Origin of the sequence: Algibacter sp. L4_22 (assembly GCF_023473045.1) — a bacterium.
Taxonomy (GTDB): domain Bacteria; phylum Bacteroidota; class Bacteroidia; order Flavobacteriales; family Flavobacteriaceae; genus Algibacter.
The window spans coordinates 115344-173014 of record NZ_JAMCOK010000008.1 but is presented as its reverse complement, the minus strand read 5'-3'; the positions used below and the strand labels follow the sequence as shown (position 1 = coordinate 173014).

Annotated in this window: 46 protein-coding genes (1 of these 46 only partly in view); 24 read left to right on the top strand and 22 right to left on the bottom strand. The window is 31.8% G+C overall.

What is annotated here, in order from left to right; genetic code table 11:
* The 15 genes from M4I23_RS18140 to rfbD form a co-directional block, all read left to right on the top strand.
* Window positions 1–77 carry the final stretch of a glycoside hydrolase family 30 beta sandwich domain-containing protein gene (locus M4I23_RS18140; protein WP_249755333.1) on the top strand. Its footprint begins 1507 nt before the window's first position, so 77 of the gene's 1584 nt are visible here — the last part of the coding sequence; its start codon lies beyond the left edge, outside the window; it ends in the stop codon at window positions 75–77.
* A gap of 45 nt (window positions 78–122) precedes the next feature.
* Complete coding sequence (locus M4I23_RS18135; protein WP_249755332.1) at window positions 123–920, top strand: SH3 domain-containing protein; 798 nt, start codon at window positions 123–125, stop codon at window positions 918–920.
* A 274-nt stretch (window positions 921–1194) separates the two neighbouring features.
* A complete protein-coding gene (locus M4I23_RS18130) occupies window positions 1195–2043 on the top strand; it encodes an SDR family oxidoreductase (protein WP_249755331.1) in 849 nt (282 codons plus the stop codon).
* Window positions 2044–2050: 7 nt separating this feature from the next.
* A complete protein-coding gene (locus M4I23_RS18125; RefSeq protein WP_249755330.1) occupies window positions 2051–3361 on the top strand; it encodes a family 43 glycosylhydrolase in 1311 nt (436 codons plus the stop codon).
* Between the two features lie 534 nt (window positions 3362–3895).
* On the top strand, window positions 3896–5905 hold the full coding sequence (locus M4I23_RS18120) for a histidine kinase (protein ID WP_249755329.1): 2010 nt from the start codon (window positions 3896–3898) through the stop codon (window positions 5903–5905).
* Window positions 5898–6647 (top strand): LytTR family DNA-binding domain-containing protein, encoded by a 750-nt coding sequence (locus M4I23_RS18115; RefSeq protein WP_249755328.1) that lies wholly within the window; start codon window positions 5898–5900, stop codon window positions 6645–6647. Before M4I23_RS18120 ends, M4I23_RS18115 begins: the two co-directional genes overlap by 8 nt.
* Before the next feature lie 368 nt (window positions 6648–7015).
* On the top strand, window positions 7016–8317 hold the full coding sequence (locus M4I23_RS18110) for an OmpA family protein (RefSeq protein WP_249755327.1): 1302 nt from the start codon (window positions 7016–7018) through the stop codon (window positions 8315–8317).
* Between the two features lie 25 nt (window positions 8318–8342).
* Entirely contained in the window at window positions 8343–8903 is a 561-nt protein-coding gene (locus tag M4I23_RS18105) for an outer membrane beta-barrel protein (protein ID WP_249755326.1), read from the top strand.
* An 87-nt stretch (window positions 8904–8990) separates the two neighbouring features.
* Window positions 8991–9464, top strand: coding sequence for a hypothetical protein (locus tag M4I23_RS18100; RefSeq protein ID WP_249755325.1), 474 nt, complete (start codon window positions 8991–8993; stop codon window positions 9462–9464).
* Window positions 9465–9653: 189 nt separating this feature from the next.
* Window positions 9654–10874: a hypothetical protein gene (locus M4I23_RS18095; RefSeq protein ID WP_249755324.1), complete on the top strand. Its 1221-nt coding sequence runs from the start codon at window positions 9654–9656 to the stop codon at window positions 10872–10874.
* Between the two features lie 31 nt (window positions 10875–10905).
* The gene (locus M4I23_RS18090) at window positions 10906–11424 is read left to right on the top strand and encodes a hypothetical protein (protein ID WP_249755323.1); all 519 of its coding nucleotides are present in this window, start codon (window positions 10906–10908) and stop codon (window positions 11422–11424) included.
* Between the two features lie 18 nt (window positions 11425–11442).
* A complete protein-coding gene (locus M4I23_RS18085) occupies window positions 11443–12342 on the top strand; it encodes a hypothetical protein (RefSeq protein ID WP_249755322.1) in 900 nt (299 codons plus the stop codon).
* Window positions 12343–12531: 189 nt separating this feature from the next.
* On the top strand, window positions 12532–13182 hold the full coding sequence (locus M4I23_RS18080; protein WP_249755321.1) for a peroxiredoxin-like family protein: 651 nt from the start codon (window positions 12532–12534) through the stop codon (window positions 13180–13182).
* Between the two features lie 125 nt (window positions 13183–13307).
* Complete coding sequence (locus M4I23_RS18075) at window positions 13308–13877, top strand: GNAT family N-acetyltransferase (RefSeq protein ID WP_249755320.1); 570 nt, start codon at window positions 13308–13310, stop codon at window positions 13875–13877.
* Window positions 13878–14415: 538 nt separating this feature from the next.
* Complete coding sequence (rfbD, locus tag M4I23_RS18070; protein ID WP_199269885.1) at window positions 14416–16446, top strand: dTDP-4-dehydrorhamnose reductase; 2031 nt, start codon at window positions 14416–14418, stop codon at window positions 16444–16446.
* A gap of 118 nt (window positions 16447–16564) precedes the next feature.
* Here the strand turns inward: rfbD and M4I23_RS18065 are convergent, their stop codons facing one another.
* From M4I23_RS18065 to M4I23_RS18030, 8 genes are all read right to left on the bottom strand, one after another.
* Window positions 16565–18835 carry a c-type cytochrome gene (locus tag M4I23_RS18065; RefSeq protein WP_249755319.1) on the bottom strand — a complete coding sequence of 757 codons (2271 nt, stop codon included), beginning with the start codon at window positions 18833–18835 and terminating at the stop codon, window positions 16565–16567.
* 148 nt (window positions 18836–18983) lie between these two features.
* Window positions 18984–19403 (bottom strand): thioesterase family protein, encoded by a 420-nt coding sequence (locus tag M4I23_RS18060; protein WP_158851052.1) that lies wholly within the window; start codon window positions 19401–19403, stop codon window positions 18984–18986.
* Window positions 19393–20028, bottom strand: a complete 636-nt coding sequence (gene ribA / locus M4I23_RS18055; RefSeq protein WP_249755318.1) for a GTP cyclohydrolase II — start codon at window positions 20026–20028, stop codon at window positions 19393–19395. Before ribA ends, M4I23_RS18060 begins: the two co-directional genes overlap by 11 nt.
* Before the next feature lie 73 nt (window positions 20029–20101).
* A complete protein-coding gene (locus M4I23_RS18050; RefSeq protein ID WP_158851056.1) occupies window positions 20102–20491 on the bottom strand; it encodes a NifB/NifX family molybdenum-iron cluster-binding protein in 390 nt (129 codons plus the stop codon).
* Window positions 20488–20667, bottom strand: a complete 180-nt coding sequence (locus tag M4I23_RS18045) for a DUF5320 family protein (RefSeq protein WP_158851058.1) — start codon at window positions 20665–20667, stop codon at window positions 20488–20490. Before M4I23_RS18045 ends, M4I23_RS18050 begins: the two co-directional genes overlap by 4 nt.
* A gap of 3 nt (window positions 20668–20670) precedes the next feature.
* Window positions 20671–21078 carry a DUF134 domain-containing protein gene (locus M4I23_RS18040; RefSeq protein ID WP_158851060.1) on the bottom strand — a complete coding sequence of 136 codons (408 nt, stop codon included), beginning with the start codon at window positions 21076–21078 and terminating at the stop codon, window positions 20671–20673.
* 118 nt (window positions 21079–21196) lie between these two features.
* A complete protein-coding gene (locus M4I23_RS18035) occupies window positions 21197–23746 on the bottom strand; it encodes an adenosylcobalamin-dependent ribonucleoside-diphosphate reductase (RefSeq protein WP_249755317.1) in 2550 nt (849 codons plus the stop codon).
* A gap of 297 nt (window positions 23747–24043) precedes the next feature.
* Window positions 24044–26293 (bottom strand): multiheme c-type cytochrome, encoded by a 2250-nt coding sequence (locus M4I23_RS18030; RefSeq protein ID WP_249755316.1) that lies wholly within the window; start codon window positions 26291–26293, stop codon window positions 24044–24046.
* 314 nt (window positions 26294–26607) lie between these two features.
* On the opposite strand from M4I23_RS18030, the gene M4I23_RS18025 reads away from it, so the two are divergent.
* The gene (locus tag M4I23_RS18025) at window positions 26608–27300 is read left to right on the top strand and encodes a nitroreductase family protein (protein ID WP_158851064.1); all 693 of its coding nucleotides are present in this window, start codon (window positions 26608–26610) and stop codon (window positions 27298–27300) included.
* A gap of 45 nt (window positions 27301–27345) precedes the next feature.
* Here the strand turns inward: M4I23_RS18025 and M4I23_RS18020 are convergent, their stop codons facing one another.
* Entirely contained in the window at window positions 27346–29589 is a 2244-nt protein-coding gene (locus tag M4I23_RS18020) for a BamA/TamA family outer membrane protein (RefSeq protein ID WP_306799998.1), read from the bottom strand.
* A gap of 54 nt (window positions 29590–29643) precedes the next feature.
* Window positions 29644–34761: a translocation/assembly module TamB domain-containing protein gene (locus tag M4I23_RS18015; RefSeq protein ID WP_249755315.1), complete on the bottom strand. Its 5118-nt coding sequence runs from the start codon at window positions 34759–34761 to the stop codon at window positions 29644–29646.
* 268 nt (window positions 34762–35029) lie between these two features.
* Here M4I23_RS18015 and M4I23_RS18010 point away from each other — a divergent pair, with 268 nt between their 5' ends.
* The 6 genes from M4I23_RS18010 to M4I23_RS17985 all read left to right on the top strand — a co-directional run bounded on the left by M4I23_RS18010 (window position 35030) and on the right by M4I23_RS17985 (window position 43019).
* Window positions 35030–36091: a pyridoxal-phosphate dependent enzyme gene (locus M4I23_RS18010; protein WP_158851066.1), complete on the top strand. Its 1062-nt coding sequence runs from the start codon at window positions 35030–35032 to the stop codon at window positions 36089–36091.
* Window positions 36092–36133: 42 nt separating this feature from the next.
* Window positions 36134–37204: a DUF1611 domain-containing protein gene (locus M4I23_RS18005; protein ID WP_249755314.1), complete on the top strand. Its 1071-nt coding sequence runs from the start codon at window positions 36134–36136 to the stop codon at window positions 37202–37204.
* Window positions 37204–38265, top strand: coding sequence for a mandelate racemase/muconate lactonizing enzyme family protein (locus M4I23_RS18000; RefSeq protein ID WP_158851070.1), 1062 nt, complete (start codon window positions 37204–37206; stop codon window positions 38263–38265). Before M4I23_RS18005 ends, M4I23_RS18000 begins: the two co-directional genes overlap by 1 nt.
* Before the next feature lies 1 nt (window position 38266).
* Entirely contained in the window at window positions 38267–39220 is a 954-nt protein-coding gene (locus M4I23_RS17995) for a hypothetical protein (protein ID WP_158851072.1), read from the top strand.
* 1 nt (window position 39221) lies between these two features.
* Window positions 39222–40106 (top strand): serine hydrolase, encoded by an 885-nt coding sequence (locus tag M4I23_RS17990; protein WP_158851074.1) that lies wholly within the window; start codon window positions 39222–39224, stop codon window positions 40104–40106.
* A gap of 87 nt (window positions 40107–40193) precedes the next feature.
* Window positions 40194–43019, top strand: a complete 2826-nt coding sequence (locus tag M4I23_RS17985) for an NTP/NDP exchange transporter (RefSeq protein ID WP_249755313.1) — start codon at window positions 40194–40196, stop codon at window positions 43017–43019.
* Here the strand turns inward: M4I23_RS17985 and M4I23_RS17980 are convergent, their stop codons facing one another.
* The 7 genes from M4I23_RS17980 to M4I23_RS17950 form a co-directional block, all read right to left on the bottom strand.
* Window positions 43020–43859 (bottom strand): transglutaminase family protein, encoded by an 840-nt coding sequence (locus M4I23_RS17980; protein ID WP_249755312.1) that lies wholly within the window; start codon window positions 43857–43859, stop codon window positions 43020–43022.
* Between the two features lie 130 nt (window positions 43860–43989).
* Complete coding sequence (locus M4I23_RS17975) at window positions 43990–45261, bottom strand: serine hydrolase (RefSeq protein ID WP_249755311.1); 1272 nt, start codon at window positions 45259–45261, stop codon at window positions 43990–43992.
* 4 nt (window positions 45262–45265) lie between these two features.
* A complete protein-coding gene (locus tag M4I23_RS17970) occupies window positions 45266–48175 on the bottom strand; it encodes a PEP/pyruvate-binding domain-containing protein (protein ID WP_249755310.1) in 2910 nt (969 codons plus the stop codon).
* 376 nt (window positions 48176–48551) lie between these two features.
* Complete coding sequence (locus tag M4I23_RS17965; RefSeq protein WP_158851084.1) at window positions 48552–49103, bottom strand: HdeD family acid-resistance protein; 552 nt, start codon at window positions 49101–49103, stop codon at window positions 48552–48554.
* 23 nt (window positions 49104–49126) lie between these two features.
* A complete protein-coding gene (locus tag M4I23_RS17960) occupies window positions 49127–49585 on the bottom strand; it encodes a hypothetical protein (protein WP_249755309.1) in 459 nt (152 codons plus the stop codon).
* A gap of 15 nt (window positions 49586–49600) precedes the next feature.
* The gene (locus tag M4I23_RS17955) at window positions 49601–50035 is read right to left on the bottom strand and encodes a hypothetical protein (protein ID WP_249755308.1); all 435 of its coding nucleotides are present in this window, start codon (window positions 50033–50035) and stop codon (window positions 49601–49603) included.
* A gap of 10 nt (window positions 50036–50045) precedes the next feature.
* Window positions 50046–50243, bottom strand: a complete 198-nt coding sequence (locus tag M4I23_RS17950) for a hypothetical protein (RefSeq protein ID WP_249755307.1) — start codon at window positions 50241–50243, stop codon at window positions 50046–50048.
* Window positions 50244–50568: 325 nt separating this feature from the next.
* Between M4I23_RS17950 and M4I23_RS17945 the strand changes: the two genes are divergently transcribed.
* Window positions 50569–50934, top strand: a complete 366-nt coding sequence (locus M4I23_RS17945) for an arsenate reductase family protein (RefSeq protein ID WP_249755306.1) — start codon at window positions 50569–50571, stop codon at window positions 50932–50934.
* A 189-nt stretch (window positions 50935–51123) separates the two neighbouring features.
* Complete coding sequence (locus tag M4I23_RS17940) at window positions 51124–51306, top strand: hypothetical protein (protein ID WP_158851094.1); 183 nt, start codon at window positions 51124–51126, stop codon at window positions 51304–51306.
* Between the two features lie 278 nt (window positions 51307–51584).
* Here the strand turns inward: M4I23_RS17940 and M4I23_RS17935 are convergent, their stop codons facing one another.
* The 5 genes from M4I23_RS17935 to M4I23_RS17915 form a co-directional block, all read right to left on the bottom strand.
* A complete protein-coding gene (locus M4I23_RS17935) occupies window positions 51585–52571 on the bottom strand; it encodes an aldo/keto reductase (protein ID WP_158851096.1) in 987 nt (328 codons plus the stop codon).
* 150 nt (window positions 52572–52721) lie between these two features.
* Window positions 52722–54482, bottom strand: a complete 1761-nt coding sequence (locus M4I23_RS17930; RefSeq protein WP_249755305.1) for a serine hydrolase — start codon at window positions 54480–54482, stop codon at window positions 52722–52724.
* Between the two features lie 199 nt (window positions 54483–54681).
* A complete protein-coding gene (locus tag M4I23_RS17925) occupies window positions 54682–55629 on the bottom strand; it encodes a nitronate monooxygenase family protein (RefSeq protein ID WP_249755304.1) in 948 nt (315 codons plus the stop codon).
* 76 nt (window positions 55630–55705) lie between these two features.
* Entirely contained in the window at window positions 55706–56935 is a 1230-nt protein-coding gene (locus tag M4I23_RS17920; RefSeq protein ID WP_158851102.1) for a class I SAM-dependent rRNA methyltransferase, read from the bottom strand.
* Window positions 56936–57079: 144 nt separating this feature from the next.
* Window positions 57080–57589, bottom strand: coding sequence for a lipocalin family protein (locus M4I23_RS17915; protein WP_249755303.1), 510 nt, complete (start codon window positions 57587–57589; stop codon window positions 57080–57082).
* Window positions 57590–57671: the final 82 nt, after the last annotated feature.

Here is a 57671-nt window from a genome sequence, read left to right as displayed (position 1 = left end):
TAACTTTAAAATCCAAAACTTATAAAATAGAAATAGCACCAAGAGCACTTCAAACAATTAATTTTCGAAACAATTAATCCGATTAAAAGAACCTTACATCAAATTTAGCCGAACAACTAAAAATGAACAAATTAATAATATTAGTCCTTTTAATTACAAAATTTTCTTTTAGTCAAGAAACAAAATATCATGACCCAAATCTTGATTTAAAAAACGGAGAAAACTATTATTTATTTGGAAATGATGTTAAATTCAGACAACTTCCAGACTCATCCTCTGAAGTCATTGATTTACTTAAAATTGGAACAGAGATCCAAATACTAGAAAAAACTGACTATAAACTAAATTATAACGGTATTGAATCCTCTTTTTATAAAGTTAGATACAAAGACAAGGTTGGTTACATTCTTGGAGGATTAATTTCATTAGAAAAAAAGAAATTTAAAAACTCATCATATTTTTTTGTTTATAAAAAAGTAGAAGATAATTACTTAATAATTATTCGCCGTTTAAATGAAAAAACTGAAGTAAACGAAAGTAGTTCTAAATTAATTACTTCTCAGTTTTCAATAGATCTTTACGATAATAAAGGAATTGATAACCTGGAAAATATTTTGTTTATCAATTATTTAGGCGAGGCTTGCGGAATTGATGGTGGTGGAATCTTCTTCTTTCAGACTAAAACAGAATTAAAAAAAGTTTTTGAAATATCACAAATATCCGATGCTGGAATTTATTGGTTCGAAGAAAATTTAATTTTTCCAACAGATGAAAAAGGAGTAAAAGGAAAAGTAGTTTATCAAAAAGAAATAGGAAATTATGAAGATGAAGAAACAAATTGGATAGAAATTAAAAAAACAAGTAGAGAATTAGAATGGAAAAATGGAAGTTTTATTCCAAACTTAAAACCTGAAAAATAAAAACGATTTATTGCTTAATCAAAAGGAGACTTTATGTTTGCGGCATCTAGTTTTTCTGCGAAAAATCATCGAATACAAACACTCAACTATTCTTACAAATAAACGATGTAAGTAATAAGGAAAAACCACTTACAACATTATATTAGCAAATAGAGCAATTAGTGTTTAATCGAAAGGTTATTGTCTATTTCCTAAGTCGCTAAATCGAAAAAAACCACTTATTTTCTGTCCTAATTTCCATATATTTAATGTTAAACAAAATTAAAACCAGTATATGAAAATTGCAGTTACGGCAGCAAGTGGACAGTTGGGTACTTCCATTGTAAATAAACTAAAAAGCATCATTGGTAAAGAGAACTTAATTGGGGTTGTAAGAACACCTGAAAAAGCTTCTCATTTGGGAATTGAAGTTAGAAAAGGAGATTATAATAACCGAGAGGATTTTAATAAAGCTTTAAATGGAATAGATTCAGTTCTGTTGATTTCAGGAATGGACAATCCCGAAAATAGAATCCAGCAACATAGAAATGTAATTGAAGCTGCCAAGCAAAATGGTGTAAAGAAAATAGTTTACACAAGCATTATTGGTGACGAAGAAAAAACTGCTTTTAGCCCAATCGTAAAAAGCAATCGTCAGACTGAAAAAGATGTGCGAGAATCGGGGTTAAATTGGGTAATTGGAAGAAATGGAATTTACATTGAACCCGACCTTGAGTATATAGATATTTATGTAAAAGAAAGTGAGATTAGAAACTGTGCAGGCGATGGAAAATGTGGTTATACCAGCAGAGATGAATTAGGTCTTGCTTATACAAAAATGTTATTGAACGATACACACAACGGGCAGACATATAATTTAGTAGGCGCTCCAATTACGCAGACCGAATTAACAGAATTTATCAATCAAGTATTTAATACAAAACTAACGTATAACTCAGTGTCGGTAGAAGCTTACGAGAGGGAAAGAAAGGCCGCATTAGGCGATTTCATGGGAACCGTTATTGCCGGTATTTACAATGGAATTAAAATTGGTATAAATAATGTTCCCTCTGATTTTGAAAAAGCCTCAGGAAGACCTCATAAATCTACCTTAGAAATAATAAAAGCTTTTAAAGACAAATAATATCTACATGGTGAAAAGAATAAAAGTGATAACTCTATTACTAAGCATTATCTGTTTCCAAATAAGTTTTGCACAAAACCCTATCATCGGAAATATTGGAATTTCCGATCCTCATATAAGGGTGTTCAATGATACTATTTTTTTATTTAGTGGTCATGATTCAGATCCGCACGACAAAACATGGATTATGAAAGATTGGAGAATCTTTTCAACAACCGATTTAATAAATTGGTCTTTAAGGGAAACGATTAGTCCAAAAGACAATTACATGGATGATAATAGCGGCGATTGCTGGGCAGGCGATGCTGAAAGTAGGAATGGTAAATACTATTTCTACTTTTCGGACCAAAAGAGAGGGATTGGTGTTATGGTCTCCGATTCTCCTTCTGGATTATATAAAGATCCTCTTGGGAAACCACTTGTTTCTCCAATGCACGATCCAACAATTTTAATTGATCATGATAAAGAAAAAACACCATATATCATCTATGGTGATAAAGAAGGTGGCGGCTATCAAATTGCAAAATTGAATAATGATATGATTTCTTTAGCTGAATTCCCCAAACCCATAATAATTAAGGGGGAAGAATGGGTAAATGCCCCCGCTTGGATGGACAAAAATTATATTTTCAATTATAAAAACACATATTACTTAAGCTGGGGTAAAAATTATGCTACTTCTAACAACGTTTATGGACCATACAACTATACTGGATCTGTTGGAAATGGATATAATTTAGGAGAATTTGCACATGGTAGCTTTTTTTGGTGGAAAGGTCAATTTTACCATATCTGGTGTTATTACCAAAAGCCAGGATACAAGTATAGAGAAACAATAATTACCTATTGCCATTTTGACGATCAAGGAAAAATTGTAACAGATACAAAATTTTTAGACGAGCATTTCAAAAATGGTGTTGGGCAATACAATGCATCTTGGAGTAAAATTGAGTCTGAATGGTATTATGAAATTTCTGGAGAAATACAAAAACGAGGAAATCAAGACAAAGGTTTTGTTTTATCTAATATAAAAGATGGAGATTGGATTAGGTATGCAAATATAACTTCTAATCAAGTATATAATAAATTTATTGCTAAAGCATCAATTGAAGGTGGCGTGGGGTATTTAGAAATTCGTACAGATAGTACATCTGGAAATCTACTAGGAAAAATTAAATTACCCTTATCAAATGATAATTCTTTGCAAGACGTATCTTGTGATATTGAAGGATTTATTGGTAAGAGGGATCTTTTTCTAATATTTAATGGGTCTAAAGAGAGTAACATGCAATTAGACTGGTTTAAATTTGAAAAATAAAATTATTTGATTAAAAAAACTAACTTTATTTATGTTATTCCAACTATAAGAGGAAGTAAATACTACCACAATATTTTTTATACGTAATGGTAGGCAGTATGGCAAAAAATAAGGTTTATACCTACTTACACCAAGTAGGTTTAACGGGGTAATACTGCGTAATTTGCCACGACTTATACAATATATAGTTGTAACATGTATCTTAATATATAACCTCTATCCCAATCAAGCCAAAAGAGTAGCAAAAAAGGCAATTAAATCGTACAAATAAATAAAATTACATTTATCTTTATACTATAAATCACCAAATTATGGTATATCTATAATCAAGGTATAATCAATTTTGACTTGTAGTCATATTTCAGGTCAAGACATTTATGTAAGATAGTCAATCGTAAGCAATTATTATAGATAACGAATCTAACAATCACTGAATTAACAGTCTATATACGATCTTAATACTTTCCTAATAATAGAGAACGTAAGCAAAATGAATACAAACATGAATTAATTATAACTCAAAACCCTAATTTAATGTTGCTTAATATTCAATTAACTGATGTTTCTAATTTTCAATTTTCAAAAAAACCATCATCTTACAGCTTTAAACATCTCTTCATTAATTGTTTCTTATATTTCCTTCCATTTCTTGCTCAATGCGCAACGAGTACAACTTTTAACGATACAAACAAAATCCAAGATTCTATCAAAATAGATTTTAATCACAAAATAGATAAAGCGTACAACGACAGCCTGAAAATTGCATCTGCCTATTTTGAATATGGTAAAAACCTTAATAATAACGACCAAAAAGAAACAGCAATAGATCACTTAAAAACGGCTTTAGATATTGCAAAAAAAATCAATAATGATAAACAAATTGCAGAATTTGGTAACTATCTAGCAAACCTATATTGGCAAGTAGGAATCTATAAACCATCTACCAACACCTACCTCTTAGCCTACAATAGTGCTATAAAAACAAAAGACAGCAGCCAAATGGCTAAAATAAGCATGAATTTAGCATCCAATTATAATTATTTAGGGGATTTTAACCAAGCTATAAAATATGCTCTTAATGCCTTAAAAATTAAGGAAACAGCAAAAGACATGGAGCGTATTTGTTACCACTATGTTGCGATGGCTACCATTTTTAAAGAAACCGATAATACTGAAAAATGGGAATACTACATTCAAAAAGCCTACAAATTAAAGGATGTTGACAATTGTGCCTCACTTGGAGATATTGCTAAAATATATAATAATTTAGGATCTATTTCGGTAAGAAAAGGCGAGAATGAAAAAGCACTCGCCTATTTTGATACGCTTTTAGTTTTAAGTAAAGAGGTTGGTTTTAACAAAGGCATAAGTGCAGCTCTAGGAAATAGTTCGGATATATACAGAGACCTCAACCAAAGCCAAAAAGCCTTAAACTTACTTATAGAAGCAGAACAATATTTTAGTGATCCTTATGAAGTTATTTCAAACAACAACAGTAAAGCAGAACTATACCGATTATTAGGCCAAAATAAAAAAGCACTTAAATTATCCTTAAAAAACACAACGTTAAAGGATCTTCCTTTTTACTCTATGGAACACGAGAAAACCCTGCGCCTTTTATATGAGGTAAATTCGGTTTTATTAAATTACAAAGAAGCATTACGCTGGAATGACTCGTTACGAATACTAGAAAACAAATTACACGATTATAATGTACAAAAAGGTATTGAAGAATTAGAAACAGAATACGAAACCAAAAAAAAAGTACAGCAAATAGAGTTACTAACTACGGAAAATGAACTAAAAAATCAAAGAATTAAAGCAGGTATCGTAATTCTTTCCTTTTTAATAATTCTAATACTTCTTATACTTTACATTCTAAATATTAGAAACAAGCAAGCAAAATTAAAACAGAATAATTTACGTTTACAGGTGCTTAGAACGCAAATGAATCCGCATTTTATCTTTAACGCTTTAGGTTCAATTCAAAATTTTATGATGAAAAACGATGCACGTAAAGCATCACGTTATCTATCGCAGTTTGCTTCCTTAACGCGAGCAACACTAAATAATTCTACCGCGGAAAGCATCACCTTGGCAGATGAAATTAGTATGATAGAAAACTACATTGAATTAGAAAAAATGCGCAAGCAAAACAAGTTTGATTACACTATAAATTATGACGAAAATTTAGATTTAGATTTTATAAGAATTCCACCAATGCTAAATCAACCTTTTATTGAAAACGCCATTAAACACGGCTTTAAAAATATTGATAAAGGAGGCTTGTTAAATATTACAATTAAAGATAAAATAGATTGGATTGAATTTATAATTGAAGATAACGGAGAAGGATTTCATGATGGTACAAAAGAAAAAGGCTATAAATCGATGGCCATGACTATTTTTGAAAGCAGAAGAAAATTAATTAAACAGAAGTACAAAAAGGATTTTAAGTTTGAAATAGTAAATTTAAAAGACAAATATCCAAACCAAACAGGGGTACGCGTAATTATAGATATTCCAATTTTAAACAATGATTAGAGCCATTATTATAGACGACGAATCTGCAATGCAAGAGGTAAATAGCCAATTGTTAGCTGAGTATTTTCCAAATATTGAACAAGTTGGAACAGCCAATAGTATTACCTTTGGTATTGCCTTAATCCAAAAAGAAAATCCAGATTTGGTTTTACTAGATATTCAATTAACAGATGGTTCTGGTTTTCAGTTGTTACAAAAATTACCTTCTTATGATTTTAAAGTGGTTTTCATTACGGCTTTCGATTCGTTTGCTATAAAAGCGATAAAATTTAGTGCCATAGATTATATTTTAAAACCCGTAAACGAAATAGAATTTCAACAAGCTATTCAACGTGCGGTAGATTTAATAAAAAGTAAAGATCACACAGCATCACAAGTAAATGTTTTAATGGATTCGTTAAAAAAAGAAATCCAAAGTAAAAAACTTGTATTGCGCACCTCACACTCTATACATATCGTAGATATTAGCGATATTCATTTTTGCAAGAGCGATAACAGTTATACTACATTTTATTTTGAAGACGATGAAAAAATACTCGTCTCTAAAAGCCTAAAAGATTACGAAAGTCTACTGAAAGAATATGGCTTTTTCAGACCACACCAATCTTATTTAGTAAACCTTAATCACATAAAAAAAGTAGACAAAACAGATCATGGTTTTATTATTATGAAAAATAAAAAGGAAATTCCAATTTCTACGCGTCAAATGAAAAACCTTATTAATTTATTAGATAGTTTATAAAAGTTCGCTTTACGTTTTAGGTCGTTTCTTAAGTCAGATTCAAACGCTTTTCTTGCGAATTCAAATTACGTAATACTATACTGAACACATACAGCTATCTTTAATACAATGATAATGCCCTTGCGACATATTAACTTAAACACTAAGGATACAATTCAATGTTCAAGTTAAAATAGTTACTTTTCTGTAACACCCCCCTTCTACCTGTTTATCAAGAACATATTAATACTTTCCACTAGAAAGCAAAACAATAATTTGCAAATTCCATCGAAAAACTAACGAATTCAAATTATGGTGTAGCACAATCAAATTGAGCACAAAAACAACTTCGTATGCGTTGTAAATTTATAGTACCAACAACACATATTATGAAAACTTTAGAATCAAAAACATCGTCTAAATTTCTATTTAAGATACTAATAGTACTTAGTCTATTAATAGTAATTCCTCAAAATTCAAATGCGCAGCTCTTAAAACGGTTAAAAAAGAAAGCAGAAGATAAAATAGAACGTGAAGCTGAAAAAAGAGCCGAAAAACGGATCAATAAAAAAATTGATAAAGAATATGACAAAGTTGAAGATGCTATAGATGGCAAAGACACAGAGAACAAAACGAAAACGGATAGCATTTCAAAAAAAGAAAACTCTGATAAAAATACTATCGAAAAGAAAACTGAATCTAACGCAAAAGAGAAAAACCAACAACCAACTGTAGTTTGGAATAAGTTTGATTTTGTACCTGGCGATACCGTAATTTTTGAAGACGGACCAAGTGCCGATGAAGAAAATGGAGAGTTTCCTAGCCGTTGGGATTTGTATAAAGGAGGTGCTGAAATTGCCGAATTTAATGGAACACCAGTTATAATGTATCTAGACCATGGTGGTGTAATAATTCCCTATTTAAAAAATTCAAGCGAAGATTACTTACCCGAAGTTTTTACAATAGAAATGGATGTATGGTTTGGTGAAGAACAAGAGTATAAGAGATATTGGATCGAGTTTTTTGATAAAAAAAATCAAAGACGTGGTGAAACTACCGATTTAGAATTATACCCAAATGGATTAGAATATGGAAATTCAAGTAAGAGATACCCAGGTAGAGAAAATGTTAATTGGGGTGTTGTAGATGTACCTATGTGGAGACATATATCTATAGCTTATACAAAGGGTAAATTTAAAGCCTATATGGATGATACTAGATTAATTAACATTCCTCGTCTAGAAGGTAACCCAACAGGTATTTCCATACGTTCAGAATCTGGTTCAACCACATATATTAAAAATATCCGTATCGCTAAAGGTGGTGTAAAATACTACGACTGCGTTTTATCTGAAGGAAAAATTATTGTAAACGGAATCAAATTCGATGTTAACAAAGCAACATTAAAACCAGAAAGTATGGGGCCTATTAACAAAATTTTTCAACTCATGCAAAAACAACCAGAGCTAAACTTTAGTGTAGAAGGACATACAGATGCTGATGGTGGAGATGACACAAACATAACCTTATCTAAAGCTAGAGGAAAAGCAGTTATGGATAAATTAATAGCAATGGGAATTGCTGAAAACCGACTTAAATCTAACGGCTTTGGTGAAAGTAAACCTATTGACAACAACAGCACACCAGAAGGAAAAGCCAACAACCGCCGCGTAGAATTTGTAAAATTTTAAACTAATTATTAAATAAAAACCAATCATGAACAAAACAAAATTATTTTTCGCAACTGCAATTATAGCAATGATTGCATTAACAACAAATCAATTAGAAGCCCAAGAATCTAAGATTTTAGCTGGAGGAGGTATAGCTTACGCCACCGAAATAAATTCAGCTGCCATATTTGCTAAAGGCGTTTATCAAATTAACGATGAATGGGAAGCATCTCTTGGCATTAACTATTACTTCCCAAAAGGAGAAGGAGCCTATGAAATAAAATGGATGGGATTTGATCTAGATGCACATTATGTATTTTCAAAAACGGATGATCTCGACATCTATGGTATTGCGGGCATAAATATTTTGCGTGTTAGTATTCCTAGTTATGATATCTATTATGGCGATTCAGATTATGATTTCCCTTATGATGAAGAACCTTCTACATCAACTAGTTCTATAAGCGATACAAATACGGGTATAAATTTAGGTATGGGTGCACGCTACCTATTAACAGATAATTTATACGGGTTAGGCGAAGCTAAATACGCAATAAACAATGGTGGATACTTACAACTAAGCGTAGGCGTTTTGTTTGGATTTTAAAATCCATTTCGTTTAAACAGAAATAGATTCAACTTCCTTTCTTAACATTGAAAAAAACATAAATAATAATCACAAAATAAACAAATCATGAAAAAATCAATTACACTAATCGCAATATTAGTTAGCTTATTTAGTCTAACATTCACGTCTTGCAGTAGTGATAACGACACTAACTCTAGCCCAGAAGTAGAAACAGGAAGCTATGAAATCTATTTAGATGGTGTACTTTTCTTAGAAGGAACAAATGCTGAAGTGGGTCTAATTAAAGACGACCAAGGCAACTATGTAAATACTGTCACTATTGGTACAGGTACAGAAGTAGTAATTGTAGTATCCGGTTTTCCAACAACAATTGGTGATGTATCTAATATGGTTGATGATGGTGACCCTGGAGTAAATATTTTAACAGAACAAAACCTATATGATACAAGATCAGGAACTTTGACACGCACATCAGCTAGCAAAATATCATTTGACGGAACATGCACAGACTGGCCTAATTTACAATCCTATAGCATAACGGGATATATAGAATCTGAAGCCTGGAAAGTTATAAACTAATCGCTCAGTAATAAAGAATTCATTCTTTTAATAAGAGTAACTAGTAACACAAATTTAGGGGGATGCAGGAGTGCAGACTTAAAACATATAATGCTATTAATCAATAATAAGCTTGTACTCCTGTTATTTTAAGTACACGAGAACTGCTTTTAAGTAGTCAAACATTAATAATTTTTTTAGTCTTTAATCATGAAAAATACATTTCTTTTTTTTACCGTATTTATACTATGTGTTGGTCAATCTTATGCACAAAAAGAAAAAATAACAGGGAACTGGCTCATCACTAAAGTTGAAGTTAAGAATAAAGTTATTACTCCTTACCAAGTTATGAATTACAACAAAGATGGAAAAATGATTACCATGGGAATAGAAGTTGGCGCATGGGAATACCATAAGAAAAACCATTCTATTGTAACCAAATCTGAATTTGACAAAGATTTTAATGGTGAAAATAAAATTCTAAAACTGTCTGACACCGAATTAATTGTTTTAAAAGATGACGCAAAAGTTTATTATAACAAGATCGATTTAAATCAAGTGTCTAAAGAAAATGCTAACTCTGGTTTAATAGGGTCTTGGCGACTAAATAATGAAGAAAACCCAGACACCATTCATCTATTAACATTTACATCTCCAGATAATTTTCTTTTAATCACTAAAGATTATGGAATGCAATCCAAATCAAAAGGCACATGGTTGTTCAATAAAAAAGATAAAACCGTAATCTTAATTGGTTTTTCCATGGAGCATTTCAAAGGTTTAAACAAAGTAATTCATATTTCTGAAAATCGAATTTCATTAGAAAATAAGAGTGTCACATATGCTTTTATAAAAGAAGAAAATCAAGCCAACACAATAGAACATTTGGTGTTTTCTCAAGACGATTTTTTTAATGAAAATGGAGGTTTTAAATATGAGGAGGAGGAAAAAAATCTACCATGGAATGATTGGAGTGCCATGAAACCCGACATCTTAAATGTAAAACAATTAGTATATACCCATTCAAGCTTAATCCCAGATACAACTTCTTTTGAAAATAAAACCCTTACCGCAAATGTAGAGGTTAACATGGACGAAGAAGCGTATTATATTGATAATATATTTATAGGTTTTGATAGCTATAACGTACCTGAAGACACCGAATTCCCTATCAATTCGTTTGATGATTACAACAAATTATACCCATTAGAAGAGGCCACGTTTAGAATACAAGGTGAGGAAACCATAACAACTGCTGCTGGTTCATTTAATTGCACTGTTGTAGAAGCTATTAAAGATGATGTAAGACAAAAACTATGGATGATTAACGATAAACTCGGTGTTTATGCTAAAATCATTGAAGAAAATCCTGATGAACATTTTGGTTATTACGACCGCTATGAATTACAAGAAATAATTTATAATAATTAATTCAATTTTAAACTCTAAAATAAATAACATCATGAAAAACACTGTAAAATTTTTAACGGTATTACTTATTTGTTTCACATTCACATCTTGCGATGATGACATCTTAGATGTAGATTTTAACACTACAGTAAAAGCAACCATTGTTGCACACGTTGACCAAGATCAAGAAACTATTGACGAAAGTGTTGTTTTAAGTATAGACAACAATGACACACATGATTATTTAGATAATATCAAAAACGTGAAAATCAAAAAATTAACATACAAAATCATCAGTTTTTCTGGAGATGTTGAAGGCTATATCGATGTAGATTTTTATGCAGATACTATTACATTAACCACAGAAGAATTCTTTGTAAAAGAAGCTTTTGATGCTACTACAATTTTTGAAGTTACAGATGTAAGTAAACTGAATACCATGGCTAATTTATTAAAAAATAATAACAGTACTACAGTTGGTATTATAGGACAATGTACAGCCGTTGAAGAAGACATGGACTTTAACATTGAAGTTACTGCTGAATTAGAAGTTACAGCAAACCCATTATAGTTTATAAATCTTAATAAAATGAAAATTCATACCTTAATAATCTTTGCATTACTTCTAGTGAGTTGTAAAGAAAACAAAAACAATACGTTTGCAGATGTTTCTACAAAAACAGAAACACAAGACACGCAACTAAAGCGCTATAAAGTGCAATCTGGTATTATTAAATATAAAACCACAATTGCAGGAGCGTTAATGGGTAGTAAAATTACAGGTACCGGTACCGGAAGCAAATATTTTAAAAACTATGGTGCTATTGAACTGGTAGAAGAAGAAACTTCTCAAACTACAGTTGCTAATATACTTGGAAACAAATCCACTAATACAACTAGTTCACACACTATCAATAAACTAGATAATAGTGTTAGCTATAATGTAAATTTTAAACAGAAAAAAATCTACAAACAAAAGAATATGGCTATGGAATTAACCAAGCAATTTCAACCCAACAAAGATGCCGGAGAAGCTGGAAAAAACATATTTAAAACTATTGGAGGAAAGCAAACAGGCACAGAAACTTATAAAGGATACGATTGTGAAATTTGGGAAACCATGGGAATTAAACAATGGATATATAAAGGAGTTACTTTAAAAACTGTTGCTACCTTAATGGGAATTACAACCACCACAGAGGCTATAACGGTAAAATTTGACATATCTATTCCAGACAGCAAATTTAATTTACCAAATTATCCTATTGCAGAGCAGGAAAACATGCTTGGCGAAATAGAATTCAACTCCGAAGATTTTGACGTAGATTATGAAGGCATTAAAGACGACATGAATAGAGTTAAAAAAATGTCTTTCGAGGATTGGAAACAACATGCCACTGCAAACGATGAAGAAATGCAAGAAATGAGTGAAGAAGATTTACGTAAAACGTACAATATAATTCAGAAAATGATAAAAACACGAGAGTAATTAAAAACCGAGAATTAAAGTTCTACAACTTTGCCTTTTGTTTTTTTATTTACTCCTAAAAACACGTATAACTTTTAAAAGTCTATTTATTAATCAAAAATAGAATGGTTAATTTTGATTAAAACTACCACTTGGTTTTGTGAAAAACCACTAACTTCGTTTAACGACTTATATCATTAAATTAAAATAATGAAAAATTTAAAAGAACAAACTGATGCTAAAATTGCAGCCGGACGACAAGCTAATCCAGACTTCATGAAAGGCGTTGATGATGTTATTATTAAAGCAAAAGCTTTCCAACAGGGAGAGAATGCTATTAAAATTGGAAAAAAAGCTCCAGGTTTCGAGCTACCCAACCCTAACGGAGAATCTATATCATTAGATACATTATTAAATAAAGGCCCTCTCGTTATTACATTTTATCGTGGTGATTGGTGTCCTTACTGTAACTTACAACTTAGAGCCTTACAAGCCAGATTAAGCGATATTCATGAACTAGGTGCAACATTAGTTGCCATAAGTCCACAAGTACCTGATGGGTCTATGACAAAAAATGAAATTAGTGAAATGGAATTTATTGTATTGTCTGATCAAGATGCAAAAATTACATCACAATATGGTGTTGCCTGGGAAGTACCGGAGTTTTTGCTGGATCACATGCGAGTAGATCGCAATCTTGACTTAGAAAAAATCAATAATGGAAATAGTAATATATTACCAATTCCTGCTACGTTTATATTGGGAAGTGACGGGATAGTTAAATGGAACTATGTTAATGTTGATTATAGAACACGTTCTGAACCTGAGGAGATTATTGAGGCCCTAAAAAAACTGACTTAACAACTTATTGTTGTTGTTATTGTTATTGTTAAAATAAGTCAACTTCATTAATAACATATGTTATTTAAGTATATCTGAAATATAAAATAAAACAGTTGGACTAAGCGCTATATACAATGAAATAAATGAACTTAGAAAAATTTTTCTCATCTGAATTGATTCTTGAAAATAATTCAATTTTATTACGTCCGTTATCCATTAATGATATGGATGCCATAGCTCTTATAAGTTACAATAAAGAATTAGGCGAATATGGAGCTAGGGTAAAAAATAATAATGATTTAACCCATTATTTTGAATTCTGCCTAAAAGCAAAAGAGGAAAAAGAACTATACCCTCTAATAATTATAAACAAGGAAAACAATAATACCATTGGGTTAACCATGTTTGGAAATATTAGTTTTCAAAATAAAAGATTAGAAATAGGATGGACATGGATTGGTGCAAAATTTCAAGGAACTGGCATTAATGCAATTTGTAAAGGACTACTTTTAGATTATTGTTTTAACAATTTAAAACTAAGAAGAGTTGAATTTAAAATAGACATAAATAATATAAAATCCCAAAAGGCAATAGAAAACATTGGAGCTATAAAAGAGGGACTTTTAAGAAATTACAATATTCAATCTTATGGAGAAAGCAAAGGAACTTATGTGTACAGTATTCTTAAAGAAGAATGGGATAAAAGCATGTAACACACATAAAAAATGAAGTATTAGACTTAAAAAAAAATCTTGCTTCGTCTTATTTTTCTGTTGTGCCCATATCTTTAAAAAAAACATCAATGATCTATTTAACTTAAATTCTGAAAAATTAGAGCCTCCTCTTCTTCCTTTATTTATAATTAAAAACACCGACTAACAGTAGCTATACCGAGATAAAAAATCATTTTCACATTTCCTAAAGCAATACAAAGTGTATTTGCTACATCTTGTCGCATTAAATAATTATTTAGAATATGTTTCCTCTTTTCTATTAGAACTATTTAATAATGTGTCTATTTCAAAAATGTTAGGTTTCTAATCATCTTTTACTATATTTGGAATGTTTTTCTATTGAAATTACCAAGGTGAAATGTGAAAATTTTGGGGAGTTTTAAAGTTTGCATGAAACACTTCATTTAAATGATAAATACTTTTCTAATCATTCTCTCAATGATTAAGCAGCTTTTTTTATGCCTTGATGTAATGGAAAAATAACATTAATTTAAAATAGAGAAAACAATAGGGAAATATGAATAAAAACATTCTTATTACAGGTGGTAATGGGCAGTTAGGAAGAGAACTTAAAGAACTTGTAAGAATACAGGAAGACTGTTTTTCTGATGTAACTTTTCACTTTACAAATAGAGATTCATTAGATATTACTGACGCAAAAAAACTGAAAGAATATATAGAATCTAAAAACATAGACTCTATTATCAATTGCGCAGCATATACTAAAGTTGATGATGCAGAAAAACATCATGATCTTGTATATCGTATCAACACTGAAGCAGTGAAAAACATGGCTGAATTGTCATCACAAAAAGGCATTAGGCTTATTCATATTTCTACTGATTATGTTTATGAAGATAATAAACATTCACCTATTAACGAAGAAGATACAACCGCGCCTCAAAGTGTATATGGTAAGTCAAAACTTGCTGCAGAAGATGAAATCAAACGTATTAATCCTGCAAATTCAGTAATTATACGTACATCCCGATTATACAGCCATTTGGGACATAACTTTGTAAAAACTATTTTAAAGCTTGGGAAAAGTAAAAAAGAGTTGAATGTTGTATGTGATCAACTTATAACACCTACTTATGCAAAAGATTTAGCAAAAGTTATTTTAACTATACTTGATCAAGATATAGAACCATCAAAGTCAGTAACAGTATATAATTATGGTAATGAAGGCTGTTGTTCCATATATGATTTTGCTCAAGCTATATTTGAAATAGGAAATATTAAATGCAAAGTTAATCCTATTAGTACAGAAGAATATCCAACTCCTGCAAAACGTCCAAATTACAGCGTATTAAGTAAAGAGAAAATTAAAAAAGATTTCAATCTTAAAATACCTTATTGGAGAGAATCTCTAAAAGATTGTCTCGAAATTATAAATGCCAATATCCCGAAAACATATAAAATAGGTATTATCGGCTCTGGCTTTATTGCAAGTGGTTTAGCTAAGTTATTAGCAGAACATAAAGACTATGAAATTTCTGGTATTTTAACACGTTCAAATATCCATAACCGTAGTGAATTTGCACAACATGCTGTGCTTACAAATTCGTTGGAAGATTTAACAGAAACTTCAGACTTGATTGTAGAATGTAGCGGAGATGCTATTTATGCTACCGAGACTATCGACTATATTTTAAAAGCTTCTATACCTGTAGTTACAATGAACTCGGAATTTCATGTAACAACAGGTTCATACTTTGTTGATAAAGGATTAGTAACTGAAGCTGAAGGTGATCAGCCGGGTGTTCAAGCTATTTTACACGAAGAGGCGCTTCAAATGGGTTTCAAGCCATTAGTCTATGCTAATATTAAAGGTTTTTTAAACGAAAAGCCTACACTAGAAGACATGACCTATTGGGGTAATAAATCCAACCTTAGCCTTCCAATGGTTACTTCATTCACCGATGGTACAAAAGTTGAAATAGAGCAAGTTTTAGTAGCCAATGGTTTAGGTGCAGGAATAATTCAAGAAGGATTAGTAAAGCTTTCTAGTGATAATATGCTTGAAGGTGGTTCTGTGCTTGCAGATAAGGCAAAAGAATTAGGCTACCCTGTTAGTGATTATTTACTTTCGGCAAAATTACCAGCAGGTGTTTTTCTTATGGTAGAACACGACGAAGATCAAAAAGATTCTTTAAAATATTACAAACTTGGTGGAGGTCCATACTATGTATTGGAACGCACGTATCATCTTTGTCATTTTGAAATTATTAAAACAATAAAACGCGTATTAAATGGCGGTGGTGTATTATTAAATAATAGTAAAAAACCTAAACTTAGTGTAGCCGCTGTTGCAAAACGTGATTTGAAAGTTGGTGAGAAAATCAAAAAAGGTATAGGAAGTTTTGATGTAAGAGGTACAGCCGTTGAAATTGCTAATAACCTAAATCATGTCCCTATAGGTCTGCTTGCAAATGCAACTATAAAAAAAGAAGTAAAAGAAGGTGAAAAAGTTAGATTTGAGGATATAGATATACCAGAAAGTTTGGCTTTAATAGTGTGGAAAAAAATACTTGAAAGAAGTAAATAACCAGAAAGTTTATTTTAATACTCAACACTTTCACTCTAATGCTCTTTTTTTATAGGTTATTAATAGGTTAGATTATAAAATCTAACCTAAGCCTTTAGCCAAACCATATTATATAAATCTAATTTAACAATTCCTTTTCACTGTAAACACCTCCCCCTTTTGGCTTTACATTTCTCAAAGCTTTTATTTGATCCAAGTTTATGCTTTCTGAATCTTTAGAAAACGTGCTTTGCAAATAGCTTATAATATTTAAAATATCCAAATTTGTAAATGCGGGGTTATTAGCCAAACCAGGCATAGTACCATTTAGCTCGTATAATTTTCCATTTACATGTACTGGCCCCGCTAAACCATGTAATAACACTAAAGTTAATCTTTTAGTTGAACCTGTTACGTATTCCGAATTTTCTAACGGAGGTGCTAGCTGTTCAACACCTTCTCCATTAAAACCATGACATGTTGCACAAAAATTTCTGAATATTTTATAACCAGAAGTATTAGAGGCTTTAGTAACATTTCTTTTCTTCTTTTTATCTTGCTTGTTTATCAAGGTTTCACCTAAAATAACATCTAATTTATTTTCTGAAATATCAATATTTTCTTCATCTAAATATAATTTATAACCATCTTCTATGCCTCTTAAACTATTTATTGCACTTTCTTGATAAGCTAAGTTATCAGTATATTTCTCTGAAAGTTTAGACAGTATTGGAAACACTTTTTCTGATGAAATTTGACCCCATCCGTTTAAAGTATTTAATATATATAAATCTACTTCTGGATTATCTTTCCCCGTTAGCTCTTCTATAATCTCCAACATTAGCGGTAAACGACTACGTGTTGCATGGCTTTCTACTAATACTAGAGCGTGACAAATAACATTACTTTCATTCTCTAGTTTTAAAACTCTTTCTAATGTGTTAAAACTAAGGGCTTGCATGCCATTTAAAGTATGCAATGCATGCACTTTAGCGATTTTATTACGAGAATCGAAAATAACATTTTCTAAAAGGGAAATAGCGGCGGGATCATTTTTAAATACTAATAATTGTTGAGCTCTATCACGCAACCATCCATTTTTATGGCTCAATAAATCAACCAATTCTGAAACAGATAATTCTTCAATATTAATAATCTCTTTCGGGACACTCTGTTTATTTATAACTCTTAATATTCTACCCATTCCAATAATGCTATCCAATTTTTTTTCAGCATATTGATTTTTCAAATAAGAAGTCAAAAACACTTTATCTTGTAAAATTCCACGGTGCATATCTACAACATACATATTACCGTCGGGTCCATTATTAAGATTTACAGGTCTAAAACCTTCATCTGTAGATACAATAAATTCCTTTTTAGGTACAGCTTGTCTAGCTTTTACTTTGAATAATTCAAAAGTTAATATATTACGTTTTACAGCATTGGCTTCTGGCGCACATACAAAAGCATTTTCTATAAATTCCGAGCCAAAATTATCACCTGTATAAATCAAAGGTCCACAAGCCGAAGTAACATTTACTAACACACTGTCTTTATCTAAAACACCTTTAACATAACCACGATTTACAGAAGTAGCATGTAATGGAAATACACGTTGATTTGGAGTTAACCTTTTATTTTGCAAGGCGCTTCCTTTATAATTTAGGTTTTTATTTGTTGTATTGGGTAACACATAATCACCTATTAATTGCACAGAATTAGTATTATAATATAAACGCCCAAAATTATCTTTTGTAATTCCCCATTGCCCTCTAAAAGCAGTTTTCTCTTTTAACCACTCCCCTTTTTTCCTTTGATACCTAAATTTAGATTTTGCATTGTATATCCAATTGTCTAAATGCATCATTAACCCGTTTGGTTGATGTTCTACATTACCTCCATCTGCATAAGAAGAATCTACCAAAATTCTATTTTCAGGTTTATCATCCTTAATATCTACAAACCAAAGCATAGGTGGCTCAGCATACAATAAACCGCCATAAACATGCGCAATTGCTCGTGGAAGAATAAGACTATCTAAAAATATTTTTGAATGATCTGCTACTCCATCATGATCTAGATCTTCCATAATAGAAATCACTCCATTTGGCATTTCATCTCCGACACCTTGTAGGTTACGCATATAGCCTTTCATCTCTACAACCCACATTCTACCTTTATTATCAAAATCCATTGCTACAGGAGCTTCTATAAGAGGCTCGGAAACGGCTACTTGCAATTCAAAACCATCTTCAATTTGATATGAAGCCAATGATATTTTTGGCTCGTCAAATGATTTTTGCTTGCAACCAACAACTAGTATAAAAGCGATTAAATAAAAAAATTGAAATTTATATGAAACTATTTTTGAGAATATAGCTTTAAGGGGAGATGTTTGAAATATCATTAATCAGTCATTATTCTTTTCATTATGGCATAAAAATACAATAATTATGAGAAGTAGAAAGTTTGTTAAAACATAAAGCGTTTGAGTTCTCTATACTACTAGAAATAAATTAAATTCTGAATCAATTTCGTTAGTAAAACATTTATTTTTATTTAACGCCACATTCAAACTTAGCTTCAAGAATACTTTCAATAAAACTAGGTATACTTTTTGGTAAACGCGACTCACTATCTACAAAAACAACAGCTGTTTTAGCTTTACTCAAAAGTATGTTTTCTTCATTCTTTATTTCGAATTCTAAACAAAAACGAACCTTTGGCATTTCTTTAATTATTGTTTTTATCGTAATAAGCTCATCATAGTGGGCAGGTTTCTTATAATTAATTTCAAAAGAAATTACAGGTAGTATTATATTGTTATTTTCGAGTATAATCTCGTCCAAGCCCAATTTTCGTAATAACTCATTTCGAGCTTGGTGGCAATATGTAACGTAATTGGCATGGTAAACATATCCCATTTGGTCCACTTCTCCGTAACGAGGTCTTAATTCAAATACATCAGTTATCATAACATTGATTTTCTAATTTCTCTTCACTAAGCTGATGCCCCATATGTGCTTCTTTAGTATCTAAATAGTACTTATTGAATGAGTTTGCTTTTATTATTAATGGAACACGTTTAACGACTTGAATACCGCTTTTTTCCAATCCTATAATTTTGTCTGGATTATTGGTTAACAAGTTTACCTTTTTTACACCAAGAGCCCTAAGAATTCCCACTCCTATTTGATAATCCCTTTCATCTGGAGCAAACCCCAAATGTAAGTTTGCTTCTATAGTATCCATACCAAGTTCTTGTAACTTATAAGCCTTCATCTTATTCATAAGACCAATACCTCTTCCTTCTTGTTGCAAATACACAATTACTCCACTTCCGTTATTCTCGATTAGTTTCATTGCTTCAATTAATTGATCTCCGCAGTCGCATCTTAAGGATCCAAATAAATCTCCAGTAGCACACGCAGAATGAATTCGAGTTAAAACGACTTCATTTGAAGAAAAATCACCCTTTATTAATGCCATATGCTCAAGACCGCTTAATTTTTCCTGAAATGGAATAAGTTCAAAGTGACCGTATTTAGTTGGTAGTTTAACCCTTTCTCCTTGTATAATATTTGTATCTCTAGTAGACATCGATTTAATTTTTACTTTATAAATTCAAACAAAAAAAACTTATAAATATTATAAAAATAATGTTTCTCTTTTTTTAAGACTCATGGTTACATCCCAAACCTTTTTTATGTTTTTTACTATGATGTTGACAAGAACCACCTTTATCAGAAATTTTATTTTCGACAAACTCTAGAATAACATCTGCAGATTTACCAGAGTATCCGCGAATTACACCAATACCTGCTGCTGCTAATTTACTCATGGCCTTATCTCCAATATTACCAGATATTATAGATCCTACGCCTTCATCTGCCAGCACGTTAATTATATTCGATTTACATCCACCTCCATGCTCTGACTCTATTAACTGTATGTCTACAATTTCATTTGTACTAGAAAAAGTGTAAATTTCATAAAACTTACTACGACCAAAATGATTTTCTATCGTATTATTTTTTGTTATCGGTATTGCTATCCTTTTCATTTTTCCAAATTAAATGTTACTATTCTATTATTGCTAGATTTTTTTCGTCTTCCTTTTCCAAAAGGTCTGTTTTCGGGATATTCAAAATCATCCAATTTTGTCTTCCTACATTTCCCTAACTTCATTCCTGTTTTTGGTCCTAAATTTTCAGGCCCTTTGCAATCAAAATTTGGCATAATTTATTCATTTAATTTTACTAATTCCTCTTCTTCATTGGTAGAGCAATCATCACATTTTTTGGAATTCTCAACACTATCAATTAATTTGAAACATGTTCTGCATTTGTACCAATCTTTGTCAAATTCAAAATCTCCGCCTTTAATTATAATAGATTTGCCTTCCACAAAGGCTTGTCCTATTTTTTTTAAGGCACTATTATAAATTCTAGTCAATGTAGGTCTTGAAACCTCAATTTTTTCAGCTGCAGCATCCTGTGAGAGATCATCATAAATGACTAATTTAAGTGCTTCATATTCTTCATATTGCATGATAACATGATCTGTTTCACAAAATCGAATTCCGAATGGCTTAAACCCAAGCATTTTGGGCGGACCATTAATTTTTCTCTTTTTTTTAGGACGTGGCATCTAATCAATTTTACACAAAGATAATGAACCTACGTTCATTATAAAACAATTTAATCATAATATTACATTAAAAAAGCCAATATATTTCAGTACGAAATATTGTTGGCCTTTTTTAAGTTTATCCACATTTAGAAGATCCACATTCCTGACATGTTAAACATCCTTCTTGGTAAATTAAATCGGTGGAATTACAGTTTTCGCAAGTTTGTCCTTTGGCTTTTGTACCATCTTCAACATAACGTTTTAATGCACGTTGCACTCCGTTTTTCCATGTATTAATAGATTCCGAATCTAATTGTAAACTTTGGATAAGTTCTACAATTTTATCAATTGGCATACCATGTCGTAAAGTTCCCGAAATTAGCTTAGCATAATTCCAAAATTCCGGATTAAACTTATGAGATAGGCCTTCTATAGTTGTTTTATAACCTCTTTTATTTTCATATTGAAAATCGTAACGAGAGGATCCATTTTCGTTTCTATTTTTAATAATAAGTCCTTTATCTACCCAACGCGGAATTAAAATTCCATCGTCATCATCTGTTAAACCCGTAAAAATCTCGTAAGGTCTATTATCAACCAAACCAACAAAAGCAATCCATTTTTCTTTTTGATTTTGAAAACGAACCACATCTGCTTCTAAAGTTTGCGGGCGCTTTTTCGAAAAATTATTTTCTTTTGTTTTACCATCCTTATTCTCTTCCGCAGAAATTAATACTCCAGAACGCGAACCATCTCTATAAACAGTAACTCCCTTACAACCAACTTCCCACGCTTTTAAATATAATTCTCCAACTAATTCTTCTGTAACATCATTAGGTAAATTAACGGTAACACTAATAGAATGATCTACCCATTTCTGGATAGCGCCTTGCATTCTTACTTTACTATCCCAATCAATATCATTAGAGGTTGCTTTATAATATGGAGATTGTTTTACCAATTCATTTAACTCCTCTTGTGTGAAATTCTGTGAAGAATCTATATTATTTACTTCCATCCATTGTTTAAAACGATGATGAAAAACAATATATTCTTCCCAAGAATCGCCTACCTCATCTACAAAATCAATACGCGCATTTTTATCGTTTGGATTCACCTTTTTTCTACGCTTATAAACAGGCATGAATACAGGCTCTATTCCAGATGAAGTTTGCGTCATTAAACTAGTGGTACCTGTAGGTGCAATGGTTAGCAAAGCAATATTTCTACGTCCATGCTCTAACATATCATAGTACAATTTACTATCCGCTTCTTTTATTCTTAAAATAAATGGATTATCCTTTTCTCTGTCTGCATCAAAAATAGAAAACGCGCCTCTTTCTTTAGCTAAGTTTACAGATGCTCTATAGGTTTCCACTCCTAATACTTTATGTACTTCCGTAGAAAAACTATTTCCTTCTTCACTTCCATATCGAATTCCTAAAGCTGCTAACATATCTCCTTCTGCAGTGATGCCTATTCCAGTTCTTCTACCTTCGTAAGCTTTTTTTCTAATATTTAACCATAAATTTTTCTCGGTTAATTTTACATCATCCTGTTCAGGATCGCCATTAATTTTAGCTAAAATTCCATCAATTTTCTCTAACTCTAAATCAATGATATCGTCCATCATTCTTTGAGCAATAACAATATGTTTTTTGAATAATTTAAAGTTAAAAATCGCTTTTTTAGTAAATGGGTTTTCAACATAAGAAAACAAATTTATAGCCAATAATCTACAAGAATCATATGGACATAAAGGAATCTCACCACAAGGATTTGTAGAAACTGTTTTATACCCTAAATCGGCATAACAATCTGGCACAGATTCGTTGATAATAGTATCCCAAAATAAAATCCCTGGTTCGGCAGATTTCCATGCATTATGCACAATCTTCTTCCATATTTTTGTGGCCTCAATTTCTTTTGTATAAATAGGGTTTTCACTAAATGTTGGATATTTTTGTATGTAGCTTTCATTGGCTTTTACAGCTTTCATAAACGCATCATCAATTCTAACCGAAACATTTGCACCTGTAACCTTTCCTTGTTCTAGTTTTGCATTAATAAAATCTTCTGCATCTGGGTGATTTATAGAAACCGACAACATCAAGGCTCCTCTTCTTCCATCTTGCGCAACTTCTCTTGTAGAATTTGAATACCGTTCCATAAAAGGAACAATTCCTGTTGATGTTAATGCTGAATTTTTTACAGGAGAACCCTTCGGGCGAATATGAGATAAATCGTGACCAACACCACCTCTCCGTTTCATTAACTGGACTTGCTCTTGGTCTATTTTCATGATTCCTCCATAAGAATCCGACTCACCATTGTTACCTATTACAAAACAATTAGACAAAGATGCAATTTGAAAAGGATTTCCAATTCCTGCCATTGGGCTTCCTTGTGGTACTATATATTTGAAATTCTTAATGACTTCAAATATTTCCGATTCGGTTAATGGGTTTTCATATTTCTGCTCTACTCTTGCAATTTCCGAAGCAATTCGTTTATGCATTTCATTAGGAGTACTTTCATAAATATTATCGGCGGAATCTTTTAATGCATATTTATTTAGCCATACACTAGCAGCTAATTCATCGCCTTTAAAATAGTTAAGAGCAGCTTTTAAAGCCTCATCTCTGGAATATGTTTTTTGAGGAGTGAGTACAGTTTTGGATTTCATTATATTGAAGAAGATTTAAATTGATTTTTGAAAAAATAAATATCTTCAAAAACAACAACTTAAAAGATGATAAATATCATGAAGTTTTCAGTAAAAAAACATAATAAATTCATTTTAAAGCATTTAAAAAGTTATAAACACTAAAAAGTTAACAAATAATTTAAATTATAAAAACTTAAAACCTTTTATACTTTATTATTAAAAGCTCACAAAACCTTTAAATACACATCATTATCCGTTTCAAAAAACAGAGACAGAACCTATCTTTTAGAAGAGGTAAAAAACAACTTCTATATTTTAGTTAGAATTATTTAGCTGATTAAAAAAGCTTGTATATTGATTATTATTAGGATATAGTTGCACTAACTTAGAAGCTATATTTTTAGCTTTATCTTTTTGATGTCCTTTGTTATATATATAAGCTAACACATACAATAAGCTCTCATTATTAGAATCAAGCTTTAAACCTTTAGCAGCTATTATTTCTGCCTGTTTTAAATTATTCGTTTTATCATAAAGCAGACTTAAATTATAGTAAAACCTAATATTTTCTGGTCCAAATTTAATAGCAAGGTGCATTTGTTTTATTGCTTCATCTATTCTATTTAATTCAGCTAATAAAAGTGAATATGAATAATAGGTTTGGGCATATTCTGGTTCTAATTCAATAACTTTTTTATAAGCCACTTCCGTTTTTATAAAGTCACCATCTCTATAGTATAAATTAGCAAGATTTGTTCTTATAATATTATTAATATAATCAATTTCTAAAGCACTTTCATAACATTTAATTCCTGCTTTTAAATCGCCTTTCTTTAAATAATAATCACCTTTTTTTATTCGTCCTCCCACAAAATCTGAGGTCATATTTAATTGCGTTTCAAATTCTTTTTTCACTTTCTTAAAAACCGCTTTATAATCTTCAGGTATTTGAATTTCATCCAAATAACCCAACGCAAAAAAAGCTTTAACTCTTACAGATCGTTTTTCATCCTTTAACATAGGAAGCAAGTAACTTACGTAATCATTAGAGTTCATATTACTAATAACATCTAAAGTAGCTGCTCTTACTAATGGTGAATCATCATCTAAAAAACTAATAAGATCATTAACCGCATCGGCATCATAATAATTTCTAAGTCCGCTAACAGCAGAAGCTCTCGCCATATCTGGATATACAGAATCTTTAGCTAATTCCAACAGGTTATTTAACCCATTTTCATCGCCCAATAAGCCAGGCGCTAGAAGCTCGGAGAAATGTTTATAATCTGGCTCACCATACTGTTTTTTAAAATTTTCCCACGCCCACTCATTATCTTTATCCTGGTGACATTGGATACAAGCATTTGGTGTTCCATATTTTATACTTAAATCTGGTCTTGGAATTCTAAAACTATGATCTCTTCTAAAATCATTTCCCATATAATATTTACCCGTCATGTGGCAATTAATACACTGAGCGCCTTCTGTATTTTTATCGTGAAAATGATGTTCAGGCGTATCATATGTATCAGGAACGTGACATTGCGCACATAATAAGTTACCTTCAAACTTAAGCTTGTATGAATGTGAATCGTGACAATTAATACAAGTAACCCCATTATGATACATTTTACTTTGCACAAAAGAGCCATACACATAATCCTCATCTAAAATTTGTCCGTCGGGATGATAGGTATTTAAATTAATCAACTCAGGAAAATAATGATCCAACATAGTACCTTCAAAATTAAAATAATCAGAAATTTGTTCTCGTCTCATGTGGCACCTCGCACATTGATCTACCAAATCTTGTGAATCTGTTCCAACAGTCATTTTTAAATCTCCCGAAAACTTATAGTCTTTTCCTTTTAAATTAGCTTGCTCTACATGCGTTTTACCTGGCCCATGACAAGCTTCACAACTTACATTAATAATGGCATATTTGGTATCATAACTATCAGATTCAAAATCATAATTTTTTCTAACATTTGTGGAATGACAGTCTGAACACATAGTATTCCAATTTAAACCACCTCTAGACCAATGCAACCATTCTGAATGTACCACTTTAAAATCGGGATATAAATCAAACCATTTACCTTTTTCAGTATCCCAAGCCGTTCTTAAACATTGATAATGTCCGTTTGGAAATTGCACAATATATTGCTGTAAAGGTTTTATTCCGAAGGTGTACACAATTTTATAATCTTCATAAGTGCCCTCTGGCCCTTCGGTATTCACATAAAAATCGTCTCCTTTTTTATAAAAGTGAGAAGTTACCCCTTGACTTGTAAATTTCACATTATTAAAATCGGCCAAAATACTAGAATCGGAAACCTCTTGCATGGCTTTATCATGATCGGACCCTTGCCATAATTTAAATTGATCTGCATGACATTCCTTGCAGGTTTGATCTCCTAAAAAATGATTATCTGGAATTTGTTCTGTGGAAGCAAAAACATTATCAGTTTTGTTAGAAGTAGGCACATACTTAGATTTTTCTTTGCAAGAAAAAAGAGCAAACACCATAAATAAAATAACAATTGTTGTATTTGGAAGTTTCAATATTATGAGATTTTAAGTGTTAAAAATAACTAATTTTTATAACCCAAAATCTAACTATTATCATGTTTTACATGAATATTTTTATAACCTTAATTTTATAAGTGAACAAAAGCCTTCTTCCTAGCATCTAAGCAAGTAAATCCGCAAAAAAGCAAAATTTTCATCAAAGTAAATATAAACTGTAATAATTAATCTTAAAGTAAACTTTTGAGTCCTATTTTATTTCTTAACTTGTGTTTTTATTAAAAACAGGAACAAATTTCTTCGGATTTTTATTAATTAACCATAATGCAAATTCGACTTAAAACAACACAATGAAATCACCAAATCATATAATGCTTAATGGATATAAGCACATTTCTTTTGAGTCAGAAATATTTTCAGAGATTGAATTAACTGAAAAAAGTAAAACATTCTATAACTGGTTAGATAAAAGAAGATCCATAAGAGATTTTTCAGACACACCTGTTCCTAAACAAGTTATTGAAAACCTTATTAAAAGCGCATCTACAGCGCCATCTGGAGCTCACAAACAACCCTGGACATTTTGCGCTATTTCTAACCCATTGTTAAAAACCAAAATTCGAAAAGCAGCCGAAATTGAAGAACAAGAAAGTTATACAAGTAGAATGAGCGAACGTTGGAAAAAAGATTTAGCACCTCTAGCTACAGATATGAACAAACCTTTTTTAGAGACAGCTCCTTGGTTAATTGTTGCGTTTAAAAAGGCTTATGAATTAGATGAAAACGGAGAAAAAAACAACAATTACTATGTAAGTGAATCTGTAGGTATAGCCTGCGGAATGTTAATTTCGGCTATTCATAATGCAGGTTTAGTAACTTTAACGCACACACCTAGCCCAATGAATTTTTTATCAAAGCTCCTTAACAGACCAAGTAATGAAAGAGCTTTTTTATTACTTCCGGTAGGCTACCCAAAGTTTCCAACCTACGTACCCGATTTAAAAAGAAAAGATTTAGATGAAATTTCTGCTTTTTATGAATAGAAAAGCTAATGCAAAATATACGAAGCGCATAAGTCTCTTTTTAAATTAAAAAGGATATCCAATAGCAAAGTTAAGTACAGATGCATCTGTATTAAAATCTAATCGTTCACCTTCTGGTAATGAAGGATCGTGGAATGGTGTAGCCAAATCTAGTCTTATTACAAAACCTTGCACATCAATACGCATTCCTACTCCCGCGCCCATACCTAGTTCGCTTAAAAAACTACTAGAAAATGTATCGTTATCAATATCTGGATTATCTACAGAGTTCCATACATTTCCTGCATCGACAAAGACAGCTCCTTTTACAAACCCAAAAACAGGAAACCTATATTCTGCATTTACTTCAAGCCTAATATTTCCCGACTGGTCAAAATAAGAATCACTATCGGTTAAAGTTCCATCAAATGTTCCTGGCCCTAAAGACCGACTATTAAATGCTCGCACACTGTAAGGCCCTCCAGAGTAGTATTGTTTAGTAAACGGCAATACATCGCTATTCCCATAGGCATAACCATAACCTGCAAAAAGTCTCGCTGCAATTTTTTGGTCTTTCCCAAAATTAAAGTGATACCGCATATCAACATCCGCTTTGGCGTATTGCGCATATTCAGCATTTAAAAAAGTTTTAGGTTCTCCCGGTGTTTCTTCTTTTCCGAATAAGCTAAGCGAGTTCCCTGCAACATCTAAAAGTGCATTCAAATAAAACTGATGCTTTTTATTAGCATCCACCATTTCGTTATAGGTAAAAGAATATGTTAAACCAGAAATGAACTGCTGCTCAAAACTACTCTGTAAAAAAGTGTTTTCATCTAAAATCGTTTCAAACTCCTCTGTTGTATTTGAAAGCCTTGTATAATTTACCGATATAGGATTAATCTTGTGTGTTACATAACGATTTGCATCCCAAACATAACCAAAAGTTGCCGTGCCAGATAGCAAGGTATATAACTGGCTTCGACTTAGATAATCAATAGAAAGTCCCATTTTTGTTTTTGGAATTTCATATTTAAAAAAGTTAGTATTAATTTTAATAGGAAAAAGAACTCTAGGAAAAAATAGTTCTGCTCCCAAGCCTAATTCAAGACTTGTTAACCCGCTTTGGTTACCTCCCGAAATTTGAGTTTCATAACCCGTTTTTGCTGTAATATTAAGTGTTTCTCCTCCTTGATATAGATTTCTGTTTGTAAAAGTGAGTCCTAAAGCTGGTCCCGCAAAATTATTCGATTTTGTTACTGCCTGTAACTCCGCTCTAGCTGCACGCTTATTCAATGGAGATAAATATATACTAGCTTCTAATTTACCTATACTATCTTGCTCCGTATTATCTATTTCTTTATATTGAATATTAATAAATTTGTACGAACCAATTGTTGCAAGTCGTCTTGCTGTATTTTTTGAAGCCACAGGATCGTAAAGCGCATCTGCTTTTATTGTAATAAAAGGATCTAAATATTTTGGTTTAAAAAACAACTCATCACTTATATAATTTTTATTATTGAACACTACAGTCTCTAATTGCAGGCTATCTTGTTGTAAATCGTAATTAGTATAAACATTTATCTTTGTAACCATATACGGCACTATTGCTTTTTTAGGCACATCCTTTTTAAGCGTTAAAAACAAATCAAAACGCTTATTTTTATACTGACTAGTATCGGCTTCGAAAATCAAAAAACTAGGATTAAAATTATAATACCCCCTCTTTTTGAGTTCCTCATCAATGCGTTCTCTTTCTAGCTTCATACCAGCTAGATTAAAACGCATACCTTTTTCAAATTTGCTAGTCCCTACTATTGTTTTTATTTCATTTTGAAGTGGAGATGGTAATGAATCTATTTGATAAGTTTCCATTTCGTAAGATTGCTTTACGGTAACGCTATAGTCTACTTTCGCTGTTCTATGCTTCTCGTTATCTATAAATTTCGAGTCTGTTTTACTATAGAAAAACCCACGATTATTTAATCTGTTTTGCAATAATTCTTCAATCTCATATTTCTCTATATCGCTTTTGTAAATTGGTTTTTCACCTACCTGCTTATACATAAATTTATTAAAAAAGCCTGGAATGGAATCTTGTACTTTATAATAATAAAAAAGCCCTGGATACATTCCTAAAAATTTACTATTAGCTTCTGGCAATAGCACATCTTCCAAGGCTACTTTTAATTCAGGTTTATTTTTAACGGGAAGAGAATCATTATCATCTGTAACTGTAACCTCGTATCCATCAAATAAAAATTCGTCTTTAGGTATATATTTTTTAACACTACATGCTTGTATCAGCAAAAATAGAACTGAGCAAAAAATACTGCTGTATATGGTTTTTAAATTGGCCAATAGTTATTCTTTAATGGTTTTGTTATTTTCTGGTGTTGGAGTTTCTTTAATCGTATCTCCCAATGCGTTATTTAATTTCTCCTCAGCCTCTTTTTCTTTCAACTTCTTAGCCTCTTCCTTCTTAGATTTTGACCGTAGCATATCATCCCAAAGATCCTTAAACTGATTAAATTCTTGTGTAAATATTAACGCAATACCACTAACAATAGTCTGCCCATCAATAACATTCTCATATTCATTTCTTCGGAAACCTTTTAAACGATAGCGACCATTTTCTGTCAATAAATATTCTAAACTCACATTTCCAACAAGAGGTGTTGTTTCTGAAGAAGAACTACTGCCTTCCAAATCTACAGCACTTCCTACTCTTACAATTAACCTATCATCAAACAGCTTTTTTTGTGCGGCAATATCTAATTGAGTTCGTTCTTCCGGGCTATCACCTTGATAATCTGTATAACTATCTAACCCAAAATCCAATTCCAAACCTGTATCACCTAATAGTTTATCACTAAACACATTAAGTTGGTCTGCCAAGGCATCATTAATATTATCACGTGCTATGCTGGCAACACCACCATTACTACCATCACTTCCTGCTTCAGGATAAAATCTATTAAGCACTAATAAAGAGAAAATTTGTTTATTAAGTTCTGCTTCATCGCTGTTTAATTCTTGCACTTTGCCATAAACTAACCCACTTATAGCGCCCTGTTCATCTTCCGGCATATCCAAATTAAAATTAATCACGGGGGCTGTTAATTCTCCATCTATATTTAAATAGACTTCAAAAGGTAAAACTTGTTTAAAACGCTCACTCACGCTAGGATCGGATCCAGAAGTCACCGAAGCCATTAAAGACGATGCCGATGCATCTACATTATACAATGCTTTTACATCTAGATCAGCATCAAAAGGATCTCCAGACCAAGTTACTTTACTACCCGATACCAATTCAAATTTTCGGTTTACTAGATTATAAAGATTCATTTCGTAATGACCTCCAGCAGCGGTATAAATTCCCGAAAGGGTCATGTTTCCGTTAGGATTAATTCTAAAATCAAAATCACCATCACCATACACTTGAAAGTTATCTCCTGTATTTTCATCAATTATAATATTGACTTTTGCATTCTTCCCTACTTTAATTTTTGCCGCAATATCAAAACCTGATACTGTAGCTGTTTCCTCTTGCGTTCGCGTTAATATCGCATCAGGAATTTTACGATTTACAAAAATTACAACACCTTCCCTACTTTCTAGATTTACGGCTGTTGACGGCAGAACATATGTTATATCCGTATTTTCATCAATAGAAGCCGTTACATTTACTTTTGGAATTTGCAAATCTCCTTTTATTGTAATATCAGCATTAATAGTAGCTTGCCCATAAACTAACTCATTGTCTTTCTTGCTAGCATTTAGCATCTGAAAATTATCTGCTTTAACCTCCAAATTAAAAGTAGGATTTAAAAAACGCTCTGTTCCCACTTCCCCATTAACCATAAAGGTATTGTTCTTAGCATCGCGCACCGTAAAAGTATCCATACGCAAACCTTCATTATTGATAACAATAGACTCATTGATTAATTTAAAAGGAGCATTCAGCTTTTTAACTGTTAAAGCAGCATTATCAAATGTAATTTCGCCATCGTATTTAGGAGCTGTAAGTGTACCTTCTACATTAAAATCCCCTCGTAATGTTCCGCTTGTCTTTGTCAGTTCTCCTAAAGAAAACCCTTCAAGCGCTTTCATATTTATTCTATTAAGTGCAAGATCTAAATTAAGTTCTGCATCTTCTTTGCTAGCTTTGTAATCTCCAATTAAATCAAGATCTACTTCTGCGCCTTTAATAGCTGCATTAAAATTATATGCCGAGCCACCAAGAGATTTGGCATCTAACGTTAGTGTTCCCATTTCAACATCAAGTAAGTTTAATTGCTCGATGGTAAGATCGGCAATTATACCAGTTGCTCCAAAAGGATCTTCTACAACAAAATTACCCGAGAGTTTCCCCTTTGCAAACTTTTCCTCTGGATTTAAATAGTTTAAAAATTCGCTAAGTTTAAAATCCTGAAAATTTACTGCAATATGTTCTTTTGAAATAGAAGCTATATCATCTTTAAAAGAAACAGATTGTGTATTTCTGCTGAAATTAAAATCATTGAAATCTAAAGAATAGTCATCATTAAGCTTATTAAAAATAATTTCGTTAGTTTCAGGTGTGTTCCATTGTTTTTTCTGAATGACTAAATCTTCAGGTATTATATGAAATCTTAAACGCTCCCTATTCCCAGTAATCTGAGATTTTATTTGTATTAAGGTTGAATCATTTTGAAATGCCTCAAAACCCAAATCCAACTCGTTATTTACTTGATTCCCTGTAATTAAAGTCCGCTGAATATCCACAGGCCCAGCTTTAATATTTTTAAAACCAAAGTTGAAAATAAATTTATCTTTATCCGTATCCATAGAAAAACTAAGACTATCTATTTTATTTCCACTATAGTTAATTAATGGTGCCGTAATATTTGCTTGTAATTTTCTCAAATTCTCATCAAAATCTACAGCAATATTAACCGTATCTAGTTCCTCAATATTTACTAAAAACACTTCTTTTAGCAAAGGCGCTTCACTTATGGTACCTCTTATTTTTAATTTTACAGCATTTTTAACCGTATCCTTTATAATGGTATCTCTATAAAAATAGCTAGATACGTGATTTTGCAAAGCAGTAGAAAACGTTTCTGGATCTGTATTAGATTCCAATTCAAAATCTACAATTCTATTTTTTACTGAAAACGCAGTAAAATCTTTACGCACACGAGCTTTGGCATTTAAATCGCCTACTAAATATGTTTTATTATCATAAACTACTCGTCCATTTTCTAACAATGCAGAAGCATTATAGCCATCTCTATTCTTTTTAAAATTAGCCGATAAAATCAGCGCTGTTCTAACATCTCTTTGCATTAATCCTAAAGCTTGTAAATCGGCACCAATAAGGTTGAGTTTTACATTGGCCTCCGTTGCAATAGAATCCAATACTACAGACGCTTCTATACTTCCGTTTATATTTTCATCTTTGTAGTTCGATGTTATTGTCCCGTTACCATTGCTTAAAATTCCATTTAGTTTTAAATCCTTAATCTCGTAATTATTAAAAGCAAAAGAGCTAATAGTAGCATCTACAACCGCATCTAATTCATTAGTAGATCTCCCTGCGCCTTTAGCATTAATACTTAGACTTAAATTACCCAACTGCTCATTTTGTAAAAGTTGCCCCATTGCGTAATTATCTATACCTAATACGGCATTAAAAGCAATACGTTCGTTATTTTTAAATGTTCCTTTTACGGTTGCAACGCCATGTGTGGTTTTTAACTTGGCATTCGCAAACATATTGGATGGAGAACCTTTTACCTCAGCTAATAACTCCACATTTTTAGGTAAAGAAATACCCAATTCCTTTTCATTTACAAATTGTAAAATATCTGCTTTAGATGTTTTTGCGAATAACTTCGGAAAATTAAATTCCATTTCTGCTAGATCTGTCGCATTTTTAATAGTCCCTTTAGCCGAAATTGCAGTTCCTTTTCCCCAAGTAACATTTGCACTAGGAATTGAAATATTGGAAAGATATCCTGAAGCATTAAGGTTTCCGATAAGGACCTTTTTACTGAGTTTCTTTAAATATTCATTTTCTTTTAATTGAGGCTGAAAGGTAAAAACCTCATTAACATCAAATTGAAAGGTTGAAATATTGATATCAATTTTTGAAGTATCAGGTGCAGCAATTAATTGAGATACCGATGGATAACTAAAAGAAGCATTTCCGTTAACACTACTATTATAAGTATCCAAAATCAAATCTTTAACCAAAAGTTCTGTATCTGTAATCTTAACAGCTACTCCTATGTTCTTTAAGTTGAAACCTGAAAATTCGTTAAAATTAGTTTCAGTTATTGTTGCTGCAGCTTCTTTATCTTTAATAAAAATATTATTTCCTTTTAAAGTAAAAGACTCCAAAACAATGGCGTTAGGATTAAAAACACCTTTTTCAGCTTGAGCATCTCCAACAAAATACTGAATCTTATTTCTTTCAATATTTAGAGCGTCTATATTAAAAGCTATGCTTGGCCATTCAAAGGGTTTGGTCTCCTTAACTATTTCTTCAGCATTACTTGTACTAACTGCATTTACTGCTTTTGTACGAAATAGAATTTTTGAATCCTGTAAACTAAATAAAGAAATATTGATATCGCTATCTACAAGATTTGCCAATGGTATACGCAATTCTAAATCTGCAATATCCAAACTTGCAGACATACCATCACCAAAAGACTGATAATCTACATATGTGTTTTCTAAAGTGAACTTATCCAATGCTAAAATAGGCATGGTTGTAGGTTCTGTATTTGGAACTTCTACTACAGGAGATTGATGGTATTTTATCTTCGCATTTTTAAGTGCGATTTCGTTGGCCTTAAAAGTCATCGACTCTAGGTTAGTTTCACCCATATCCAATAGCAATTCATCAAAAACGAAATAACTATCTATCCCTAACACAGCATCATTAAAAACAACATTAATAGTTTTTAAATTTAATTCTCCTAGGATAAGTTCTAATGGTTTTGTATTTTCTTTTGAAGTTTTCTGTACGGTATCTGTAGTTGCAAACGCATCTATTAGAAACTGAAAGTTATACCCAGAAATTGAGTCTTTACGGGTAACGTTTGCTCGCAACCCATTTAAATCGAGTGATTCTAAACCTATACCGTTTCCTCGAATAATAGGAAATAAAGGAATATCTGCTTCTAGCGATTTAGCATAAACCAAAGTATCGCCTTTTTTGTCGTCTAGATATAACCCTTTTAATAATATATCGCCATCAAAAGTGATATATAGCTTATCAATAGCTACTTTAGTTTGGGTTTTGCCGCTAATATATTTAACCGCTTTATTAACAATAATTCCCTGTCCCCATTCACTGCGAATAAATAAAACTAAAAGTAGAAGAAACAGCAAGATGCCAAGCATAATTTTAGCAAAAATGCGTAGCGGCCTAAATCGCTTCTTTTTCTTAGGAGTCTCTTCTCTATTTTCGTTATCTACACTCAATCGGTATGCCTTAGCTATATTTATTGCAAAGCTATTATTTTTTAGGCTACTAATAAATTATAAAATGATAAGGTTTTAGTTAAAAGCGAATTATAGATGATTGCTGCAAAATATTTGAATAAACACACAGATTATATCAGTACTAAAACCCAACTTAATCAAGAAAAATTCAACTAAAAAAATTTAATAATAATTTATTAAAAAAAGATGACATATTAATTTTTTTGTATCTAAATTAGAGTAACAACTATTAAATGGATAAAATGCTATGTTATTAAGAGATGGCGTAAAAAATGCAGAGATTAAGGTCTCTTCGGAAACCCGAAAACTAAGTGATTTAGTTAAAGATAAAAGTAAATCACTTATAGATCGATTAGAATGTTTTGAAGATATTATTAATATAGAAGTTGGAGACACTGGGTTAAACCGTGCAAAAGCTCTAGAACGCGAGTTTGATATTCGTCAATTATATATTAAATATGAAGGAGACAACCCAACTGGCACACAAAAAGACCGTATTGCATTTGCACAAGTTTATGATGCTTTACGCAGAGATTACGATACTATTTCATTAGCCACTTGTGGTAATTATGGTGTAGCCGTATCGCTCGCTGCAAGCCTAGCTGGTTTAAAGTGCAAGGTATTTATTCCAGAATCTTACCATACGGAACGTATTAAGGAAATGGAAATGCTTAATGCCGAAATTATTAAACTTGAAGGTAGTTATGAAGATGTTGTAAAATCTAGTACAGACTATGCTTTCGAGTATGGTTGGTATGATGCTAATCCTGGTGGCGCAAATACACCTTTACAAATAACCGCTTATGCACAAATAGCCTATGAAATTGTAGAAGACCTAGGAGATGCTCCTAAATATTGCGCAGCACCAGTTTCTAATGGAACATTATTCGCAGGAATTTACAGAGGTTTTGTAACGCTTTATAAACGTGGTAAAACATCAAGGATTCCTAAAATGATTGCCGCATCATCAACTCATAAAAACCCAATAGTTAGTTCGTTTAAAAAAGGGTTAAGCATCTGTGAAGATTTAGATCCTAAAATTATAAAAGAAACTATTTACAATGAACCGCTTATAAATTGGCATAGTTTTGACGGCGATGAAGCTTTATTTGCATTAAAAGAATCCGAAGGAGAGGCTTTTAACGTAAGTGACAAGAAAATGAAAGAGATGGCAACTTTTCTTTTGAAAAAAGAGGGGTTAAAAATATTGCCAGCTTCAACCGCAGGACTTATTGGGTTATTAGAACTCGATGAAAAATTAAATTTTGAACCAGACCGCTTTGTGGCGGTCTTAACAGCAAAAAACTAACAAATTCTCCTTATAAAGAGAATGATTAAAACAAATTTAAAGATGAAAAAGAAAATAGATGGACGCGCACTTGTGTATTGCGAAGGCGCATTTAATACACCAAAAGGAAAAACAGCTCATGGTCTTGTACGTTTTACAGAACGTTATGAGGTTGTTGGAGTTATTGATAGCAAATACGAAGGTCAAGATGCTGGAAAAGCGCTTGACGGTAAAAAGAATGGCATTTTAATTTTTAAGGATTTAACATCTGCTTTAAAAGAATTACGTAATACAGGAGCCGTTCCTAAAACCTTGGTTATCGGGCTTGCGCCAGATGGTGGAAGATTACCACAGGAAGCAAAAGCAACTATAAAACAAGCACTTACCTTAGGCTGGAATGTGGATAGTGGGTTACACGATTTCCTAACTAACGATTCTGAGTTCGTGAAATTAGCCAAAGAAAATGGCAGCCGCATACGCGATGTTCGCAAAACACCGGATCGTGATACACTTCATTTCTTCTCTGGAGAAATTGAAAAAGTAGACTGTTTAAAACTAGCTGTTTTAGGTACAGATTCTGCAATAGGAAAAAGAACAACAGCTTGGTTAATTGTACAAGGACTGCGTAAAGCAAGCCGTAGCGCCGAAATGATTGGAACTGGACAAACCGCTTGGATGCAAGGTGCAAAATACACCATGATTATGGATAGCTGTATTAACGATTTTGTTTCTGGCGAGATAGAACATGCCGTAGTAAGTGCTTATAAAAACGAAAAACCAGACGTTATTGTTATTGAAGGTCAAGGTAGTTTAATGAATCCTGCTTATCCTGGAGGTTTTGAAATTTTAGCAGCTGGTCGTCCAGATTACGTTATTTTACAACACGCTCCTACCCGTAAGGAATATGATGGTTTCCCGGGCTATAAACTACATTCACTAAAAAAACAAATTCAAGCAATTGAAACTATTTCTGGCGTAAAAGTATTAGCCATAACTGTTAACCATGAAGGCATGAAAGCAGAAGATATAGAACCTGCGTGCGAGGCTATTACTAAACAAACAGGCTTACCTGCTTTTGATGTGTTAGCACATGGCGCAAATGAATTAGTTGAATTATTAGATTCAAAATTATAATGAAAATAACAAACGTTTCTTACGAGCGTCTAGATTTAAAGCTCTCAGAGCCTTATACCATCGCTTACGAAACTATTTCGAAGGCAGTAAATTTTATTTTAAAAATTGAAACCGATACACATGTTGTTGGTTATGGCTGTGCAGCACCAGATTCTGTTGTAACTGGAGAATCTCCACAAGAGGTTGAACAAGATATCAAAGATATTATTATTCCTTTTTTAAAAGGAAAAAACAGTTACATGAGTACAAAAATATTGCAAAATCTAAAACCGCTTTTAAAACGTAAATCCTCTGCTTTGGCAATGGTAGACATGGCTTTATTAGATTTAGTTGCTCGAAAACTAGACACCCCTTTGTATCAGTTTCTAGGAGGGTATCGCCATAGTATTCCAACGAGTATTACACTAGGTATTTTACCTATTGAAGATACATTGCGTATCGCAGAAGGTTTTGTAAAAGAAGGTTTTTTTATTCTGAAGATAAAAGGAGGACTTTCAGTTGAAGAAGATATTGAAAAGATGATACGCTTACGCGAAATGTTTCCGAGCACACAATTACGTTTTGACGGAAACCAAGGCTATACCGTAAAAGAAGCTATTGCCTTTTTTGAAGGCACTAAAAAAGTAGATATTGAAATTTTTGAACAACCTACAAAAGAAGGTATGGACGAACTTTTAGGCCAAGTAACCAAAAACACAGGAATTCCGGTTATGGCAGATGAAAGTATAAAAACATTAAAAGACACCTTTCGCCTAGCCCAAAACGAACGTGTAGATATGGTTAACATAAAACTAATGAAAGTAGGTGGTATTCGTGAAGCTATGCATATTAATTCGGTTGCACAATCTGCGGGTTTAGAAGCCATGGTAGGATGTATAGATGAATGCAGATTAGGTATTTCAGCAGGATTACATTTTGCGCTTTCAAGACAAAATATAAAATTTGCTGATTTGGATGGTCATTTAGATATGATTGCAGATCCTTTTAAAGGATTGTTTAAGCTAGATAAAGGAATTCTTTACCCAAGTGAAGCTGCAGGATTAGGTGCTATAAAAAACTAGAATGAATACTATAATTATATATTTAGGTTTTATTATAACAGCGTATGCCGTAATAGCAAACGATGTTATACAGACTTTAGGTACGTTTTTAGCATCTAATAGTAATAAAAAGTGGTGGCTGCTTTGGGCATTTGCAGCTACTATTTTAACAACAACTCTTTTTTATGGCTGGTATATAAATGCAGGAGATGTTTCTTATGGTAGGTTAGGTAAAATTCCATTGCCAGATACAATTAAATGGTGGTATTTATTAGCACCATTATCGTTACTCGTTATTACTCGTTTTGGTATTCCTGTTAGTACAACATTTATGATTTTGAGCGTTTTTTCATCTAGCGCTATTATTGAAAAAATGATATATAAATCTGTTATAGGTTACGCTTTAGCATTTGTTTCGGCCATTATTATTTATTACATTATTGCTAGAAAATTTGAATCTCAACTTGGACTTGAAAAGCTTGAAAAAGAAGATAAAAAAAAATATTGGTTAATCGCGCAATGGTTTTCTACTGGATTTCTTTGGTCGCAGTGGCTAATTCAAGATTTTGCTAATATTTATGTCTTTTTACCACGAGCATTATCATTACAAGAATTGCTTATTTCACTAGCAATTATTTTGCTTATTATGGCATATATATTTAAAAACAAAGGTGGTAAAATTCAAGAAATTGTAACTAAAAAATCGAATACAGGAAATATACGTTCCGCTACCATTATAGATTTTATTTACGGTTTATTATTGTATGCTTTGGGAACACTAAGTTCTGTTCCTATGAGTACAACTTGGACGTTTATAGGTATTCTAGCTGGTCGTGAATTAGCTATTAATTACCTATTGAAAAAAGAACAACTTAATTATTCATATAAAATCATTGTTAAAGACCTTGCAAAAGTTAATATAGGGCTAGCAGTTAGCGTCCTTATTGCCTTTGCTATTCAATTTATTAAAGCTTAAGATGAAAAACATAAACACATTAATAGTGCTACTATTGATCTCTGCTTTTTCGAAAGCACAAGAATTACCTGTAAAAATTAATACCGAAAATAAACCACTTAGAAACCTTTTAGATATTTCACTTCAAAAAAAGTTAGATTCTGAAATGAATAAACATGCAGAATGGAAAACCCTAATTAGTCAAAAGAAAATGGCTGTTGGACTTGTAGACCTATCGGATAAAAACAATATTAAATTTGCAAGAGTAAACGGCAACGAAATGATGTATGCGGCCAGCTTACCCAAAATCGCGGTATTATTATCTGCCATGGATGCTATGGAGAAAGGAGAACTTGTTGAAACAACTACGATTAAAAATGATATGAAGTTGATGATAAGTAACTCCAATAACGCAGCAACCACCCGAATGATAGATCGTTTAGGCTATGATAAAATTGAAAAAGTACTTACTAGTGATAGATATAACCTTTATGATGAAGAAACTGGTGGAGGTTTATGGGTAGGAAAACGTTATGCAGCTGGTGGTGCCACTAATCGTGAGCCTATAAAAAATTTAAGTCATGCTGCAACGGTAACTCAAGTATGCCGGTTTTATTATTTACTTTATAAAGGTGAACTTGTTAACCCAACACGTTCTAAACAAATGCTCGATATATTAGAAGCCCCTGCATTGCATCATAAATTTGTAAACACTTTAGATAGGATAGCCCCAAAAGCACGCTTATTTAGAAAATCGGGATCATGGAAATCATTCCATTCAGATTCGATATTAGTTTGGGGTTCTCCCGATCGTCGCTATATTTTAGTAGCTTTGATTAATGATAATAATGGAGAACAAATTATAAGAGATTTAATTATTCCTATTGAAAAGGTACTTAACAATTAATATGCCTTTTAAACCAGTTAAAGTTGTAAATAAAGTTACTAATATTTCAAAACACAACAAATAAAACGTATTGACTAGATCCCTTAAATGATAAAAATAGCCCTAAAGAAAGTATTCGATATTCGAGACGGAGAATTAAAAATAGCTCTACTCATGCAGGGCTATATCTTTTTAGTAATTGCTACCCTCTTAATTATTAAGCCTACAATTAGTGCCCTTTTTATTTCGGAATTAGGAGCAGAAAATCTTCCTTACGGATACTTATTAGTTGCCATTACAGCAGTGATTAGTTCTTATTTTTATTCCAAAACTACAGAACGTTTCCCCTTAAACCACATTATTAAGTTCACCCTACTTTTTAGTATAATTAGTTTAGTTATATTAGGTACACTTTTACATCTCAATTTAATAAAAGGTTGGGTATTATATGGTTTTTATACAGGTGTAGCTATTTATGCCGTATTAGCAACCTCTCAATTTTGGATACTAGCTAATCTCGTTTTTAATGTTAGAGAAGCAAAACGATTATTTGGATTTATAGGAGCTGGAGCTATTACTGGTGGTATTTTTGGAGGTTACCTCACAACCATACTCGCCCCTTTTATAGGAAATGAAAACCTCATATTTGTTGCCGCTTTTTTCTTGATACTCTGCTTTCCTTTATTAGATAAAATTTGGAAAACAAAAGTATCTGTGCTTAATGTTTTTAAACAGAAAAAACGTATTTCAGTTTCAGAAGAAAACCCACTAAAACTCATTTTAAGTTCAAACCATTTAACCTATTTAGCAGCAATTATAGCCGTAGGTGTTATTACTGCTAGACTTGTAGATTATCAATTTAGTTATATTGCAGGAGAGCGCATTACAGATAGTGATGAACTTACCTCCTTTTTCGGGTTTTGGCTATCATCTTTCAACGTGGCTTCGTTATTCCTTCAATTATTCTTAACACGTAAAATTGTTGGTGTTTGGGGCGTTGGTTTTTCTTTACTATTACTGCCTATATTAGTGTTTTTAGGAGGATTATTGTTCTTCGTATTTCCAGAACTTTGGGTGGTTATTTTATTAAAAGCTTCGGATGCGAGTTTAAAACAATCCATTAATAAATCTGCAGTAGAACTCATTGCCTTGCCGCTTCCTTTTCAACTTAAAAAAAGAACTAAATCTTATATTGATGTTGTTGTAGATAGTATAGCGACTGGTATCGCAGGCTGTATTCTTATTTTCTTGATAAAAGGACTCGATGTTTCACCTATGTATATTATGGTGTTTATTGTGCTACTTACCTTTACTTGGACGTATTTTGTTTTTAAAGTTAGAAAAGAATACTTCTTATCTTTTAAGAAAAACCTTGAAGCTATAGTACCTGTAACCAGTAAAAGAAAAAAAGCTTTAGTTTCTAACGAATCCTTTTTAAAAGGCATGTATAATGTATTTCAAAATGGTGAAGAAAGCGAAATTCTATTTATGTTAGACAAGGCAAAAGAGATTAATGATAAGCGCCTGATTACACCTATTTCTGGTTTATTAAACCATCCATCGAACAAAGTAAAAGCTGAAGCACTTCGGAATTTATTCTTCTTAAATGAAAAAAGTATTTACCTTGAAGTTAAACAATTTTTAAACACACAAGACGATAATTTGGTAATGGCTACGCTAGAGTATTTATTACTTCATGCAGATCACGATGAAACTATTGTTTTTGATAGTTATCTAGATCATGAAGACCATTATATTGCTGATGCCGCTTTATTGTGTTTAGCTAAAGAATCTAGAGACAATTATTCCTTGCGAGTTAAATACGATCTTTTTAATAGGATTGAAAACAAGAAAATACAAATAGTTTCTTTCCCTGATGAATTACAACAAAAAGAAAAAATTAAGCTACTTAGCCTTATAGGTTTTTCGGACTACAAAAAAAGCTACCAAACCATTCTAGACGCTATAGAAAATAACAGCCATCCTATAATCCAAAAAGAAGCCATTGTTGCCGCTGGTAATACAATAAACGTCTTTTTTGTTGATGCCTTGTTATACAAATTATTAGATAAAACACTTCGTGAAGTCTCGATAAAAGCTTTAACTAACTATGGTAATGCCATGGTTTTAGTTTTAAAAGAAAAACTCTTCTCCAACGATATTGCTGTTGCTGTAAAACGGTTTATTCCAAAAGTAATGGCTGCTTTTAATTCTCAGAATGCTGTAGATACTATTTTGATTAGTTTTAAAGATTCCGAAGATTTATCGGTAAGATTAGAATGTGTAGCACAACTCTCTAAATTAAAAGAAACGAATAGTACTTTTCATTTTAACGAAAAACAAGTAGCGAAACTTATACTTGAAGAATGCAAGCTTTATAATAACTCTATAAACGCGATGCACACTCAAATTATAGTGCATTATCTACGTCGTAAAAAATTAAAATTCGCCATCCCAGATGAAGAAATGAAAGCTCGTGAAAGCTTAATTGAATTATTGGAACGTAGGTTGGAAAATGGTTTAGAGCGTATTTTTAAACTTCTTGAATTGCGCTATTCTCAAAATGATGTGAGAATGGCTTACAAAGGTATTTTAAGTGATGAACAGGATAAAAGAACAAATGCTATTGAGTTCTTGGATATTCTACTAAATCCTGATTTAAAAAGTGCACTTATCCCTATTGTTGAGGCCACTATTCTTGATACAACTTCGGAAGAAGTTATTGAAACTATTAGCAAAAATAAACTTACCGAAATGGAGTGTTTTCAAAACATCCTTGATGGTAAAGATGTAAAACTGAAACTTGCAGTTCTATACCTTATAGAAAAAAAGGGCGATTCAAAATATATTGAACTTATTACGCCTTTACTAAACCATAAAGATATACGAGTGAAAACATTTTCGCAAAAGGCTTTAAATGTTATTAACCCGTAATTAGAATTTTAGAATATAAAGATAGTTTGTTAACTCTGAACTCGCACTACCTCTAACCGAACCAGTAATTGTCATGGCTTGATTAAAATCTGAAGATGATGCCAAAGAGATATGTGTATTTCCCGTTACCATACCGTGACTAGGATCAAAGCCAATCCATCCTGTACCTGGTATATACACCTCAACCCAAGCATGTAATTCGTAACTAGGATACTCCATTTCAATATAATAATAACCACTTACAAAACGGGCAGCAATTCCAAAATTTCGTAATAAATGAATTTGCATCCAAGCCAAATCTCGACAAGATCCATTTTTTAATTCAAATGTTTTATTAGGCTCAAAAGGAGAACCTTCATGACGATAGCTTAATTGAAAATCTTGATGAATTTGTTTAGTAAGATTAGCAATAAAGTCCATTGTGTTATTAGATTTTTCTAAAGTTTTATTTACATAATCTATCAACAATTGATTAATATAAGCTTTCTCTAAAGAAGCATATAATGTTGATTTTAAGTCATCGGAATATTCAAACGGAACATTAAGATACTCTGAAGGATAAATAATAAAACTGAATGGATTATACTCCGATAATGTTATTACCGAAGTACTCCTTATGTCTAGACTTGTTGTCCCTTTATCAAACCATGCAAAGTTAATTACATTATTTTCAGGATCAAATTGTTCTTTAATTCCTATTGGTTTTGGGAAAATTTCAATATCGAAAGATTCCAAATTGCAAAATGATGTTCCCTTCGGTTTTAATCGTAATTGATGAGGCTCTAAATAAACTTCAGAATTAAAAGTGTATTTAGTTTCGTGAATGATTTTAAATTTCATTTTTTACTTATTAATTCTATGTATTATTATTAAACCATTTCACTTACGGAAGTTATTCAGCTTTCACCGAAGGTAATAAAAAACCTATCTTGTTTAGTTCTTTTCTTAAAAAAATGAGATTCTGCACCATTTATTGCACATTTCTTATAGTTTTATCAATTCTACTTGCTAAAGCTAAATGATCTCCTGCCGAGTTTTTCCCCAATACATTCGTCATTAAACACACCATATATTTTGAACCATCTGCATGCTCTACAATGGCAACGGAATTCATGTAATTAAAAACATTTCCTTTATATTTACCACAAGCCTGATCTTTGGTTTTATCACATTTATATAAACTTCCTGATTTAAAATATACTGCAGCATCGCGTAATTCTGGTGCTTGCGCATAACGTATTCTTCTATCCGTCATGTACATTAAACGTTTTATTTCTAAGCTAGATTGCTTATCTACAATCTTACCTTGTTCTAACTGTAACATCCATTTCATTAAACCCAAAGGAGAACCAATACTACCACCTTTACTTCCTACATAAGGATTTACTCCTCTTGTAAAAAATGTGCCCAAACGCCACTCATCTTCAGTGATACCTAAATCTCTTAAGGGTTGATTTACTATAGATACAGCAAGATCTGTAATATCGTTTTTAGGACCTGCACTAAAATAAGCATCCGCATCGGCTTGAGTCATAGTTGGATATTTTTCTCCAAAAGCTGCCATTAATAAAGCCTCGCGCCACACAACGCTTGCTGCCCCATTATTACTAACTGATAATGCATGATCTGCCCATTCAAAAAGCGAGAACACATCGCTTGCAACAGCTTGGCGCTTTACCAGTTTATTGGTTTCTATATTAAATACAGGAATAGTATGCTCATCTGTTAACACCCAATTACCGCCTTTAACGATTTTAGTTTTTAACAATGCCACACGTTTGCTATAATCGTTAGGGTATATTTTAGCTAATTGATCGAATAACGCAGTAACAACAACTAATTTACCAACACTACCTGGTTGAAATCCTCGACTTTCATTTTGTTGCGCATAACGTAAACTATCTGGTTTAGAAATATCTAAAATAGCCACAGAATAACTTTTATCCAATCTTGGAAATAAGGCATCAATTTGCTTTTGTAACCCTGGGTTTTCAATTAAAATATCTTCCGTTTTATTTTGTGCTCGTGATAGCAAATTCAACTTAATATCATTAATACTTTTATACGCTCCTAATGGTAATTTAGCATCTGGTAAATCGCCCGAAATAGATAGTTGTAAATATTTTAATCTTTTTATTCCCGAATATTGATAACCATCTATTGGATAAATAGAATCGTTTACTGGAGATGTAAAAGCCATACAAATTACAGCTAATACTATTATTTTAATTGTTTTTATCATGATATTATAATGTTGTATTCAGTAAAATTTCTTTTTGAGTGTTAATTGTTGGTGTAATTGATTTTAGATAATCTGAACCTAATGCACTTTTATTTTCTACAAAAGGACGAATTTGAAATAACCACAATTTATTATCCTTGAAACCAAGTTCTACATCATAAGCTCCCTTATAATCCGATTTAGTTTTTTTGGCCATAGTTTTTCTAATCGTAGCTGATAGTTCACTTATTTCTAAAATATTTTGAGCATTTAATATCGGTTTTTCAAACGTTTCTAATTTTTTGCCAGTTCCTCCTGTTACTGGTAATGTATTATGATATGCATCACGAGCGGGCGATAATAATTGTGCTTTACCATCCATACCAATATTGTATGTTTCAGCAGATTGACCATCTACTGCTCCACCTGCTCCACGACTAAAAGCAATAGTTAAATCATCTTCATTACCTGAAGAAATCCCTTTTGTAATTAATACTCCAGAGTAATCTACATCTACCGAAGGTATCACTAAAATAGAAGGAAATACATTCTCTGGATTTAATAAATATTTCTGTCTCCATTTAAAACTACGTTCTGTGTAGGGCGAAGCCCAAACATCTTTGATGCCTTGTAAAATTTTCTCTTTTTCAGCGGCGTTAAAAATAGTAAGGTTAAGCCCAGCTCCTGTAAAATCTTTTAAATCTTCCATATTAGTGTCACTTCTTAAAAACACAGGAACACTGCCTATTGATTTACCAAAAATAGATTCAAATGACTTTGAAATTTCAGTGGTAAAATCAGATTTTAAAGGCATGATTTTAATAGCAGATCGCAAAATTTCTAATTGTCTTAATTGAAAATTCTCTACTTCAGATTCAGAAACACCTTGACTTCTTTTTATTTCAGCCTCAGCAAACATCGCATTTAAAAACTCCCAATAACTTTTTCCTTGATTAGGCATAGCTTGATCCATGTGAATTCTAAAAATTCCGAAAGGAATTACAAAACCTTCCACCACATTATCTTTAAACATAGATTTTAATTGTCCGAGATTAGCCGCTTTTGGCCCACATAATTTCCCTGAATCACTAGCATCAACATCTCGTAGATTTAATATTTTGGTTTGATCCAAACGAATATCTTTAACAGGTACTTCTATCTTATCTTCTTTACGCACTTTTTTAGCAAACAAGCCTTTTTCTTCAGCAGTCATTTTAGACTCTTCTTTTAAAATAACCGTACCTCGATTTGAAACGGCATAAAAAACTTTCTCGCCATTAAAAGCCATCAGATTTTTTAAATTCTCATCGGATAAAGCCGCATTTGGAATCGCTAAATTCCGCGCAAGCAATTGCACATGAGACACCAAATTACCTTCTGCCACTGTTGCAATACCTGCAACTGGTTTTAAATCTGCAGGAGCACGTTCAAAAATATAAATCTTATCGCTAGATACTTCTATATCGTCTGGATTTCCATTTACAACTACCAACTCTCCAAAGGCATAACCTGGGTTTAAACCTCGAATACTACTTTGGTTAGATAAGTTAAGAACCTTATTAGATAACGAAGATTCTTTTGCAATAAAAGCACCTAAATCTCCAACTGCTTTACCTAATTGTAATGCTACTGATGAACGAATACGATCGTCAATAAAACTATAAGCTTTAGGTTCGAAAGCAGTATACATATTTACCACATCTTGATAATTAGCCTTAACCATTGCAGAACTCCACTCTACTATACCACGTGCTGCTTCAAGCTTTTTGGTAAGTTCTCCTAATGTTGCTTTCTTAGATGTATTTGGTTGTAATGTTGCTGCTACTTGCTCCCATTCCCATAACTCAATAGCTCCAGTTCCTGCGGCAGCCATCGCCAAAGCATCTACTTTTTCTAATTGTTCGCGAACCGTTTTTGGTTGCCAATCTGCAGATGTTTTAAAAACAACAGTTTCTAATTTATTAGCAATATCTAAAAGTATTAATCGTTGTGCCCCACCTTTTTCATTCACGCTATTTAGACGAATATCTAACAACATTTTGGCTGCTTCTTTTGTTAAAGAAGCGGCATCGTTAGTATTACTATTTTCAGAAATAAATATTTTAAGGGATGTTTTTAAACCTGATTCGCCTTGCAATTTATCAACAAGTTCCATTAATTCATCTAAACTAACCGGTTTATGAAATTTTTGCATCGTTGCAACAAGCTCATCTATTTTTTTACTAAGTGTACTTGATAACTTTAATGCATTTTCCTTTTTAAAAGCAAGTGTTTTCTCAATATCTATAACCTCTGGGTTACTATGGATTTTAACCCGTAAATCCATAAATTTCCCATATTGATCTGAGATTACTTTAGATTGTGAACGCATTAATTGAGATAAATCATCATCACCTTGATGCGGCACATCTTTTAATGATTGTAACACCAAATAATAATTTTTTAAAAGGACTTCATCTTTAGAAAGCAACCACTTATAAAACTTTACACCCCAAACTTCTTCATCTTCAATTTGGATAGACCCACGATAAAACTGCCCCTTTTTATTAATCCAACCATCATCAACACGTGCTAAATACCTACCTAATTGATATTGTTTTAAACGTGAGTGATTTTTTGAAATATCCCAAAAATCGGTTTTATCTGTATAGGCTAAAATTTGTCCTAAAAAAACATGATTACTTTGCCCCAAAGTAATAACTTCATTTTTATAAGTTGCGTGTTGCACCCCTCCAATTTCATCTGGACATGGATCTTTAGCTGCTCGCATAGTGCCATCATCACAAAACCATTGGATACTTTTGTAAGGCCCACGAATATCATTTTTATAGAATTCAATTTGGGCTGTTATTTTTTCGTTGCTTAATGTTTGCCCATAAATATTACTAGCAATTACAGTTAAAACAAACAATAAAATGTATTCTCGTATTTTCATTTTCTTTATATAGATTATAACCTATTTAGGCATATATATACCTTATTAGTCAAGCGTTTATATTACACATTTCTAAAATTCACTTTTAAAAATGTATAATATAAAGTTAATCTATTTTGAATAACTTTATCAAAAACAAAAAAAATAATTTCAGTGTATTATTTTATAAAAAAAAGCTTTACAATTCCGATTCAAAACACAAAAAAAACACTTTTAAACAACTATTAATAAACAAGTTAATCCATTTTTTTTATTTTAAAGAATAATAATCACATTAAATAAATAGTTCATCACTTACATGTTTAGGCTATTATTTTAGAATAAAAAAAGACGCTTTATTTACAAAGCGCCTTTTTTAAAATTTCAACATTAATAATTATTGCATTTTACGAAGATTAAGACCTAAGATAATTCGATACACACCGAAAAAGAAAAAGGCAAAACCCGTAGAATATACTATTACTAAATCGCCTACTAGCGGTTTAGCCAATATTATTAGAGCAAAAACACCAAATAATACGGCTGAAATTAGTAACATACTAGAGGCCTCTTTCGATTTACTTTTTAACTCATAATACATCACAATAAACATTATAGCTCTAAATAATAACCAAAACCCTAAAAATAATGGCAAAATTTTTATAGTTATATTTTCGTTTGCCATTAGTATTGCGCCAATAGCTAAATCGACAATACCACCAATGAGATAAAGACCCCACTGCTCAGAATTCTTACTAACTCCGATAGCATTAATAATTTCAAAAATTCCTGTAACGAACATCCACGCACTAAAAAATATAGCTAGTGTAATAAAGGTTTCTACTGGCGTAAACCAAAACCATAAACCGAAGCCAATTAATGCAATACCTAATAGGATTTGTATCCACCAGTATTTATGATTCATTGGCATTGTAAGTGTATTTTTCATTTTAATTATGTATTTAATTTTTTTTAATGTGTACGGTTTAAATCCATCAATTCATTATGGAAAAGCAATAACCATTGCTTAATATTTTTTCCAGAATCTGGATTTGTTTTTGAAGAATAGTAAGTTCCATCTTCCTTTTGAATCCAAATGGTTAATAAAACTCCAGTTTCAGAATTATTTGGTGCAAACCTTGAGTAAATGGTAACAAGTTGATTTTTTAACAACGGAAATTTAACGTGTTTGCTTTCAAGATCGATATCACCTTCTCCATAAGAAGTTACGTAGGTTGTACCGCTATGCTTTTCAATAAATTTTTGCCAATTATAAATAGATAGGCTTTCTCCAACACCTATAATATTTGTGGTAAAACTAGTTGCTAGTTTATTATATGGTAAACTTTTCTCTATAATTTGATAATCGCTTTGAGCTTTACTAATTGTTGCTGTAAGTAAGAAAGAAATTATTAAAAATGTGTTTTTCATGATTTTTAGTTTTAGTCATAATTCTTCAATAACAGTGTCGAATTGAAATTTAAAAGGGTGATCTTTAACGTATTTGAACAAAGCTTTTTTTAGTTGTTTAATACCGTTTCTAATCTTATCTGTTTTTTCTAAAAGATGAAGATGTGTTTTATTTTCTTCAATATTTTCTGTTATATTTTTGGTGTCAAGCAATCTTGCTAATTCTGTTCTATGTACTTTTATTTCACTCAAAACATCATCGGATAATTTCCAGAGCAAATTATCTTTATTTCTATATATTTCTTTATGATTTAAATCTTCTATTGTAGTAGTATTTATGCGATTTGAAATTAGGCTATTAAAAAACTCTAATTCTTCTTCATAAAACTCAACATCTTCAATCCACTCTTCGGTTTGAAAATACATGGCCTTAAGTTTATCTTTCTGAAGTTTCTGGACATTTTCATTCATTATTAAATTTTTATTTCTTTTGAAAAGTATGAAGCTGTTCTTTTAGAGTGTTTAAATAATCTTCTAAGTCTTCAGCAGAAATAGGCTCACTTGAACTTATTCCTCTAAAAGGTGTTTCTTCCAAAACATGGTATAACTCAGGATAATTTGTTTCAATTTCTAAAATACAGGCTTCCGTTTCATCATTAAATTGTTGTATTTGTCTCATAATATATTGCTTTTTAAAAGTTTATAACTTTATTTTGAGTTCGTGTAAGTAGTCTTGAAGTGTTTCTGTAGAAACTCTAGAAAACATTTTTTGATATAGTGTTTGGTCTAACTGTTTATATAATTCTGGATAATATACTTCGATTTTTAAAGTAAAATCCTGAATTTAATATATAGGCTCTATTAATATTTCGGCACCTATCACTTTGTCTAAAATTACAAGTAAAGTTAATTTAGATTTAAAACAAAAAGTGCTACCTAAGTAGCACTTAACTTGCCTTTCAAGCTTTATTTTTGAAGTATTATTATAAATAAAAAATTAAAACATGCCAGAATTAGCAAGTTCAGAAAGAGAAATAATACTCTACTATAACCCAGATAAGCCAAGCTCATCAAAAACTTTGGGTTATGCCAAAGGCCAAGGCTATATACTAAGAGATATAAATATAGTAACCAACATTTTCACAGGTACACAACTAGAAGAATTGGCAAGTAAATTAAACGTTACTATAGAAGGTTTGGTTAATAAAGAACATAAGGATTTTGATGAAGGACTTCACGATTCCTGTTTTTCTGCAAATGATTGGATTAAAGTACTTCAGAAAAACTCAAAACTTCTTAAAGAACCAATAGCTATTAGGGGCCATCAAGCTATGTTTATAAAAACACCAAGTGATCTATCACGGTTATAATTAGATATTTTACTAATTAATTTTACACTACGTTGCTCAAGTAACATAAAAAGAGCTAACAAACAAATGTAAATACGTTTAAAATATGAGCTCAATAAAGAAATAGAACGTTTAGTTTAGATGGCATTTTATATCTACTAAAGCAGAAAAATAAAATTTTATATTAATAATTTAATAATCATTACAATTATGCAACATCATCCAGACGAGCGCAATCAATTAGAAGCACTACATGATCGCTATAAAAATTTCTCACTTGAGGTATATGATCATCATATTTCTGGTAATCATGAAAAACTAAAAGAAGCTCAAAAAAATTTAAGAGAAACTGAAATAGAACTTAATGCTCTAAAGAAAAAATTACATCCTTAAAACTCTTTTAGCTCGAAAAGAAGAAACCATCAAATATTAATATTTGATGGTTTCTTAATATTAAGGCTTCCAGTCCAATACTGCTAGTTTCAAATTCTTTCATAGATTACCTGAAAATTAGGTAAATAAATAAAGGGTTTTATTATTAAATATTTTGAACAATTGCATGAACTTCTGCAAAGACTAACAAAGTTAAAACCAAATAGTCCTAACATTTCTTAAAACAGGAAAAAAAGTTCCTTTTATAAAACTGAATCTACTCAAAAAATCACCAAAACCTAATATCCTCCACGAATTTGATTGTGAATTTCTGTTTTATACAAATCGGTTAATGCCTCATGAACTTCGGGTGATAATACTTCTAAATCTGAAGCTCCTGCATTAGAAACAACATGCTTTGGAGAACTTGCACCTGGAATAATACTACTTACAGCTTCGTGATCAAGTAACCAGCGTAAAGCTAATTGCACCATAGTTAATGAACTCGGTAAAATGTCTGTTTTTATGATTTCTACAATTTCTATACCTTTTTGAAATGGTAAACCGGCAAAAGTTTCACCTACATTAAAGGCATCTCCATTTTTATTATAATTACGATGATCGTTTTCCGGAAACGTCGTGTCTTTCGTAAATTTACCCGATAACAAGCCGCTTGCTAAGGGCAAACGCACAATAACACCAACACCTTTCGCTTTTGCTTGGGGTAATAAATCGGTAATAAGTTTCTGCCTAAATATATTAAATATAACTTGTAGGGATAACAAACCAGGTTGTTCTAAACAAATTAGACCTTCTTCTACTGTTTCTACACTAGCTCCGAAATGCTTTATAAGTCCTTCGGATTTTAATTCACGTAGCCAATCGAAAATATCGCCATCTTTTAAATATTGAATTGGTATGCAATGGAGCTGCAGTAAATCGAGCGAATCTACTCTTAATCGTTTTATAGAAGCTTCTACACTTTCGCGTAGCACAGCTTTTGTATATTTATCTGGATATGCATTACCGCCACGACCAAATTTAGTAGCTACTCGTATTGGTTTTTCTGTCGTTTTTAAGAATTCGCCAATAAGAGTTTCACTTTTTCCATCACCGTAAACATCAGCTGTATCAAAAAAAGTAATTCCGTTTTTTACAGCCTCGTTTAAGATATTAAAACTAGTGTCTTTGGATAGATCTTGCCCCCAATCTGCTCCTAATTGCCAACATCCTAAACCTACTTCACTTACTTCAAATCCGTGTAATCCTAATTGTCTTTTTTGCATATCACAAAGTTATGCTTAAAACAGTAATTCGTAAAAACTTTAAAACGTTTTTAACACTGCATTTTTTTAAGATAATTGATCCTTATAAAAAAACAAACACCTTCCATGACATCATGAAAGGTGTTTGTTTTCATCAATTGATGAATGTAATTATTTTATACGTTTACCTGTAATTTCACGTCCACCTTGCAACAATGTTACGCTTTCTATATTTCCAGATTCACCTTTATTAAAAGTTAATTGCGCTGTAACTACTTTTAAATAAAAAACGTTTTCAGATTTTGGAAATACATCAAATACAGGTTGTCCCGTTGCTTGAGTTTTAAGTTGATTCCCTTCTCTAGTAACTGCAAGGATAAATCCTGGCATGAGTTCGTAATTACCAATGTAAGTTTCTAATATAGCTTCTGTCACTTCAACTTCTTTTACTAAGTCACTGACATCCTCTCCTAACGTTTTTAGGAAATCTATTCCGTTTTGATTATTAGGGTTTAATTCTACTGATTTTCTATAATTAACAATAGCTAGGTCTTTTTTACCTAAATTCATTAAAGCTTCGGCATAACTATCATAAGCATTTGATGACTTCGGAAAAATGTCTATAATTAACTCAAACACTTTAATAGATGCTTCTATATTACCAGAACCCATCAGTTTATATCCCATAGCATTCAAATCACTTTCTTCTAAATTATAAAATTCAGAATCTTTAATTTCATTATAATGAGTAATTCCTGCATCGATTCCTTCTGCTTCAATAACCGTTAGCATAGCATCTGCTACCGATTTTTTAGGCATGCTATAGGCTTTGTTATTTATAATTCCTAAAATAGCATTAGATATTGAATTCAGTGGAGCTCCTCCTGTATTATTTAAAAGTACTATTAACGATTTATCCGAAGGTGTTCTAAGTATATTGGTGTTAAACCCATTAATTCCTCCTCCATGTTCAATGGCATAAATACTATCTTTAGAAGTTCCCATCTTTCTGTAACCAACACCCCAACCATAGGCATAATGACTGTTGCCCCAAGCAGAAATTTGAGGTTTAAAATAGAGTTCCATATATTTTTTAGAGAGCATCTTATTTGTATAAAGTACTTGATCCCAAATATATAAATCTTCAGCTGTTGAATACATTGAACCTGCGGCATACGGAATAGACATATCTAAATATTTAGAATTTTTATAACTTCCGGCTTCTTTCTCATAGCCGGTTGCTCTATTTTTTAAAATATCACTGTGATTATCAAAACCAGTAGCATGCATACCTAAGGGTTCAAAAATATTTTCGTTTAATAAAACCTCATAGCTTTTACCTGATAATTTTTCCGCAATAACACCCAATAAAAAATATCCAGAATTACTATAACTAAATCGTTCTCCTGGTGTAAAATCTAAACGTTTATCTTGAAACTTTTTCACAAACGCTTCTGGTGTATATGGATTTCGACTTTCATCTTCCATAAAACCAGGAAAAGAGGTGTAATTTGGAATACCCGACGTGTGGGTTAATAAATGATGTACCGTAATTATATTTCCTGTTTCCTTAGGATAATCTGGAAGATAAGTGGTTATAGGTGCTTGTAAATCCAACTTACCATCTTGAGCCAGTTGCAAAATAAGCATAGCGGTAAATTGCTTGGTAATAGAACCTAAACGGTGTTTTGTATTTGGAGCGTTAGGCATATCCCATTCCATATTTGCCATGCCGTAACCCTTTTTAAAAATAACCTCACCTTGATTTGCCACTAAAACAGAACCATTGAACTTACCGTACTCGCTATACTTACTAACAAGTTGATCTATTTTTTCGGACTTTGTTTGAGCCAGAGTAACATGGCAAAATAAAAATAGCGTTAATAAGAAAAAACCTTTTGTTAAGCTTAAATTTTTTAATTGTGATTTCATAAGATGTTTTTTGATTGATTGATTGATTGATTGATTGATTATTCATATATGACGGTTAATACCCCCAATAAGTTACAAAAAATCTCAAAAAAACATCTTTACGCTAAAAATGATAAAAGTTCGCAAACCGAGATTTGCAAACTTTTATCATTTAATTTGGTATACATTAGGGTATACAACTTATAACGTTTTTAATATATTAACTAACTAAACGCTTAATAATATCTTTTACGGGTAAAATAGAATTTGTATGTGATATGCTCGGACCCGCAACCCAAACGGTCTTATAAGTGGCTTGTGTAGCCGCCTTTTCAGTAGCTTTCATTCCTATAGAGAAACGAATCATTTTAACCCATTTTTTAAGTGTTTTACTTTTGTTTAAAACAGTTTCTATCCAAGTAGATTTTGTTCCAATTTTTTGAACGTACGGTGTATTAATTACAGTACATGGAGTGCCTGAGATACGCTCTGTCATTACAATATCTTCTGCACCATAATCTACACAGGCTTGTTTGTATTCTTGGGTTACACCGGCTTCTATAGAGGCGATAAAAGGGCTTCCTACCGAAACACCATCGGCACCATAACTCATCATAGTATCAATATCGGCTTTGCAACCTACTCCTCCGGCAGAAATTACAGGAATATTTAAATGTGATTTTAATTCTTTTATAAGTGCTTCTGGAGATAGTTTTCCACGATGACCACCAGCTTCGTTATTTACTGCTATAGCAGCATCAGCGTTTAGACTTTCTACTTTTTTAGCGAAATGCAAATCGGTAACATCACAAAACACTTTAATACCTACTTTGTGGGCTTGATTTATAGTTTCTTCTGGGCTTCCTAAAGATGTTATTATAAAATCGCATCCTTCCTCGCATAGTACCCGCAGTTGCTCTTTATATTTTATATTCGACTTGTTTACAATTAAATTAAAACCAAAAGAACCACCTGCTACTTTTGCCGCTTTTAATTCGTGAATAGCAACTTTCAACTCATCTAAAGTCCGGTAATTTAATGCAGGAATACAACCTGCAATACCACTTTTCATGGCCTCGATTACCATAGCTGTATTCGAAACCAAAAACATTGGTGCTTGAATTATTGGATATTTTATTTGAAGTAATTCAGTGAGTTTAGTTTCCATTTGGTGTCATTGGTTTCTACAAATATAGTAAAAATATTATGCACGCATAATAAATAACATATAACTCAATCATCAACTAATCAATAAACCTATAATACACCGTCTTTAAATAAGCCCCTTCAGGAAAACCTATAGGATGATCGGTATCATGCTGGGTTTTTGAAAGAATTTTATAATTACGTTTTATAGATGATAAAACATCACTATTAATCTCGTAAAACTCCTGAGCAAGTACTCTAGAAGAACAAGAAGCCAAAACAAGTAATCCATTTTTGGCTGTCAGTTTTTCTCCTAATTCGGCAAGTTGCGCATATTTCTTTTTAGCGAGTTCAATTTCCGAAGCTTGTTTTGCAAAACTTGGTGGATCGATTACCACAACATCAAAAGTAACTTTGTCTTTTATTAGTTTTTTTAATTCCACAAAAGCATCGCCTGCAATTGTTTGGTGTTTTCCTTTGAATTTATTTAGTTTTCCATTTTCTAAGGCAATTTCTAAAGCTTGTTTACTAATATCTAGACTCGTAACTTCTCTTGCTCCATTAGATAAAGCGTGTACTGAAAACCCACCAGCATAAGAAAAAACATCGAGTACCGTTTTCCCTTTACTCAACTCGCCTACTTGTTTTCTATTGGCTCTATGATCTAAGAAATAACCCGTTTTGTGCCCTTTAATAACGTTTGCCGAAAAATTAACGTCGTGCTCCACAAACTTAACTACTTCATTTTTCAATGTTCCAAAAACAACATCGCCATTTTCTAGTTTATGCTTTTTTGAATTTTCTAAACTTCGACTTAATCTAATAACAACCGTTTTACAATCCGAGATTTCTTGTAAATCCGGAATAATAGTTTCTATATAAGGTAACCAAATTTCAGAATATATTTTTACCACTAAAACCGAAGCATAAACATCGGCAATAAGTCCTGGAAAACCATCATTTTCACCAAATAACAAACGGTAACTATTAGTGTTTGTTTTTAATAAAGATTGACGTTTAGCAAAAGCTTTACTAATTTTATGCTTAAAAAAAGCAGCATTAATTTCTGCTTTTTCATTGCTGCTATGTAGCATTTTAATTCGAATTGGCGAATTAGCATCATACAAACCTAAACCAACAACTCGGTTTTTGTTTTTACCGAAAATAATAGCTAAATCTCCCGATTTAGCATTATCGTTTACTTTGGTAATATTATCCGAAAACACCCATGGATGCCCCTGAACCACAAACTGTTCGCCTTTAGCGTTTAGTTTTACGGCTAATCTTTTTGGATTGTAATTAGATTTTATTTTTGAAGAAAATAGCATGCTTAAAATTTACTGTAAAAGTACTCGTTTTCTTTTGGATAAAAAGTAAAATATACAAGTGAAAATAAAATACTTCTTATTATTTGAAAATAAAAAAAACGCAACCAAATTAATGATCGCGCTTAAAATAAAAGTATTATAATTCTATCTTGTTAGAATAATTTCTATTTTAATTTCTGTGATACCGCTTGCACTTGCATTTGGTATAGCTTCTAGGCTATCTGCTGTAAGAACTAGCTTATTTTCTGTTAACTCTGTAATTTGGTAAGCAACAGTTTCCGTACCATCTGTTAACAATAATTGGTTACCATCTCTAGTCCAAGTACTATTGTTTTCAAATGAAAGGTCTTCAAAATTTTGTGTTTGACTCTTCCCTAGCGTAGTTGAAACTAATTTTAAGCTATAATTACCTTCTCCAACGACGTTATCAGGCATTTCTGTAAAGGTCATGGTAAAATCGATATCATAACCTTGTGCTACATAAGTAGACTCTATAGATTCTCCTAAAACTTCTGTGATTGTAGTTCCGCTATAGCTAATAGCTTGACCATTCCACGCTCCTGCTAATTCTGCAGAAGTAGACGCTGTATCATCATTTGAGCATGACGATAAAACCATTATAAACGCAATAAGTAAAACACTTAATTTTTTCATAGTCTGTTTTTTATATTAAATAATTCGGCAATATTAAGAAACAAAAAAAACGCAACCAAACTAATGGTTACGTTTTTAATTT

Bases quoted from the DNA above. Each gene is read 5' to 3' on its own strand.
- M4I23_RS18135 (WP_249755332.1), top strand. From the start codon at position 123: ATGAACAAATTAATAATATTAGTCCTTTTAATTACAAAATTTTCTTTT.
- M4I23_RS18130 (WP_249755331.1), top strand. From the start codon at position 1,195: ATGAAAATTGCAGTTACGGCAGCAAGTGGACAGTTGGGTACTTCCATT.
- M4I23_RS18125 (WP_249755330.1), top strand. From the start codon at position 2,051: ATGGTGAAAAGAATAAAAGTGATAACTCTATTACTAAGCATTATCTGT.
- M4I23_RS18120 (WP_249755329.1), top strand. From the start codon at position 3,896: ATGTTGCTTAATATTCAATTAACTGATGTTTCTAATTTTCAATTTTCA.
- M4I23_RS18115 (WP_249755328.1), top strand. From the start codon at position 5,898: ATGATTAGAGCCATTATTATAGACGACGAATCTGCAATGCAAGAGGTA.
- M4I23_RS18110 (WP_249755327.1), top strand. From the start codon at position 7,016: ATGAAAACTTTAGAATCAAAAACATCGTCTAAATTTCTATTTAAGATA.
- M4I23_RS18105 (WP_249755326.1), top strand. From the start codon at position 8,343: ATGAACAAAACAAAATTATTTTTCGCAACTGCAATTATAGCAATGATT.
- M4I23_RS18100 (WP_249755325.1), top strand. From the start codon at position 8,991: ATGAAAAAATCAATTACACTAATCGCAATATTAGTTAGCTTATTTAGT.
- M4I23_RS18095 (WP_249755324.1), top strand. From the start codon at position 9,654: ATGAAAAATACATTTCTTTTTTTTACCGTATTTATACTATGTGTTGGT.
- M4I23_RS18090 (WP_249755323.1), top strand. From the start codon at position 10,906: ATGAAAAACACTGTAAAATTTTTAACGGTATTACTTATTTGTTTCACA.
- M4I23_RS18085 (WP_249755322.1), top strand. From the start codon at position 11,443: ATGAAAATTCATACCTTAATAATCTTTGCATTACTTCTAGTGAGTTGT.
- M4I23_RS18080 (WP_249755321.1), top strand. From the start codon at position 12,532: ATGAAAAATTTAAAAGAACAAACTGATGCTAAAATTGCAGCCGGACGA.
- M4I23_RS18075 (WP_249755320.1), top strand. From the start codon at position 13,308: ATGAACTTAGAAAAATTTTTCTCATCTGAATTGATTCTTGAAAATAAT.
- rfbD (WP_199269885.1), top strand. From the start codon at position 14,416: ATGAATAAAAACATTCTTATTACAGGTGGTAATGGGCAGTTAGGAAGA.
- M4I23_RS18065 (WP_249755319.1), bottom strand. From the start codon at position 18,835: ATGATATTTCAAACATCTCCCCTTAAAGCTATATTCTCAAAAATAGTT.
- M4I23_RS18060 (WP_158851052.1), bottom strand. From the start codon at position 19,403: ATGATAACTGATGTATTTGAATTAAGACCTCGTTACGGAGAAGTGGAC.
- ribA (WP_249755318.1), bottom strand. From the start codon at position 20,028: ATGTCTACTAGAGATACAAATATTATACAAGGAGAAAGGGTTAAACTA.
- M4I23_RS18050 (WP_158851056.1), bottom strand. From the start codon at position 20,491: ATGAAAAGGATAGCAATACCGATAACAAAAAATAATACGATAGAAAAT.
- M4I23_RS18045 (WP_158851058.1), bottom strand. From the start codon at position 20,667: ATGCCAAATTTTGATTGCAAAGGGCCTGAAAATTTAGGACCAAAAACA.
- M4I23_RS18040 (WP_158851060.1), bottom strand. From the start codon at position 21,078: ATGCCACGTCCTAAAAAAAAGAGAAAAATTAATGGTCCGCCCAAAATG.
- M4I23_RS18035 (WP_249755317.1), bottom strand. From the start codon at position 23,746: ATGAAATCCAAAACTGTACTCACTCCTCAAAAAACATATTCCAGAGAT.
- M4I23_RS18025 (WP_158851064.1), top strand. From the start codon at position 26,608: ATGAAATCACCAAATCATATAATGCTTAATGGATATAAGCACATTTCT.
- M4I23_RS18010 (WP_158851066.1), top strand. From the start codon at position 35,030: ATGTTATTAAGAGATGGCGTAAAAAATGCAGAGATTAAGGTCTCTTCG.
- M4I23_RS18005 (WP_249755314.1), top strand. From the start codon at position 36,134: ATGAAAAAGAAAATAGATGGACGCGCACTTGTGTATTGCGAAGGCGCA.
- M4I23_RS18000 (WP_158851070.1), top strand. From the start codon at position 37,204: ATGAAAATAACAAACGTTTCTTACGAGCGTCTAGATTTAAAGCTCTCA.
- M4I23_RS17995 (WP_158851072.1), top strand. From the start codon at position 38,267: ATGAATACTATAATTATATATTTAGGTTTTATTATAACAGCGTATGCC.
- M4I23_RS17990 (WP_158851074.1), top strand. From the start codon at position 39,222: ATGAAAAACATAAACACATTAATAGTGCTACTATTGATCTCTGCTTTT.
- M4I23_RS17985 (WP_249755313.1), top strand. From the start codon at position 40,194: ATGATAAAAATAGCCCTAAAGAAAGTATTCGATATTCGAGACGGAGAA.
- M4I23_RS17980 (WP_249755312.1), bottom strand. From the start codon at position 43,859: ATGAAATTTAAAATCATTCACGAAACTAAATACACTTTTAATTCTGAA.
- M4I23_RS17975 (WP_249755311.1), bottom strand. From the start codon at position 45,261: ATGATAAAAACAATTAAAATAATAGTATTAGCTGTAATTTGTATGGCT.
- M4I23_RS17970 (WP_249755310.1), bottom strand. From the start codon at position 48,175: ATGAAAATACGAGAATACATTTTATTGTTTGTTTTAACTGTAATTGCT.
- M4I23_RS17965 (WP_158851084.1), bottom strand. From the start codon at position 49,103: ATGAAAAATACACTTACAATGCCAATGAATCATAAATACTGGTGGATA.
- M4I23_RS17960 (WP_249755309.1), bottom strand. From the start codon at position 49,585: ATGAAAAACACATTTTTAATAATTTCTTTCTTACTTACAGCAACAATT.
- M4I23_RS17955 (WP_249755308.1), bottom strand. From the start codon at position 50,035: ATGAATGAAAATGTCCAGAAACTTCAGAAAGATAAACTTAAGGCCATG.
- M4I23_RS17950 (WP_249755307.1), bottom strand. From the start codon at position 50,243: ATGAGACAAATACAACAATTTAATGATGAAACGGAAGCCTGTATTTTA.
- M4I23_RS17945 (WP_249755306.1), top strand. From the start codon at position 50,569: ATGCCAGAATTAGCAAGTTCAGAAAGAGAAATAATACTCTACTATAAC.
- M4I23_RS17940 (WP_158851094.1), top strand. From the start codon at position 51,124: ATGCAACATCATCCAGACGAGCGCAATCAATTAGAAGCACTACATGAT.
- M4I23_RS17935 (WP_158851096.1), bottom strand. From the start codon at position 52,571: ATGCAAAAAAGACAATTAGGATTACACGGATTTGAAGTAAGTGAAGTA.
- M4I23_RS17930 (WP_249755305.1), bottom strand. From the start codon at position 54,482: ATGAAATCACAATTAAAAAATTTAAGCTTAACAAAAGGTTTTTTCTTA.
- M4I23_RS17925 (WP_249755304.1), bottom strand. From the start codon at position 55,629: ATGGAAACTAAACTCACTGAATTACTTCAAATAAAATATCCAATAATT.
- M4I23_RS17920 (WP_158851102.1), bottom strand. From the start codon at position 56,935: ATGCTATTTTCTTCAAAAATAAAATCTAATTACAATCCAAAAAGATTA.
- M4I23_RS17915 (WP_249755303.1), bottom strand. From the start codon at position 57,589: ATGAAAAAATTAAGTGTTTTACTTATTGCGTTTATAATGGTTTTATCG.